60 protein-coding genes, 4 tRNA genes, 1 other RNA gene and 2 pseudogenes (1 of these 67 cut by a window edge) are annotated in these 57300 nt (G+C 44.5%); 48 read left to right on the top strand and 19 right to left on the bottom strand.

Annotation, left to right across the window (positions count from 1 at the left end; all coding sequences use genetic code 11):
• The 3 genes in view from AC5SXE_RS00610 to AC5SXE_RS00600 are tightly spaced (at most 12 nt apart) and all read left to right on the top strand, a layout consistent with a single transcriptional unit that may run on beyond the window.
• A protein-coding gene (locus AC5SXE_RS00610) for a hydrogenase large subunit (protein ID WP_493916291.1) crosses the window boundary here: on the top strand, positions 1–228 show its 3' end. It extends 1005 nt beyond the left edge of the window; 228 of the gene's 1233 nt are visible here — the last part of the coding sequence; its start codon lies beyond the left edge, outside the window; the stop codon is at positions 226–228.
• Positions 225–1220 carry a respiratory chain complex I subunit 1 family protein gene (locus AC5SXE_RS00605; protein WP_303884246.1) on the top strand — a complete coding sequence of 332 codons (996 nt, stop codon included), beginning with the start codon at positions 225–227 and terminating at the stop codon, positions 1218–1220. Before AC5SXE_RS00610 ends, AC5SXE_RS00605 begins: the two co-directional genes overlap by 4 nt.
• A 12-nt stretch (positions 1221–1232) precedes the next feature.
• A complete protein-coding gene (locus AC5SXE_RS00600; protein WP_303884244.1) occupies positions 1233–1637 on the top strand; it encodes a 4Fe-4S binding protein in 405 nt (134 codons plus the stop codon).
• Positions 1638–1730: 93 nt separating this feature from the next.
• Here AC5SXE_RS00600 and gltX read toward each other — a convergent pair whose 3' ends face one another.
• Positions 1731–3044 carry a glutamate--tRNA ligase gene (gltX, locus tag AC5SXE_RS00595; protein WP_303884243.1) on the bottom strand — a complete coding sequence of 438 codons (1314 nt, stop codon included), beginning with the start codon at positions 3042–3044 and terminating at the stop codon, positions 1731–1733.
• A gap of 159 nt (positions 3045–3203) precedes the next feature.
• Between gltX and polA the strand changes: the two genes are divergently transcribed.
• Positions 3204–5777, top strand: coding sequence for a DNA polymerase I (gene polA, locus AC5SXE_RS00590; protein WP_493916290.1), 2574 nt, complete (start codon positions 3204–3206; stop codon positions 5775–5777).
• 9 nt (positions 5778–5786) lie between these two features.
• On the opposite strand, the gene AC5SXE_RS00585 is transcribed toward polA, so the two are convergent.
• Positions 5787–7274, bottom strand: coding sequence for an ABC1 kinase family protein (locus tag AC5SXE_RS00585; protein ID WP_433913120.1), 1488 nt, complete (start codon positions 7272–7274; stop codon positions 5787–5789).
• A 140-nt stretch (positions 7275–7414) separates the two neighbouring features.
• On the opposite strand from AC5SXE_RS00585, the gene AC5SXE_RS00580 reads away from it, so the two are divergent.
• The 3 genes from AC5SXE_RS00580 to AC5SXE_RS00570 all read left to right on the top strand — a co-directional run bounded on the left by AC5SXE_RS00580 (position 7415) and on the right by AC5SXE_RS00570 (position 8889).
• Positions 7415–8578, top strand: coding sequence for a peptidylprolyl isomerase (locus tag AC5SXE_RS00580; protein ID WP_303884235.1), 1164 nt, complete (start codon positions 7415–7417; stop codon positions 8576–8578).
• Between the two features lie 125 nt (positions 8579–8703).
• Positions 8704–8797 (top strand) — tRNA-Ser (locus AC5SXE_RS00575).
• 15 nt (positions 8798–8812) lie between these two features.
• Positions 8813–8889, top strand: a tRNA-Arg gene (locus AC5SXE_RS00570).
• Between the two features lie 196 nt (positions 8890–9085).
• Here AC5SXE_RS00570 and AC5SXE_RS00565 read toward each other — a convergent pair.
• Positions 9086–9478 (bottom strand): S24 family peptidase, encoded by a 393-nt coding sequence (locus AC5SXE_RS00565; protein ID WP_310846789.1) that lies wholly within the window; start codon positions 9476–9478, stop codon positions 9086–9088.
• Between the two features lie 15 nt (positions 9479–9493).
• Complete coding sequence (locus AC5SXE_RS00560; protein ID WP_493916289.1) at positions 9494–10753, bottom strand: Y-family DNA polymerase; 1260 nt, start codon at positions 10751–10753, stop codon at positions 9494–9496.
• A 146-nt stretch (positions 10754–10899) separates the two neighbouring features.
• On the opposite strand from AC5SXE_RS00560, the gene AC5SXE_RS00555 reads away from it, so the two are divergent.
• From AC5SXE_RS00555 to ffs, 5 genes are all read left to right on the top strand, one after another.
• Complete coding sequence (locus AC5SXE_RS00555; protein ID WP_303884230.1) at positions 10900–11550, top strand: LexA family protein; 651 nt, start codon at positions 10900–10902, stop codon at positions 11548–11550.
• Positions 11551–11715: 165 nt separating this feature from the next.
• Positions 11716–12036, top strand: coding sequence for a nucleoside deaminase (locus AC5SXE_RS00550; protein ID WP_493916288.1), 321 nt, complete (start codon positions 11716–11718; stop codon positions 12034–12036).
• Between the two features lie 143 nt (positions 12037–12179).
• Positions 12180–12272: transfer RNA gene (locus tag AC5SXE_RS00545), tRNA-Ser, on the top strand.
• Between the two features lie 64 nt (positions 12273–12336).
• A tRNA-Ser gene (locus AC5SXE_RS00540) sits at positions 12337–12429 on the top strand.
• 38 nt (positions 12430–12467) lie between these two features.
• Positions 12468–12567, top strand: an RNA gene (ffs, locus tag AC5SXE_RS00535) — signal recognition particle sRNA small type.
• A 24-nt stretch (positions 12568–12591) separates the two neighbouring features.
• Here the strand turns inward: ffs and AC5SXE_RS00530 are convergent.
• The gene (locus AC5SXE_RS00530; RefSeq protein WP_310846785.1) at positions 12592–12933 is read right to left on the bottom strand and encodes a metal-sensitive transcriptional regulator; all 342 of its coding nucleotides are present in this window, start codon (positions 12931–12933) and stop codon (positions 12592–12594) included.
• A gap of 210 nt (positions 12934–13143) precedes the next feature.
• Here AC5SXE_RS00530 and rpsB point away from each other — a divergent pair, with 210 nt between their 5' ends.
• From rpsB to arcC, 5 genes are all read left to right on the top strand, one after another.
• Positions 13144–13992 carry a 30S ribosomal protein S2 gene (gene rpsB, locus AC5SXE_RS00525; RefSeq protein ID WP_310846782.1) on the top strand — a complete coding sequence of 283 codons (849 nt, stop codon included), beginning with the start codon at positions 13144–13146 and terminating at the stop codon, positions 13990–13992.
• Positions 13993–13995: 3 nt separating this feature from the next.
• The gene (gene tsf / locus AC5SXE_RS00520) at positions 13996–14589 is read left to right on the top strand and encodes a translation elongation factor Ts (protein ID WP_303884218.1); all 594 of its coding nucleotides are present in this window, start codon (positions 13996–13998) and stop codon (positions 14587–14589) included.
• 79 nt (positions 14590–14668) lie between these two features.
• The gene (gene pyrH / locus AC5SXE_RS00515) at positions 14669–15424 is read left to right on the top strand and encodes a UMP kinase (RefSeq protein WP_310846779.1); all 756 of its coding nucleotides are present in this window, start codon (positions 14669–14671) and stop codon (positions 15422–15424) included.
• Complete coding sequence (gene frr / locus AC5SXE_RS00510) at positions 15411–15974, top strand: ribosome recycling factor (protein ID WP_303884214.1); 564 nt, start codon at positions 15411–15413, stop codon at positions 15972–15974. Before pyrH ends, frr begins: the two co-directional genes overlap by 14 nt.
• A gap of 61 nt (positions 15975–16035) precedes the next feature.
• On the top strand, positions 16036–17004 hold the full coding sequence (arcC, locus tag AC5SXE_RS00505) for a carbamate kinase (protein ID WP_493916287.1): 969 nt from the start codon (positions 16036–16038) through the stop codon (positions 17002–17004).
• Between the two features lie 127 nt (positions 17005–17131).
• Here arcC and AC5SXE_RS00500 read toward each other — a convergent pair whose 3' ends face one another.
• Complete coding sequence (locus tag AC5SXE_RS00500) at positions 17132–18325, bottom strand: pyridoxal phosphate-dependent aminotransferase (protein WP_303884210.1); 1194 nt, start codon at positions 18323–18325, stop codon at positions 17132–17134.
• Positions 18326–18589: 264 nt separating this feature from the next.
• Here AC5SXE_RS00500 and hpf point away from each other — a divergent pair, with 264 nt between their 5' ends.
• The 10 genes from hpf (at position 18590) to AC5SXE_RS00450 (ending at position 28974) form a co-directional block, all read left to right on the top strand.
• Positions 18590–19123, top strand: coding sequence for a ribosome hibernation-promoting factor, HPF/YfiA family (gene hpf / locus AC5SXE_RS00495; protein ID WP_303884208.1), 534 nt, complete (start codon positions 18590–18592; stop codon positions 19121–19123).
• 98 nt (positions 19124–19221) lie between these two features.
• Positions 19222–19590 carry a hydrogenase maturation nickel metallochaperone HypA gene (gene hypA / locus AC5SXE_RS00490; protein WP_310846772.1) on the top strand — a complete coding sequence of 123 codons (369 nt, stop codon included), beginning with the start codon at positions 19222–19224 and terminating at the stop codon, positions 19588–19590.
• Positions 19568–20227, top strand: coding sequence for a hydrogenase nickel incorporation protein HypB (gene hypB, locus AC5SXE_RS00485; protein WP_433913127.1), 660 nt, complete (start codon positions 19568–19570; stop codon positions 20225–20227). The genes hypA and hypB overlap by 23 nt, the downstream gene beginning before the upstream one ends.
• Before the next feature lies 1 nt (position 20228).
• A complete protein-coding gene (locus AC5SXE_RS00480) occupies positions 20229–22214 on the top strand; it encodes an ATP-dependent helicase (RefSeq protein ID WP_332635672.1) in 1986 nt (661 codons plus the stop codon).
• Entirely contained in the window at positions 22174–23064 is an 891-nt protein-coding gene (gene coaE, locus AC5SXE_RS00475) for a dephospho-CoA kinase (protein WP_332635673.1), read from the top strand. Before AC5SXE_RS00480 ends, coaE begins: the two co-directional genes overlap by 41 nt.
• A complete protein-coding gene (locus AC5SXE_RS00470) occupies positions 23061–25691 on the top strand; it encodes a CBS domain-containing protein (RefSeq protein WP_310846764.1) in 2631 nt (876 codons plus the stop codon). The genes coaE and AC5SXE_RS00470 overlap by 4 nt, the downstream gene beginning before the upstream one ends.
• Before the next feature lie 7 nt (positions 25692–25698).
• Positions 25699–26301 (top strand): site-2 protease family protein, encoded by a 603-nt coding sequence (locus tag AC5SXE_RS00465; protein ID WP_303884262.1) that lies wholly within the window; start codon positions 25699–25701, stop codon positions 26299–26301.
• A gap of 33 nt (positions 26302–26334) precedes the next feature.
• Positions 26335–27114 carry a 5'/3'-nucleotidase SurE gene (gene surE / locus AC5SXE_RS00460; RefSeq protein ID WP_303884197.1) on the top strand — a complete coding sequence of 260 codons (780 nt, stop codon included), beginning with the start codon at positions 26335–26337 and terminating at the stop codon, positions 27112–27114.
• On the top strand, positions 27115–27528 hold the full coding sequence (locus AC5SXE_RS00455) for an archease (protein WP_310846762.1): 414 nt from the start codon (positions 27115–27117) through the stop codon (positions 27526–27528).
• A gap of 18 nt (positions 27529–27546) precedes the next feature.
• Positions 27547–28974, top strand: coding sequence for an RtcB family protein (locus AC5SXE_RS00450; protein ID WP_303884194.1), 1428 nt, complete (start codon positions 27547–27549; stop codon positions 28972–28974).
• 113 nt (positions 28975–29087) lie between these two features.
• On the opposite strand, the gene AC5SXE_RS00445 is transcribed toward AC5SXE_RS00450, so the two are convergent.
• Genes AC5SXE_RS00445 through AC5SXE_RS00425 form a run of 5 tightly spaced genes read right to left on the bottom strand, consistent with a single transcriptional unit; the run spans position 29088 to position 31028 of the window.
• A complete protein-coding gene (locus AC5SXE_RS00445; RefSeq protein WP_493916286.1) occupies positions 29088–29246 on the bottom strand; it encodes a pyridoxamine 5'-phosphate oxidase family protein in 159 nt (52 codons plus the stop codon).
• A 40-nt stretch (positions 29247–29286) separates the two neighbouring features.
• A complete protein-coding gene (locus AC5SXE_RS00440) occupies positions 29287–29544 on the bottom strand; it encodes a pyridoxamine 5'-phosphate oxidase family protein (RefSeq protein WP_493916285.1) in 258 nt (85 codons plus the stop codon).
• Between the two features lie 36 nt (positions 29545–29580).
• Positions 29581–30123: a gamma-glutamyltransferase gene (locus AC5SXE_RS00435; protein ID WP_493916284.1), complete on the bottom strand. Its 543-nt coding sequence runs from the start codon at positions 30121–30123 to the stop codon at positions 29581–29583.
• Positions 30008–30343: a gamma-glutamyltransferase gene (locus AC5SXE_RS00430; protein WP_493916283.1), complete on the bottom strand. Its 336-nt coding sequence runs from the start codon at positions 30341–30343 to the stop codon at positions 30008–30010. The genes AC5SXE_RS00435 and AC5SXE_RS00430 overlap by 116 nt, the downstream gene beginning before the upstream one ends.
• Before the next feature lie 16 nt (positions 30344–30359).
• Positions 30360–31028, bottom strand: a complete 669-nt coding sequence (locus tag AC5SXE_RS00425; protein ID WP_493916311.1) for a gamma-glutamyltransferase — start codon at positions 31026–31028, stop codon at positions 30360–30362.
• 257 nt (positions 31029–31285) lie between these two features.
• Between AC5SXE_RS00425 and AC5SXE_RS00420 the strand changes: the two are divergent.
• The 9 genes and pseudogenes from AC5SXE_RS00420 to AC5SXE_RS00380 form a co-directional block, all read left to right on the top strand.
• Positions 31286–31639: pseudogene (locus AC5SXE_RS00420) on the top strand (class I SAM-dependent methyltransferase); the annotation flags it as partial.
• Positions 31618–31983 (top strand): methyltransferase domain-containing protein, encoded by a 366-nt coding sequence (locus tag AC5SXE_RS00415; RefSeq protein ID WP_493916282.1) that lies wholly within the window; start codon positions 31618–31620, stop codon positions 31981–31983. The pseudogene AC5SXE_RS00420 and the gene AC5SXE_RS00415, both read left to right, overlap by 22 nt.
• A 72-nt stretch (positions 31984–32055) precedes the next feature.
• The gene (locus AC5SXE_RS00410) at positions 32056–32628 is read left to right on the top strand and encodes a cysteine hydrolase family protein (protein WP_493916281.1); all 573 of its coding nucleotides are present in this window, start codon (positions 32056–32058) and stop codon (positions 32626–32628) included.
• A 304-nt stretch (positions 32629–32932) separates the two neighbouring features.
• Complete coding sequence (locus AC5SXE_RS00405; RefSeq protein WP_323720792.1) at positions 32933–34549, top strand: L-lactate permease; 1617 nt, start codon at positions 32933–32935, stop codon at positions 34547–34549.
• Between the two features lie 24 nt (positions 34550–34573).
• Positions 34574–34744, top strand: coding sequence for a hypothetical protein (locus AC5SXE_RS00400; RefSeq protein ID WP_323720791.1), 171 nt, complete (start codon positions 34574–34576; stop codon positions 34742–34744).
• Positions 34745–34866: 122 nt separating this feature from the next.
• Positions 34867–36939: an AAA family ATPase gene (locus tag AC5SXE_RS00395; protein ID WP_323720790.1), complete on the top strand. Its 2073-nt coding sequence runs from the start codon at positions 34867–34869 to the stop codon at positions 36937–36939.
• Complete coding sequence (locus AC5SXE_RS00390) at positions 36911–37870, top strand: oxalate oxidoreductase subunit delta (protein ID WP_323720789.1); 960 nt, start codon at positions 36911–36913, stop codon at positions 37868–37870. Before AC5SXE_RS00395 ends, AC5SXE_RS00390 begins: the two co-directional genes overlap by 29 nt.
• Positions 37871–37882: 12 nt before the next feature.
• Positions 37883–39070 carry an oxalate oxidoreductase subunit alpha gene (locus AC5SXE_RS00385; RefSeq protein ID WP_323720788.1) on the top strand — a complete coding sequence of 396 codons (1188 nt, stop codon included), beginning with the start codon at positions 37883–37885 and terminating at the stop codon, positions 39068–39070.
• Positions 39071–39084: 14 nt separating this feature from the next.
• Entirely contained in the window at positions 39085–40020 is a 936-nt protein-coding gene (locus AC5SXE_RS00380; RefSeq protein WP_323720787.1) for an oxalate oxidoreductase subunit beta, read from the top strand.
• Between the two features lie 179 nt (positions 40021–40199).
• On the opposite strand, the gene AC5SXE_RS00375 is transcribed toward AC5SXE_RS00380, so the two are convergent.
• Genes AC5SXE_RS00375 through nifS form a run of 3 tightly spaced genes read right to left on the bottom strand, consistent with a single transcriptional unit; the run spans position 40200 to position 41961 of the window.
• Positions 40200–40388 carry a hypothetical protein gene (locus AC5SXE_RS00375; protein WP_493916280.1) on the bottom strand — a complete coding sequence of 63 codons (189 nt, stop codon included), beginning with the start codon at positions 40386–40388 and terminating at the stop codon, positions 40200–40202.
• Entirely contained in the window at positions 40385–40786 is a 402-nt protein-coding gene (nifU, locus tag AC5SXE_RS00370) for a Fe-S cluster assembly scaffold protein NifU (RefSeq protein WP_323720786.1), read from the bottom strand. The genes AC5SXE_RS00375 and nifU overlap by 4 nt, the downstream gene beginning before the upstream one ends.
• A 5-nt stretch (positions 40787–40791) precedes the next feature.
• Positions 40792–41961 carry a cysteine desulfurase NifS gene (gene nifS / locus AC5SXE_RS00365; protein ID WP_323720785.1) on the bottom strand — a complete coding sequence of 390 codons (1170 nt, stop codon included), beginning with the start codon at positions 41959–41961 and terminating at the stop codon, positions 40792–40794.
• A gap of 247 nt (positions 41962–42208) precedes the next feature.
• Here nifS and AC5SXE_RS00360 point away from each other — a divergent pair, with 247 nt between their 5' ends.
• Positions 42209–42889, top strand: coding sequence for a GntR family transcriptional regulator (locus tag AC5SXE_RS00360; RefSeq protein ID WP_323720784.1), 681 nt, complete (start codon positions 42209–42211; stop codon positions 42887–42889).
• A gap of 836 nt (positions 42890–43725) precedes the next feature.
• Here AC5SXE_RS00360 and AC5SXE_RS00355 read toward each other — a convergent pair.
• From AC5SXE_RS00355 to AC5SXE_RS00335, 5 genes and pseudogenes are all read right to left on the bottom strand, one after another.
• Positions 43726–44254 (bottom strand): annotated as a pseudogene (locus AC5SXE_RS00355) (IS256 family transposase); the annotation flags it as partial.
• A gap of 70 nt (positions 44255–44324) precedes the next feature.
• Positions 44325–44465: a hypothetical protein gene (locus AC5SXE_RS00350; RefSeq protein ID WP_493916279.1), complete on the bottom strand. Its 141-nt coding sequence runs from the start codon at positions 44463–44465 to the stop codon at positions 44325–44327.
• A 30-nt stretch (positions 44466–44495) separates the two neighbouring features.
• Positions 44496–44675: a transposase gene (locus tag AC5SXE_RS00345; protein ID WP_493916310.1), complete on the bottom strand. Its 180-nt coding sequence runs from the start codon at positions 44673–44675 to the stop codon at positions 44496–44498.
• Positions 44676–44701: 26 nt separating this feature from the next.
• Positions 44702–44860, bottom strand: a complete 159-nt coding sequence (locus AC5SXE_RS00340) for a hypothetical protein (protein ID WP_493916278.1) — start codon at positions 44858–44860, stop codon at positions 44702–44704.
• A gap of 55 nt (positions 44861–44915) precedes the next feature.
• Positions 44916–45038: a transposase gene (locus AC5SXE_RS00335; RefSeq protein ID WP_493916277.1), complete on the bottom strand. Its 123-nt coding sequence runs from the start codon at positions 45036–45038 to the stop codon at positions 44916–44918.
• Between the two features lie 750 nt (positions 45039–45788).
• Here AC5SXE_RS00335 and AC5SXE_RS00330 point away from each other — a divergent pair.
• The 11 genes from AC5SXE_RS00330 (at position 45789) to AC5SXE_RS00280 (ending at position 57238) form a co-directional block, all read left to right on the top strand.
• Positions 45789–45962 carry a hypothetical protein gene (locus AC5SXE_RS00330; protein ID WP_310846711.1) on the top strand — a complete coding sequence of 58 codons (174 nt, stop codon included), beginning with the start codon at positions 45789–45791 and terminating at the stop codon, positions 45960–45962.
• Positions 45963–45996: 34 nt separating this feature from the next.
• The gene (locus AC5SXE_RS00325; RefSeq protein ID WP_493916276.1) at positions 45997–47295 is read left to right on the top strand and encodes an MFS transporter; all 1299 of its coding nucleotides are present in this window, start codon (positions 45997–45999) and stop codon (positions 47293–47295) included.
• Between the two features lie 353 nt (positions 47296–47648).
• Positions 47649–48404, top strand: a complete 756-nt coding sequence (locus tag AC5SXE_RS00320; RefSeq protein ID WP_323720782.1) for a FadR/GntR family transcriptional regulator — start codon at positions 47649–47651, stop codon at positions 48402–48404.
• Positions 48405–48408: 4 nt separating this feature from the next.
• Positions 48409–49665, top strand: a complete 1257-nt coding sequence (locus AC5SXE_RS00315; protein ID WP_323720781.1) for a 3-isopropylmalate dehydratase large subunit — start codon at positions 48409–48411, stop codon at positions 49663–49665.
• 13 nt (positions 49666–49678) lie between these two features.
• Positions 49679–50179 carry a LeuD/DmdB family oxidoreductase small subunit gene (locus tag AC5SXE_RS00310; protein WP_323720780.1) on the top strand — a complete coding sequence of 167 codons (501 nt, stop codon included), beginning with the start codon at positions 49679–49681 and terminating at the stop codon, positions 50177–50179.
• Positions 50180–50246: 67 nt separating this feature from the next.
• The gene (locus tag AC5SXE_RS00305; protein WP_323720779.1) at positions 50247–51209 is read left to right on the top strand and encodes a tripartite tricarboxylate transporter substrate binding protein; all 963 of its coding nucleotides are present in this window, start codon (positions 50247–50249) and stop codon (positions 51207–51209) included.
• 47 nt (positions 51210–51256) lie between these two features.
• Positions 51257–52777, top strand: coding sequence for a tripartite tricarboxylate transporter permease (locus AC5SXE_RS00300; RefSeq protein ID WP_323720778.1), 1521 nt, complete (start codon positions 51257–51259; stop codon positions 52775–52777).
• Complete coding sequence (locus tag AC5SXE_RS00295; protein ID WP_323720777.1) at positions 52777–53217, top strand: tripartite tricarboxylate transporter TctB family protein; 441 nt, start codon at positions 52777–52779, stop codon at positions 53215–53217. The genes AC5SXE_RS00300 and AC5SXE_RS00295 overlap by 1 nt, the downstream gene beginning before the upstream one ends.
• Before the next feature lie 23 nt (positions 53218–53240).
• The gene (larAH6, locus tag AC5SXE_RS00290) at positions 53241–54497 is read left to right on the top strand and encodes a nickel-dependent malate racemase, LarAH6 family (protein ID WP_310846681.1); all 1257 of its coding nucleotides are present in this window, start codon (positions 53241–53243) and stop codon (positions 54495–54497) included.
• Between the two features lie 43 nt (positions 54498–54540).
• A complete protein-coding gene (locus tag AC5SXE_RS00285; protein ID WP_323720776.1) occupies positions 54541–55875 on the top strand; it encodes an NAD(P)-dependent malic enzyme in 1335 nt (444 codons plus the stop codon).
• A gap of 385 nt (positions 55876–56260) precedes the next feature.
• Complete coding sequence (locus tag AC5SXE_RS00280) at positions 56261–57238, top strand: tripartite tricarboxylate transporter substrate binding protein (RefSeq protein WP_493916275.1); 978 nt, start codon at positions 56261–56263, stop codon at positions 57236–57238.
• Positions 57239–57300: the final 62 nt, after the last annotated feature.

Raw genomic sequence — 57300 nt, 5'->3', positions numbered from 1 at the left:
TGGTGGAAGGTAAGGGCGCCGACTTATGCGAATGCAATGTCGTGGCCCATCATGTTTAAAGACCAGGAAATTGCCGATGCGCCATTAATCATCAACAGCATTGACCCATGCATTTCTTGCATGGAAAGAATGCTAGTTGTGGACGAAAAGGGCTCATCTACTATGACCACCAAGGAAGAGCTCATTAAGTTATGCCGCGACAAGACTAGGAGGCTGATGCATCGATGAACTCATTACTCGCAAGGGTGATATCAGGATTTGCACTATTTTGTCTTGTCATAATCATTGCGCTTTTATATGAAGGTATTGACAGGATCGTGCATGCCAGGATGCAGAGGCGTTTTGGCCCGCCTTTGCTGCAGCCCTTTTACGATGTAATAAAATTGCTGGGCAAGGAATCTATAGTGCCGAGAAGGGCTGTTAGGACGGTATTTCAGGCGTCTCCATGGATGGCAATGGTGCTAGTGCTAGTGATTTTCCTTTATATACCAATCGGCTCTATACCGCCCATTTTGGCGGGAAACGGAGACATGATATTAATCCTTTACCTTCTGGCAGCATCTGCCGTGATGATGGTCGTAGGAGGTTTTGCCAGCGGTTCTCCTTACGCCAATGTAGGTTCTCAGCGAGAGATGGTTTTGATGATGAGTTACGAACTTCCTTTGGCTTTAGTGGTGTTGACTCTAGCATGGGTGGTTTATAAAAAAGGAGTTCCCGGGGCTCCCTTTAGCCTTGAGACCTTTGTCGCCGTTCCCGTATGGAAGACCGTTGGTCTTGTAGGTGCCATGGGCTTACTCGCCCTGCTATTGGCACTGCTGGGCGTCATTCCGGCGGAGGTGGGCAAGGTTCCCATGGATATAGCCGAAGCAAAGACCGAAATTTTAGAGGGGTTATTGACCGAATATTCAGGAAGAAATCTGGCGCTTTTCAAACTCACGTTTGCCTTGAGATCCCTTGCTATGTCTGCGCTGTTGGTACCTTTATTTTTCCCGTTTTCATTAGGAAAGTTGCTCGGTTTGAACGGAGCCTATTTTGTCGTAATTGATTTTTTATGGTTTTGGGTAAAGGTTTTACTTGTTCAGATTGTGGCAATTACTATCGTGAGGACCATGTACGGAAGGTTTAAGATATGGCAGGCTTCCCAGTTTTATTGGTTTCAAATGGGAGGATTGGCGCTAGCGGGGATGATCCTCGTCTCGCTTGACGTGATGCTTTTTTAGGGGGGACATAAATTGATAAATAAGATGTTTCTTATGATTTTAAAACAGTTTATTAAAAAGCCTTTCACCAACTTGTTTCCACTTGCGCGCATACCAGATCACTTGACGGCAATTCTAAAGAAAGTTGAAGCAGGGGAGGCGAAGATTAATACGCCCCTGCCTACGCCTGAAGGTTTTAGGGGAAGAATATCATATGATAAGGGCAAGTGTATCGGATGCAGGTTGTGCATCCGAGTATGTCCCGCAAATGCAATATCCTACATTGCTGAAGAAAAGAAAATAATGGTGCATATCGATAGGTGTTGTTTTTGTGCCCAGTGCACCGAAATATGTCCCGTGCAGTGTTTATCGATGAGCGACGAATTTTTGTTATCCTCCTTCGATCGAAAGAAGCAAGTGGTTGCAGGAAGCAATTAGCGACTAAATTAAGAAAGACCCGAGCATGAAATTTGTGTGTTCCTTTCAAGCTCGGGTCTTAAGGACGTGTGAAACACCCCTTGTCCCGTTTAATTAACCCAAAATTCCCCAATGGGCGAGCCTTTTTTTAGTTTCCTCCCTGCCCAGTAGCTCTATAACCTCAAATATACCGGGGCTTACCTTGGTGCCGGTTAGCAATATTCTCAAGGGCATGGCTATTTTTTTCAAAGGGACTTTTTTGTTCGCGCTCCACTCCCTGGCAAATTCTTCCAAAGCCTTCGAGTCCCATCGGGAGAGCTTTATCATATCATTGCAAAAGGGACGAAGCACTTCCCTGACGTTTTCTGTGTATTCAAAGTCCACCCTTTCCTTGACTGGTTCAAAGGTTAAAAAGTAGTCTGTATATTCTGCCAGTTCCTTTAAGGTTTGCCCTCTCCCGTCCATTATTTCTAGGACCTTTGCCAGGTATTCCGGACTATGTTTTTCGATGGGAAGGTCAAGGGCCACCCAGAAAGGTTTTACCGCTTCTAAGCGCCTCTCGGGATCCATGCGCTTAATGTGTTCTTGGTTGATGTGGCGTAATTTATCCATGTCAAATACAGAGGCGCGTTTGTTGACGTCTTTGATGTCAAACCATTTGATTGCCTCTTCTACGGAAAAGATCTCACGATTATCCCCGGGAGACCAACCCAAAAGGGCCAGGAAGTTAAAAAGCGCTTCAGGCAAAAAGCCCATTTCCTTATATTCAAGCACGCTGGTAGCGCCGTGTCGTTTAGAAAGCTTCTTTTTATCCTTTCCCAATATCATTGGAAGGTGGGCAAATTCGGGCAGTTTTATCCCCAAGGCTTTGTAGAGCAAAATTTGTTTTGGGGTATTAGCGATATGATCTTCGCCTCTTATCACGTGTGTTATAGCCATAGTGAAATCGTCAATGACTACAGCGTAATTATAGGTCGGCGTACCATCGCTTTTTATGAGTACAATATCTTTTAATGTCTCGCTTTTAACCTCAATGTGACCGTAAACTATGTCGTCAAAGGAGACGACCTCTCCAGGCATGACCCTGAAAATAACGGCTTCACCTTCACGGTAAGCCAATCCTTCGTTTAAAAGCTTGTCTGCGTAACTGTGGTATATGTCCAACCTTTCTGATTGACGATACGGACCGTATGGCCCACCAATTTGTGGCCCTTCGTCCCAGTGAAGGCCGAGCCATTCAAGACCTGAATATATATTTTCCTCATATTCTTTGGTGGAGCGTTCTCTGTCCGAATCCTCGATGCGAAGCACAAATTTACCACCCTCGTGTCTGGCCCAAAGCCAGTTAAAAAGCGCAGTATGGGCACCTCCGATGTGAAGGTTTCCCGTCGGACTTGGCGCAAAGCGAACTCTAACTTCTTCGGTCATATTTTAATACCTCCTGATATTAAGAGCATTTGATGTAATATGCTGATAGCTTGCTGCTAAATCATGTTCGACTTAATAAACTTGCTAGAAGTTATTTTTGTAGTCGCGCATCACTTGTATTACAATTGTATCAAAACTATAAAGGAGATGTGTCATCTTTTGAGCGGAGAAAGGACTCTTTTGGTGGACGGGCATGCTTTGGCATTTAGGGCGTACTACGCATTACCCGAGCTAAACGCGCCAGATGGGACACCTACCAACGCTGTGCTGGGGTTTTTAAATATGCTACTTAAGGTAATAAACGACGAAAAACCAGATCGAGTAGTGATATTTTTTGATGCAAAGGGCGAGACCTTTCGACACAAGGCATATGAAGAGTACAAAGAAGGAAGGCCGCCAGCACCAGAGGAATTTAAAGCGCAAATACCCATACTTAAAGAGCTTATGAAGCACTTCGGCTACCCTGTAGTGGAGATAGAAGGTGTAGAGGCTGACGATGCCATTGCTTCTTATGTGCGCTCTTTAAAGGATAAAGGGGAGATTTTGGTCTTGACAGCTGATAAGGATATGCTCCAGCTGGTCAGGGCCAACGCAAAGGTGTTGAGGCCCATAAAGGGAGTCTCAACGTTTAAGATTTATGACGAAAAGACCTTTGAGGAGGAATTTGGCTTCCCCCCTTCATCTTTTCCAGATTACCTGGCTCTTATTGGAGACAAGGCGGACAATATCCCAGGCATCCCTGGGATAGGACCCAAGAGGGCGTCGGCGTTAATACAAAAGTACGGTAGTTTAGAAAATATTTATGAGTATTTGGACGAATTGCCACCCAGGATTACTTCAAATTTGAAGGAGAAAAAAGAAGAGTTATTTCAATGGAGAGAACTTATTCGCCTGCGCGATACGCTAGAAATAGATCCAAAGGTATTCGAGCAAAATGGGCATCGAGACGATGAGGCTTTAGTCGATATATTCGAAAAATTGGGTTTCAGGCAAATACCAGAAAGGCTCGGGCTCAAGGTCCAGGATGAGAGGATCAAAAAAACCCCCGATATCGTGGATAGATCCGAAACGACGAGTCAACTAACCGAAGCACATGACGATGAAAATAAAACCGTTTCCTTGTCTTTTGAGGCCGAAGGGCGGTACCCTCAAAGCTTTAAGATGACAAAGTGCGCTGTGGCAAAAAAGGACGGCTCGGTATACGTGATCGACACAAGGGAATCTGAAGATTACGACAAATTGATGGAAAAGATAAAAGGTCAAAGGTTATTGCTTTGGGGTTTCAAGGAATTAACAACAGCCTTAAAACGGTCACCCTGTGCTCCAGACGACGTCTGGGACGGGAAAATAGCTTACTACTTACTGCATCCAGACATGTCAACGTCAAAAGAAGGTTTAAAGAAGATAAAAGAGGCGAGAAACAGCGAGGCGGGACTGGAAGAGGAAGCTTTGTCACTTTTTGATATATGTAAAAAGCTGTCTGCACAGATGGATCACGAGCTACTCGAACTAATGTACCGAATAGATGTGCCACTATCGCTCGTGCTCTCGAAGATGGAAATGCACGGAATACGCATGGACCTCGATCTTCTTTGGAAAATTAAGGAAAAGCTTGAAAGGACTTTAGAAGACGTCAATGCTTCCATTGACATGGCCGCTGGTTCAAAGGTCAATCTAAATTCCCCGAAACAGGTAGGATGGTTGCTCTTTGAGCACCTGGGATTGCCCGTGATCAAAAGGACAAAGACGGGATATTCCACGGATGTTACCGTACTTGAAGAGCTAAGTCGCCTGGATCGCCCCGAGGCTTTAGTTGCAAAACTTCTCTTGGATCATCGTGAGTTATCCAAGATGCTTACGGGTTTTGTGCAGCCGTTGATCGATGCGATTGATCCAAAAACTGGAAAGGTACACACAACCTTTGAGCATACAAGTACGGGGACAGGTCGTTTGAGCAGCAGAGATCCCAACCTTCAAAATCTCCCTGCATATGGCGATTGGGCAATAAGGCTTAAAGAAGCTTTCATACCGAGCCGTCAGGGAGGCAAATTTATTGGGGCTGATTATTCTCAGATAGAACTGAGGGTGCTAGCACATATATCTGGTGACGAAAAGCTTCGTGAGGCTTTCGAAAGAGGCAGAGACATCCATGCCGAAACTGCTGCGTGGGTCTTTGGCATAGATTCCGAAAGTGTTTCCCCCGAGTTAAGGAGAATGGCCAAAATGATAAATTTTGGCCTGCTTTACGGCATGACGCCTTACGGCCTTGCCTCAAGACTCGGGATCGGAAGAGAAGAGGCAAAAGCCATTATTGAGCGCTACTTTTCGGGTTTTCCCAAAGTGAGGGAATATATAGAAAAAAGCTATGAAGAAGCGAAAAAAAGAGGATACACTCTTTCTTTGTTCGGCAGGAGAAGGCCCTTGAGCGAGGTTACCACCGTTGAGGGTAATAATACTGCGGCATTAAAAAGAGTGGCCATAAATACTCCCATTCAAAGTACTGCCGCTGATATAACGAAGCTTGCTATGATACGTTTTGATGAAGCTCTTCAAACAGAGCATATTGATGCAAATTTAGTTTTACAGGTGCACGATTCTTTAATATGTGAGTGTTATTCTAAGGATGAAGCTCTGGTGTCCGAGCTTCTTAAAAGAAACATGGAAGAAGTAGTGAAGCTTTCCGTGCCACTGGAGGTTGACATAAAAAGTGGGTACACCCTGGCGGAAGTGTGATGTCTTTGTTTACCTTCGTATTGTGAAGGCAGAGGCAAACAACCATAGGGCGAGCCAATACAAGTGAGTGCTTTGCGGTAAGATTATGAACCCAACTCCAAAAATAAGTAGTGAAAGGACCGAGAAAAGGCGAGTGGTACCATGAGAGACGTTCTCTGTCCTTTGGCTTGACACAGCAGCAGAGGTAGTTGAGGAGATGTCAAGAAATGCGCGCTTGATCTTTTCCTTGCCCAGCTCCATTAAAAGCAGGGGCTTGAGGTTTAATATTGAGGTTACCTCTTGGAAACTCTCGTCTAACAGTTCCTCAAATCCGATTTCCGGATAAAGGGTATGGAGCGTTCCCTCAAGCATAGATAGAGCTTTAACTTGATAAAGCAGGGGCTTGGGTATTTTTATCCCCCAGATGGGGCTTTGTGAAATCAGGTCTTTTAACATATCTGGTAGTGAAAGTTGACCCAAAGGTCTGTGGAGATAATCTTCAAGAAAGTCATAGATTTCATTCTCAAGGGCCAAAGGATCAACATGGCCCTGAATTACCCCTAGTGATGCAAGGCTGCTATAAACTAAACTTACATCTCTTCGCAAAAGCCCCCAAAAGAGGAGCATGGATTTACGTCTGATCTTTTCGGATAAAAAACAGGTAGCGCCATAATCTAAAAGCACCAAAGAATTCTCGTCTATTAGGATGTTGCCGAAGTGCGGATCGGAATGGACCATGCCGTCTTTTAGGAATTTAAACAAGTATGTTTTGGTCAAAGAGAGAGCCATATGGCGGCGTCTAAACCGGGATAGCCCCTGCACTGCTTTATCTAATCTGATGCCACTGTGAAAGGACATGGTTAGTACGTTTTTGGTGCATAATTCGGGGTATCCTTTCGGTACTTTTACTTCCCACTCGGGGGGCAATCCCTCGCCATACTTTCTCATACAGGCAAGTTCTCTGAGCAAATCGAGCTCCTTTATTATGTTGGTCGAGAACTCATCCAACGTATCCTTGAGATCTATGGGAAATGCCTGTGTTTTGGGCAGTCTTTTGATCAAAAACCTCATGATTTTTATGTCCTCATCGATGAGTTGCTCTACACCCGGCCTTAAGATTTTCATTGCAGCCACATGCCCGTTTTTTAAGGTGCATTTGTGTACCTGAGCCAAACTTGCTGCTCCAACGGGATTCGGATCCCAAAAAGTCACTTCATTCATCGATGTTCCTAGTTCCTTATTTACGAGATTTAATACCTTGTCTGTAGGCGAGGGAGGTAGTTCGTCCAGAAGATGTGACAATGCCTCAGCAATTATTGGGGGCAATATGTCATAATGACAGCTTAACATTTGACCGAGCTTTATGAAGGAGGGCCCAAGCCGTTCAAATCTTGCCTTTATGTCTGCAACCTCATCCTCAGGAATGGTCTTATAGCTGCGTAAGCTCAAGTTGCGTAACTTGAGAAATAAAGGTATGGCATTTAAAGCCAGCTCGCTGCCCCTCGTTAAAATGCCCAAAAATATCACCTCTTTGTTAGATGATTATATTATATATGGAGATATACCTATTTTGATAAAATGCTTGTTGGTATATACTATAGGGCATTGAGAGTGAATTTTGCTTTGACGAATCATGCAAGAGGAAAGGGGAAGGTTAAATGGTTTTGAAGACGCTTCGTACCAAGACAAAAGGAATCATGATTATCGTCGCCGTTGCATTTGTGATCTCGATCTTTGCCGGGTATGGATTTTACTCTAGAAAGGGCGATTCTTCTGCTGGCAAGGACCGAGTTGTAGCAAAGGCTAATGGCACTAACATTATGCTTTCGCAGATAGACATGGGCGTCAGACAACTTATGGAGCAGATGGGAATTAGCAACTTAGCGCAAGAACAGTATTACGTATTGAGGAAACACATTTTAGATCAAATCATTTTGGACATGGAGCTGGACAAGGAAGTAAAGAAAAATAAGATTGAAGTTGCAGATGAAGAAATAGAAGCTGCGATGGAGCGGATAGCTGCTCAATTCCCAACAAAGGAAGCATATCAGGATTATTTAAAGGCATATAATATACGAGAAGAAGATCTAAAAAAGGAGCTTAGTAGGCAGCTTGCCCAACAAAAGCTGTTACAGGCCGTTGTGAAAGTTGATGACACTATCACAGAAGAGGAAGTTAAAGAGTTTTATGAGGTCAACGGCGATACTTATTTCGTTCGACCGGAGGGTCTTTGGGTCAATTATGCAATCTTTTCCGATGGCAAAATTGCGCAAGAAGCAAGGGATGCCTTAGCGGATGGACAGCCTTGGGATGAGGTAATGGAACGTTATAGCGATAAGATATTGCATAGCACGCCCTATGATAATCCTTTATTGTTGTCCATGGCAACCATAGAGGCTCAGGAGGGAATGGCTTCTTTGAGGGAATTAAAGGCGGGAGACGTGAGTCAACCCACCCAACTGGATACAGATCAGATAGCAGTTTATTTAGTCAAAGAGCACCAAAAACAAGAGAAAATTCCCTTTGAAGAAGTTAAAGACAGCATCAAATTAGCGTTGAACCAGCAAAAGATGCAAGCCCAACGTCAGGCTTATTTGCAGGAATTAATAGACAACGCTGATGTCAATATTGTCGACGCGTCTGTGTTCGAGGCACCACAACGGCAAGAACAGCCTCAACAACCTGATGGTCAACAAGATGTTGATGAACAGCAGTCCGAAACTAGCACAAACGAGGCAGCTCAACAAAGTGACTTGCCATCTCAAGAATCACAAGAATCGCAGTCTGTCCAACAATCCCAAAGTGACAGCGAGACAAAGTAAGGTCGATGGCCTTTAACTATTTCTAGCGAAGAAATAGGCTATTCTAGGTTTTGCGAGCGTATTTTCATAAAAGAGCCAGTTAGGGATTGACATAAATCCGGTTACTTTCTAGAATGACTATGCAAGGTGGGATGGCCGAGTGGCTGAAGGCACTCGCCTGCTAAGCGAGTAGGGTGGCTGAAACCGCCCTCGAGGGTTCGAATCCCTCTCCCACCGCCATTGTTTCTAGAAGGTGCGCCGGTAGCTCAACTGGATAGAGCATCGGACTACGGATCCGAAGGTTGGGGGTTCAAGTCCTCTCCGGCGCGCCATGATTTAAAAAACACGGGCATAACCTGCAATCTCGACACTTTTCGTTAAACTTGCAATTTAGGCAAAAATGCATAATCTGTTGTCCATGAAAAAGCTATTTTTACACTCCCTTGCCATCAATGCGAGGCGAAAGGGAGTGTTTTTTATGGCTGTGGTTCTTATGCCTTCCAGGATAGTTTAAACTGCGCTGAAGGCTCAGGAGATCCTCTTTATTTTAACTTTACGTATTATCCACGTTACCACGCCAAAAAAGTCCTCTTGCCATTCCTGCGGCAAGTCAGATTTTTCTTGAGTAGAGGTGGTTTTTGTGTTTTCATTGACCCAGGATGCAATATCTGATGAGGTAATTTCCTTGAGGCGCAGTGTGTTGTCTTTTATCACTATGGCAACGTCGCCTTCTACGGGATTCAGCGAGCGGTCTACTACTAAAATATCATTATTTCCGATGCCTAGCTCGGGGCAGTCACCGGAAGCACGAAAAAAATAAGTCGATGCGTGGTTACGTATGATCAGTTCGTTTAAGTCTAAGACGTGAGCTTTTTCCGCTGCAGGTGTGGGAAAACCCGTGGTAGTGTTGAAGCGTCGCATTTCCGGCACCTCCAATTACGTGCTTACAAGGGGAATCTCATCCCAATAGGATGTATAACGAGGCGAACGCATGGTTGCACTAGCTATCCATTTTTGACTTTCCGGTTTTCCGCCGGCAGCGAGCCAAATGATGGGCTTATTGGCCTCAAGGTTCATTTTATCGATCGTCTGCATTAAGACATCCAATTTCATGGATTGCCGTAGATCGCAGAACAGTCCCTTTTGTCGCGCCTCACTTGGAACAATTTCAGAAAGTAAAACACCAACCCTTTTATATTTCTTTCCTCTAATGTAAGCTAATTTAAGCCCTTCTAAGGCGGCTTTGACGATGGAAGGAGCGTCATTTTTAGGAGTCACAAGGCATACACTTCTGCTGCCCCAGTAGAAATCTTGGGTATGAAAGCTTGTAGCGATGTAGGTCGTGACGGCGTTGGCTAGCGACCTTTGTGCTCTTAGTTTCTCCGAGGCCAAAGAAGCATAGAAGGCCACGGCCTGAGAGAGTTCGTCGTAGCTCGTCAAATGAGCCCCGAGCGACCTCGATACGCAAATGGTCTTTCTGTTGTCTGGAGTTTCTTTAAAGCCGAAGCACCTGAACCCTCGAAGTTCGTATACCGTCCTTAAGCCGACAACGGAGAGGTGTTTCTTGATCCACCCATCTTCCGCGTATTTGAGATCGCGAGCGGTGCGTATACGAACAGCTCGAAGCTTTTTGGACTGACGAAACCCTATCCCCCATACGTCTTCTATGTTCACATCAGCAAGAACGGAATCAGGATCCACTTGCGAAGCGATATTGTATACACCTTCACTGCTTGTCTTTGCTATTTTGGTGGCTATTTTTGCCAAAGTCTTGGTCTGACCAATACCAATGGATACGGGAATCCCGACCAATCTTTTTATGGATTTACGCAGTCTTTTGGCAAAAGCGTCTTCATCGGCTAATTTTAAGGAGTCGAGCATCATGAAGCTTTCATCGATGGAGTAGGGCTCTATCTCTGGGCAAAAGTCCTGTATTGTCGCTAGGACCCTGTTTGAAATATCTTGGTAAAGGGCGTAATTTGAGCTGAAGACGGTCACGTCGTTTTTTGTGACCAGTTCCTTGACTTGAAAGTATGGCACGCCCATGGGGATTCCCAAAGCCTTGGCTTCTCGCGACCTGGCGATGACACAGCCGTCGTTATTGGATAAGACGATCACCGGTTTTCCTTTTAAATCGGGCCTAAATATTCTTTCGCACGAAGCATAAAAACTGTCGCAATCGACGAGAGCTATCATTTTGATGACCCCCACAAATCGTTGATCCCTATTAACAAATATATTCGCTATAGGTAAAATATCAATGAGTCTAAAGAATCATATTCGCTCCTAGCGAATATTGATTTCGCATGTAGCGCACTATTTAGGATGGAGGTAAAGGTGTCATGTTAGGAGAACGCATTAGGAGGTTGAGAAAGGAAATGGGGATGTCAGTTACGGAACTGGCAAGGCGAGTTAAAACAAGTCCATCTTATATTAGTGAAATAGAAAAAGGAGAAAAAACGCCGAGCCTTAATTTATTGGTCAGAATAGCGAGTGAGCTCAGAACCGGCATAGATTACCTAACCGGACTTGAAGGTTTTGCCGAGAAAGCCTTGAATGTGACTGAGGTTGTTCTTTTAGATCAAGCTTCTGTAACGGCAGCAGGGAAGGGGATGGATCAAACGGGGGTTTACCCGGCTGTTGAAGAAATGATATATGTACCAGACGACGCTTTGGGTCCTGTGGGAGATATTCCTCCTTTTGCGGTAAGAGTCTCGGGCGAAAGCATGATCGGAGCTGGAATTACGGATAACTCTATAGTCGTTGTCAACCCTAACGGGGAAGTAGGACAAGGGGATGTAGCTTTGGTGACCATTGGAAATGAGTGGACGGTAAAGTATATATACACAAAAGCTGATGGTTCGTTAGAGTTGAGGCCGGCAAACCCCTCTTACAGCCCGATGTTTTTTAATAAGGAGGACTTGACCTCCGGCTTGGTAAAAATAATTGGAAAAGTTGTCTGGATAATAGGTAAACCCAAGAAAGAATTTTGATGTTTATTGTAAGAAATTTAGTATTTAGTTTAGGGTAAAATTGACAAGGTGGCAAAATCTGGCAACAAGAGGGTTAAACCTTGAAGTTGACGTTTTGGCAAGGTCGTGGTATTTTTCTAAAGCACCGGCTATTAAGGTGCTACTTAAAAAAGGTATGCCAGACAGATGCAAAATCGCATTTTACACGAAAAGTTTATGGAGATTGCTCTAGAGGAAGCACGAAAGGCTTTCGATGAAGGAGAAATACCTATTGGTGCCGTCATTGTGCGCAGCGAAGATGTAATTGCCCGAGCTCATAACACCAAAGAATATTTAAAGGATCCTACAGCGCATGCTGAAATGAACGTCATTAAAGCTGCATCTGTGGTATTATCTAAAGGAGAGTTTTCTCAGTGCACTTTGTACGTAACCCTTGGAACCTTGCATAATGTGCGCGGGTGCTGCGCTGCAGGCAAGGTTAAAAAGGGTAGTATTTGGTGCTCTTGATCCGAGGGCCGGTGCGTGTAGGTCTTTGTATAGGGTTCTTGAAGATAAAAGACTTCCTTGGCGTTGTGAGGTAGAAGCTGGCATACTTGGCGCTCGATGTAAAGCAATTTTGCACGATTTTTTTTATTTACTGCGTAATGACCGGAGAGGTGGCCGAGCGGTCGAAGGCGGTCGACTCGAAATCGACTAGGCGGTGATGAGCCGTCTCGTGGGTTCAAATCCCACCCTCTCCGCCATTTAAAAATAGATTTTATATAGTTGATTTGGTATGATTAATTTGCTAGGGGTAACCCATTAAAAGGAGAGGTGGCCGAGCGGTCGAAGGCGCTCGCCTGGAGAGCGAGTAAGCGGCAAAAAACCGCTTCGTGGGTTCAAATCCCACCCTCTCCGCCATTAATTGTTTTCGGACTTTAAGTTGCGGTCCTCCTTATGGCTTAGTCCCATGCGGCGATGTCCTGTGAACCCCGCCAGGCCCGGAAGGGAGCAACGGTAAGCAGTGTACATCGGGTGCCATGGAAAAGCTGGGCCTGTAGGAGGGCCGCTTTATAAAGCAGGTTAAACAGTATTGCTTCCCGACTTGTATTCTTCTTGTGCCGATGCCGGGGGCACCAGATCGATAAGGGCACCTATGAGTTTTTCTAATTGCACGATGTTTTCTTCCGAACTTGTGCTTTCCTTAATGCAGTTGTATAGGTTGTTTTTTACAATTTCCACACATATCTGTTGCATCGCCTTTCTTGCAGCGGATAATTGAGTAAGCACCTCTACGCAGGGCCTATCTTCTATGATCATCCGTTGAATTCCCCTTAATTGGCCTTCAGCCCTTCTAAGTCTATTTAAAATTGCCTTGCGTTCTGCCGGGAGCTCTTCTAGATGTTCGGTGAGCTTTTTTGCCATGATAGTTTCCCCCTTTGTTACAATGCATTCTTAAAAATACCCCTTTGATCACAATTTTAACAATAAGGACCTTGAAGGTCAATCGAGTTATATGGTATACTCCCATTTGGCTTTTATAAAGCACATGGCTGGACGGGGGCGGGGGTGCCTCTTTGAGGTTCCGGCACCGGGTGATGGCCATGGAAGAATAAAACCACGGGAGGGATTCGCTTGTCGGTAGTAACGATGAAACAGCTTTTGGAGTGTGGAGTCCACTTCGGGCATCAGACTCGAAGATGGGATCCAAAGATGAAGCCCTATATTTTTACGGAGCGCAACGGTATTTACATAATAGATCTACAAAAGACCGTCAAGGCTATTGAGAGGGCATATGATTTCTTGAGGGAGGTTGCCAAAGGAGGAGGTTCTGTCCTCTTTGTTGGCACTAAGCGTCAGGCCCAAGAGACGATTCGAGAGGAAGCGGAGCGTTGTGGCCAGTTTTATATTAATCAAAGATGGCTGGGTGGTTTGCTTACCAACTTCTCGACCATTTCAAAGAGAGTTCGCCGCATGATTGAGCTCCAAGAGATGGAGGAAAAAGGAGAATTTCTGAAATATCCGAAGAAAGAAGCAATCAAGCTTCGCAAAGAAAAAGAAAGACTTGAGAAGTATTTGATCGGAATTAGAGATATGCGAGATTTGCCTGACGCCTTGTTCGTGGTAGATCCGCGCAGGGAGTACATCGCGGTTGCTGAAGCCAGAAGGCTTTACATCCCTATAATCTCTATCGTTGATACCAACTGTGATCCGACGGTGGTCGATTTTCCCATACCTGGAAACGATGACGCTATCAGGGCTATCAGGCTGATAACGTCGTTGATGGCTGACGCTATCATTGAAGGACGTCAGGGTGTCGATAGCATGGCGGCTCAAAAAGAAGTGGTACCAGTCGGTCCTGATGATGAGGAGCCATCGGAAGAGATTGAGGTAAGGGAAAAATTGCACGAAGTTTACGGTGAATTTGAAGAAGAACTTGTCGAAGATGAACTTGAAGAGCGCAAAGGCTGGAAGGAGGAATAATGAATGGCCGTGAATACAAAGCTTGTCAAAGAGCTGCGGGAACGCACCGGTGCGGGTATACTAGACTGCAAAAAAGCCTTAGAAGAATGTGGGGAAGATGTAGAAAAGGCCATAGACTACCTCAGGGAAAAAGGCATTGCTAAGGCCGCTAAAAAAGCCGGGAGGGCTGCAACCGAGGGATTAGTATTCAGTTATATACACATGACTGGTAAGATTGGCACGCTTCTTGAACTAAACTGCGAGACGGATTTTGTGGCCAGGACCGACGAATTTCAAACGCTGGGCAAGGAGATAGCGATGCATATTGCCGCTGCCTCTCCATACTATATATCCCCTGAGGATGTACCTGCTGAGGATTTAGAACGAGAGAAGGAAATATATCGCAAGCAGGCCCTAGAAGAAGGCAAGCCTGAACATATAGTGGATAAGATAGCCGAAGGACGTCTTAAAAAGTTCTATGAAAATACATGCTTGCTTGAACAGGCGTGGATAAGGGATCCCGATAAAAAGATCAAGGATCTAATAACCGAAGCGATAGCAAAACTGGGCGAAAACATAGTTATCGGAAGATTTGCTAGGTTTGCAATAGGGGAATAATTAGAAATATGTTGAGGGGTTGGGCTTTCCTGACCCCTCTTTAATTTAATAAACATACAACATTGGAGGTTGACGCGCTTTGGGGTGCGATAATTTCAGGTATAAGCGTATACTGCTGAAGTTATCCGGTGAAGTTTTGGCCGGCGATAAATCGTTTGGCATTGACTTTGATGCTGTTGCCAAAATCTCAAAGGAAATAGTTGAGGTGGCCCAGCATGGGATTCAAATAGCGATGGTAGTAGGAGGCGGCAACATTTTTCGGGGCTCTCAAGCTGCGGCCGTTGGGATGGACAGACCACAGGCAGATTACATGGGCATGCTCGCAACCGTTATAAACGCACTGGCTTTACAGGATAATTTGGAGCGTTTGGGTTTGCCCACAAGGGTTCAGACAGCTGTGAACATGCAGGAAATTGCTGAGCCTTTTATTAGGAGGCGCGCCTTGAGACACTTGGAAAAAGGGCGCGTGGTTATTTTTGCGGCTGGAACGGGATCTCCTTACTTTTCAACTGATACGGCAGCTTCGCTTCGTGCAGCAGAGGTTGGAGCGGATTGTTTGCTTAAAGCCACAAAAGTAGAAGGCATTTACGACAAAGATCCGATGAAGTATGAAGATGCAAAAAAACTGTCATTTGTGACGTACCTGGAGGCATTAAGCAAACAGCTTAAGATCATGGATGCTACGGCCTTTTCGCTTTGCATGGAAAATTCAATTCCCATCATAGTTTTTGATATACTTCAAGAGGGAAACCTTAAAAGGTTATTGATAGATGGCGAACCAATAGGCACGTTAGTTTCTGCGAGAGGGGGGAGTGGTGGTTATGGCTGTGGATAGGAAAATTTTAAAGGATATGCGAGAATCGATGAAAAAAGCCGTTGAGCATTTTAAGTCAGAGATGGTTGGCATACGTGCTGGGCGAGCCCATCCCGCTTTGGTTGAAAACATTAAGGCGGATTATTATGGAGTACCAACGCCTATCAAACAGATGGGGACCATATCTATACCTGAACCGCGACAAATCCTGATATCCCTTTGGGATAAGACGGCAATAAAAGCCGTTGAAAAGGCCATACAAGCATCGCAGCTTGGTGTAATGCCTCAAGTAGATGGGGAAAACATTAGAATCACACTGCCGGAACTGACGAAGGAAAGAAGGGTAGAGCTATCGCGATTAGTGAAAAAATTTGCCGAGGAAGCTAGAATTGCTATAAGGAACATAAGGCGCGAAGTCCTAGATGAATTGAGGCGGCAGGAAAAAGAAGGGGAAATCAGCGAGGACGAACTTAAGCGCCTTCAACAGGAAGTGCAAGATATAACGGATGAATATATCGAAATGGTGAACAAAATATTGGAAGAAAAAGAAAAGGAAATCTTGGAAGGTTAGCACAACCAACTCCCGTCGAATATTTTATAAAATAAAAGCCCTTGGCAATGGAGGGTTCAAAGTGACAGAAAAGGTGGTAGTCGCCTTAGGAGGCAACGCAATACTTCAAAGTGGACAAGAGGGAACCTTTGAGGAACAGATGGAAAATGTTAAGTCCACTGCTATGCAAATAGTGAGGATGCTTGAAGCAGGTTATGAGGTGGTAGTCACTCATGGCAACGGACCACAAGTAGGCGCGATCTTGATTCAAAACGAAGCGGGAAGCAACTTGGTGCCGCCAATGCCTATGGACGTATGTGGGGCCGAGAGTCAAGGCATGATAGGTTATATGTTGTGCCAGGCTTTAAAAAACTGCATGCTTGGTAAAAAGTTAAAAGGGTGGGAACCTTGTTGTGTCGTGACGCAGGTCGAAGTTGACCCCGATGACCCTGCCTTTGTCAATCCTACCAAGCCGGTAGGGCCTTTCTATACCGCCGAGGAAGCTGAAAAGAGGATGATCGAGAAGGGCGAAGTATGGATCGAAGATTCGGGGAGGGGATGGCGCCGTGTTGTTCCTTCGCCAGATCCGAAACATATCGTCGAAATAGAAGGGATCAGGCACTTATTTGACGAGAGGTTTTTAGTCATAGCCTGTGGCGGAGGCGGGATTCCCGTCATTAAGAAAAAAGATGGCACTTACCAAGGTGTAGAGGCTGTAATTGATAAAGACCTTGCAGGTGAAAGGTTGGCCCAAGAAGTTGGAGCCGATATATTCATGATTCTAACGGATGTTCCCAAAGTTGCCATCAATTTCAAAAAACCCAAAGAAAAATGGCTCGACGTAGTGACTCCCGAAGAACTAAGAGCTTACGAGGCTGAAGGTCACTTTAAAACCGGGAGCATGGAACCCAAAGTCAAAGCTGTCATTAGGTTCATAGAAAATGGAGGCAAAAGAGCAATAATCGCTAAGTTGGACTCCGCTTTGGAAGCTTTAAAAGGCGAGACGGGGACTCAGATAGTTTCTGTTAAAGAAAAAAGTTCCATATTGTAATAAATTTGTAATAAATTGTATTGTAATGATAAGAAGTTTAAAATTAAAAACCGCGAGGAGGTTGTTTTTTAACGGCGACAAACCTAATGCCTCGCGGTTTTTTGCGTCAAGTAAGTCTTTACTTGCGTTATCTTATAGTCGCTACCATCTCCTTGAAGCGCCTTATTCCCTCTTCTATTTCTTCCATTGAATTGGCGTAAGAGAACCTTACGAACCCAGGAACCAGGAAGGCGCTACCTGGAACTATGGCTATATATTTACTCTCCAGGGCCATCTCGCAAAATTTGACGTCATCGTCAATAGTTTTACCTTCGTACGTCTTTCCTAAGCAGTTTCTGATATCTACAAACACGTAAAAGGCCCCTTTCGGTTCCACAAGTGTTATGTTAGGTATTTCACGGAGCAAGGAGACCATCTTTTTTCGCCTTTCATCGAATGCCTTGTGCATCTTCTTTACGTCTTCCTCGGCTCCTCTTAGGGCTCCAAGCGCGGCCCATTGGGCGATGGAACAAGGATTCGAAGTAAGATGGCCCTGAAAGTCGCCGATCTTTGACATGGCCTCCTGTGGGCCAAGTGCATAACCAATTCTCCAACCGGTCATTGCGTAAGCTTTACTGGCTCCATTGATTAATATTGTGCGATCGCGCAATCTGGAATCCAGCGAAACGATGTTTATGTGTTCTAGTTCGTCGTAGACCAGCCTTTCGTATATTTCGTCGTAAATGATCCACAAGTCGTGTTTGACGACTAAGTCAGCTATAGCTTGTAAAGTTTCTTCGGGATACACGACGCCTACCGGATTAGAAGGCGTGTTGATTATCATGCCTCGTGTGTTGGGGGTCAGCGAAGCCTCAATACTTGAAGGAGAGGGCAAAAAATTCGATTGGGTGGTATCAATAATTACGGGTTTTCCGCCACATAGCTTAATCTGTTCGACGTAGCTCACCCACGCCGGAGCAAATATCAAAACTTCATCGCCAGGATCCACAAAACATCCAAGCGACTCAAAAATGAGGGGTTTTGCGCCGGAACCAATGATCACTTCCTTGCTTGGGTTATATTTAAGGCCAAAGCGCCTTTCGTAGTACTTGGCCACTTCTTCTTTCAGTTCCGGTATTCCGGTTGCGGGTGTATAGTGAGTTTCTCCCTTATCTATAGCTTCTTTTGCTGCGTCAAGCGCAGCCTTTGGAGAGGTGAAATCCGGTTCGCCCGCACCAAAGGATATTACTGGTTTTCCTTCGCGCTTCATGGCCTTGGCTTTTCCGCTGATGGCCAAAGTCGCGGATGGCTCCATGTTTTTTGCCCTTGTCGAAAACTTCATCGAAACATCCCTCCTGAAATTGCATGCTATTATTATGTATTATAAAGCATTTACTCATCTTGAGCTATTTTGTTAAAAAGCCCGATTAAGTAAAAAATCGCCTATTATGATATTATCTGGTTAAAATAAAGGATATTGTTTAATCTAAGGCAAGTTGCTTGTAACCGGTTAAATGTGAATTTAGGCCCTATCCGCTCGAGGAAAACGATCATACGTGGTAAAATAAGCTTACCATTGCACCGGAAATGACTGGAGGCGATATTGATGGATATAAGGTTTGTCACGCGCAATGTTAATATTTCGGACACATCTAAGGCCTATATGGAGTCGAAACTATCCAAGCTTGAGAAATTCTTTGATCGTATTTTGGACACCCAAGTTGTTGTCAGTTACACCCGCGGAATGCATGTAGTTGAGATAACTTCAGATGTCAATGGTGTCATAATGAGGGGTGAGGATTATGCTCCCGATATCCGCAAAGCCTTTGACAAAGCGTTAAAAAATATCGAGAGGCAAATCAAGCGTCACAAATCCTATCTCCAAGACAGAGTTCAACTAAAAACTCACGATATTTCCTTCGGATTAGAACCTGCTGATACTCGTCCCGTAGAGGAGGAAGCTATATTTTTTGAAAGAAGAAAACGAGTACCCATTAAGGCTATGACACCAGAAGAGGCAACATTGCAGATGAACCTGCTTGGTCATGACTTCTTCGTCTTCAGAAATGCCGACACGGGATTGATAAACGTGGTTTACAGAAGAAAAAGTGGAGGCTATGGTTTGATCGAACCCGAATAGTAAATGTGGACTTTAGAGCCGACAATTTAAAATTCACCTAAGGGGGCGATCAGCCCCCCTTAATTTTGGTATAAAATCGAACTGGTAGGTGCAGTCATATGCATGAAATGTCTATTGTAGAGGCGTTGATGGAACAAATAACTAAAATGGCTCAAGAACAAAACTGGGAAGCTGTTACTCGTGTGCGGCTAAGGGTAGGAGTTATGCGTCAAATTGTGCCTGATATACTTGAGTTCTGCTTTAACGTAGCTTCAAAGGGCACCATAATGGAAGGTGCAATACTTGAGATGGAAGAAGTTCCTTTGCGCGTTAAGTGTGAAGGTTGTGGCCATATATGGAATGACAAGGAGTTTTTAGGTTTGTGTCCTGAGTGTGGTTCTATCGATGTAAACGTCTTAGGTGGAATGGAACTTGAGTTGACTAACTTGGAGGTGGAAGTAAAACATGCCAAAGCTCGTGAACATTAAAAAGTCCGTGATGGCGGCGGACGAAGAACACGCTTCTTTTATTAGGAACATAATGCGTGAAAAGGGAATATTGATGATAAACATGATAGGTTCTCCCGGATCGGGCAAGACTACAGTGCTGGAGAAGTTATTGCCAGCATTGGATTTGAGATGCGCAGTTATAGAGGGGGACGTTGCAACATCTAAGGATGCTGAACGCATTGCCGCTACAGGAACGCCGGTAGTTCAGATAAATACCCAGGGAGGATGTCACCTGGAGGCCCATTTAGTGAGGAAAGCCTTGCAGGATATACCGATTGATGATATAGATGTCCTTTTCGTCGAAAATGTCGGAAATTTGGTATGCCCAGCGGAGTTTGACCTGGGTGAATCCTTTAAAATGGCCATTTCAAGCGTTCCCGAAGGTGACGACAAGCCCCTCAAATATCCCTCATTATTTCACAAGGCGAGGGCTGTGCTGCTTACAAAGGTGGACCTACTGCCCTTTATAAAGTTTGATAAATCAACTTTCTGGAATGACGTAAAAAAGCTAAATCCGAAGGCGTCGAAGTTTGAACTCGCAGCGCTGGAAGACAAAGGTGTGGATGAATTAGTTAATTCCATAAAGGATTGGTTAAACGAGGTAAGGGGAAATTAAGTTGCAAGTTGAAGAGCTTCTTTCTCATTTGAACCCAAAACAAAGGGAAGCAGTTTTATACGACAAGGGCCCTCTTTTGGTTTTAGCTGGTGCCGGAAGCGGGAAGACGAGGGTGTTGACCTACAAGTTCGCCTACCTGGTTGCCTCCGGCCTTGCCTCGCCATGGCAGATTTTAGCGGTTACCTTTACCAATAAGGCTGCCAAAGAGATGAAAGACAGGGTTCAAAGCCTTTTGGGATCAAGTTTTAAAAATTTACATATTTCGACTTTTCATTCCTATGGCGTGGAACTTCTTTATCGCTATTCGAAGGAGACCCAAGATGTTGGGATAAAGGTTCCTTTTACAGTTTTCGATAAAGGCGATTCTAAAAAGGTAGTGGAAAAGCTAATGAGGGATTTCAATATTGACAAAAAGCGGTTTGACGCGATATTTATCCTGGATATGATCTCAAGGGCTAAGGCAAATGCCGATCCGAAATCGCTTTTATCGGATGTTACGCTTGAGACGAGGTGGCGAGAATTTTACGATGCCTACAACGAGGAACTTCGAAGGCAGGGGGCAGTTGACTTCGATGATTTGCTTCTTTTGCCCCTACACTTGTTCAGCGTGAATGAAAGAGTGCTTGCAAAGGAGCGAGCACGTTTCAAGTGGGTACTCGTTGACGAATATCAAGACGTAAATCCGCCTCAGTATAAGCTTATCAAGATGCTGGCCAAATCTGGCAACATTATGGTTGTAGGCGATCCCGATCAGTCCATTTACGGATGGCGTGGGGCTAATATGTCCATAATAATGAACTTCGAGCACGATTTTCCCGGAGCTAAGGTGATCACCCTTGATCAAAATTATAGGTCCACTGGCATGATCCTTGATGCTGCAAACGCAGTGATCAAGCATAATGCTGAAAGAAGACCTAAAGATCTGTGGACTGCAAATCAAAGAGGCACCCCTGTCATGGTATATTTGGCAGGAAGCGACCGCCTCGAAGCGCAATTTATAGCTGACGAAATCAGAAAGCTGTGTCATTCGGGATATTCTTACGATGATATAGCTGTACTTTATAGGATCAATGCCATGAGCCGAAGCTACGAACAGAACCTCATAAGTAGTGGCATTCCCTACAGGATCGTAAGAGGCGTTTCCTTCTATGAAAGAAGGGAAGTGAAAGACGTCTTATCTTACATGAGGCTGGCAGTTAATCCGGCCGATGGTGCCGCATTGCATAGGATAGGAAACGTGCCTGCCAGGGGTCTTGGTATAAAGAGTTTGGCGGCGCTGGAAAATTTCATCGCGAGCACATCCTTGCAATATGCGAATCCCTTAGATCTATGGAAGGAACTTTCTTTAGCCAAAGATGTGCCGCTCAAGGGCAGAGCAAAAGCAGGTGCCAAAGAGATAGCAGATTATATGGTTCAAATATTGTTGCGCTCAAGCGAAATTAAAGAAGTCATATATTTCATAATGGACGAAATGGGATATGGTTTATATCTGAGGGAGAAATATCCCGACGACTGGGAGTCCAGGGTCGAAAACGTGCACGAGCTTCTTTCGGTAAGCGTGGAAGGTGGCGATTTGGCCAAGTTTTTATCGATGATCGCTCTTTATTCTGATGCGGACGTAGAAGAAATCGAGGATAGCAGGGTAAACCTGCTTACACTTCACGCAGCTAAGGGACTTGAGTTCCCCATCGTTTTTCTGGTCGGGTTGGAAGAAAACATTTTCCCTCACGCGAGGGCAAAAATGGATGACTCGGAGCTGGAAGAAGAAAGAAGATTATGTTATGTGGGGATGACTCGTGCCATGGAAAGGTTGTATTTAACAGGCGCTCAAAGAAGAATGCTGTTTGGCAACTTGCAGTATAATGCCTTTTCGAGGTTTTTAGAGGAAATCCCCGAGTGCTATAAGAGAGTTTACGATATGGCTTTAGATGAAGAGGTGTTGACTGATGTTGGTCATAGGGCTAACTGGAGATATTGGAGCAGGTAAAAGCACCGTCAGTAGCTTGCTTGAAAGGATGGGAGCCGTTGTTGTAGATGCTGACAAGATAGTAAGGCAAATATGGACAAGGCCCGAAATAATAGAGGCGGCAAGCAAACGCTGGGGGAAGGATATATTGGATGAAAATGATCGCATACTACCACATGTCGTGGCCTCTAAGGCTTTTTATGACGAGACGGAGTATAAATGGTTGTGCGAACTGATTCATCCTTCGGTCATGGTGGAGATGGAAAAGGCGTTATCGGGCGATAATGGCCTAAAAGTTTTTGAGATACCTTTACTTTTTGAGGTTGGCAAACCTGAGTGGGTAGACTTTGTGGTTTACGTGACCGCTTCTAAAGAAGCAAGATCAAAAAGAAACCTTATAAGAGGTTTAGACGAAAAGGCCATAGCCTTGAGGGAAAGGTGGCTTTTGCCGGCCGAGGAAAAAAAGAAAATGTCAGATTGGGTTATAGAAAACGACGGTGACCTGCAATCTTTGAGGGAAAAGGTAGATGCCTTGGGAGATCTTCTTTTAAAGCTTGCCTATCCAATAATGGTTTCAGTAACCTGTGGAGGAGAAGAAGAAGCCGTTAATATTGCAAGAGAATGCATTGAAAACAAGCTAGCCGCGTGTGCCAACATCCATCCCGCAAGAAGCATCTATCTATGGCAAGAAAATGTTGAAGATGAAGAGGAATGGGAGGTCAGTCTTAAAACTCTTCAATGCAGATTATATCCCTTAAGAAAAACTATCTTGGAAAAGCACAGCTATGACACACCTGTTATTCTGGTTCATCCCTTGAAATGGGTGAACCCCAAAGCTTTGCTGTGGCTTAAGGGGGTTTTGGGTATTTGAAGGTAATCACTACTCACATCGGAGCGGATTTTGATTCGCTCGCGAGCATGATAGCTGCTGCAAAGTTATATCCGGGAGCGGTTCCCTGCTTTTCGGGCTCGGCATCGAGAAACGTCAGGGACTACTTAAAACGCTATCAGAGCAGATATAAAGTTCTAACCCCCCGCAAGGTAAAGATGGACGAGGTTACGACCTTGATAGTCGTAGATACCCGTTCTGCGTCGCGCATAGGACCCTTCGCGGCACTTGTTGGAAAAAAAGACGTGACGATTCATGTATATGATCACCATCCCGGCGACGTATTAGATGAGTTGCCAGCTTCTTATAGCAGGGTGGAAGTCCTAGGGGCATGTACGACTTTGCTCGTTGAGGTCATTCTGGAAAGAGGGATAGCAATCTCCCCTCACGAGGCTACTCTTTTTGCCATGGGTATATATGAAGATTCGGGAGCTTTGACCTTTGGAAGTACTTGCAGGAAAGATTACGAAATTATCGCCACATTAAGGGAATTAGGAGCCGATATGACCCAAATTCCCATTTTCGTTGAGCAATCCCTCACGTCGGCCGAGAAGCAGTTATTAAACGAACTTATAGACAATTCATGGGAAAGGTACATAAATGGGGCTAAAGTTGTCCTATCTGCCTTAAACGCAACTCGATACGTTGAGGGCTTATCTTTATTTGCGCATCGCTTGCGCGACTACTTTGACGCAGATGTTGCTGTATGCGTCGTTTCCATGGGGCAAAGAACCTATATAGTTGCAAGAAGCAAAGAGGAAATCTTAAATGTGTCCGACTTTTTGGCGCAGTGGGGAGGGGGAGGACATCCTCAGGCCGCATCAGTGACACTTGAACGTACCAATCCTTATATTTTAATAAAGGAAGTCGAAGATAAGTTAGCCCGAGATATCAAGCCCCTTTTGACGGTGGCCAGCGTTATGACAAGCCCCGTAATGGCCATAGATCCTGATCTTCAGGTGGATGAGGCTTATAAGCTCATGATTCGCTACGGTCATTCGGGATTGCCCATTGTTCAAGATGGCAATCTCATAGGCATCATAACCCGTAAAGACCTGGATAAGGCACATCTTCATGGCTTTGGCAGTGCCAAAGTGCGGGAATTTATGACCGAAGGAGTCATCACCGTTCATCCTGAAGCGTCTGTTTCAGAGGCCCATAGGCTGATGGTATTTCACAACATAGGTCGCCTGCCCGTTAAAGAAAACGGCTTGCTTGTGGGCATTATAACCAGGACTGACTTACTTCGGGCACTTTATCCCATTTCTGTGCCCCCTGAGGAAAGGTCTCTGGGGTCCGTTCTTCCTTGGACAGAAGATGTTTCAGAGCTCATGGCGCAAAGACTATCGCCGTGGATTACCCAGACCCTCAGGCGCTTAGGTAAGCGCGCAGAAGAAATGTCACTTAAGGCCTACGTTGTGGGTGGTTTTGTGAGGGACTTATTATTGGGCAAGGAAAACCAAGACCTGGACATCGTAATTGAGGGCGACGCGATCTCTTTTATCAAATCGTGGGAAACCGATGGCTGCACGGTCGCTGTGCATGAGCGCTATAGGACAGGAACAATAGTTTTTCCTGGGAATAAGAAAGTTGATGTCGCCACAGCTCGCAGAGAATTTTACGAATATCCCGTTGCACTGCCCAAGGTTGTAGGCGATAGCCTGAAACATGATCTTTACAGGAGGGATTTTACGGTCAATTCCATGGCCATATCTATTAACGAAACTTCATGGGGCACATTGATCGATTATTTTGGTGGACGGCGAGACCTTCAGGAAAGACAGTTGCGCGTTTTGCATAATTTAAGTTTCGTTGAAGATCCCACTCGAGTTTTGAGAGGTCTTAGGTTAAAACACAGGCTTGGTTTTGAATTCGAGGATAACACCTACAGGTTAATAATGAGTGCTGTCAAAGGTGGATTGCTAGGGCTACTTTCTGGTACCAGAGTTAAAAATGAGCTCAAACTGATCTTTCTTGAGGAGAAGGTTTATCCAATCGTGCTTGAAATGGTACGACTTGGGATCTTTGAAGCTTTGTTCCCTGGGATTAAGATAGATCGCAATTGCCTTCGAATTGTCCGCAGATTGTCTTTCTTTATGCGCCGCCTTCGCTACGATTTGCCCCATATGGAAGAAAAGGTTTGGTTGGCCTTTCTGGCGGCGATAATTTTTTCATCGGTAGAATGGGTGCAAAACGCGACGCTTGATAAACTTCATTTGTCCAAATTGGACAGAGAGATTATAGAAAAGGCTTTAGATGATCTTGGAACCGCGGAAAACGCCATTGGAGGACGGGGCATGAGAAGCCACGATGAGATTTATCTTTTCTTGGCAGATGTCCCTTATGTGACTGCACTCTTTTGGGCTGCAGCTACGGAACAATGGCGCGTTAGGAGGAGAATTTTGCTGTTTCTGACGCGGCTTCACAGAGTACATCCTATACTTATGGGAAGAGATTTGGTAGAGTTAGGCTATCCCAAAGGTCCCATAATTGGAAAGATACTAGACGAGCTTTTACGGGCTCGACTTAGAGGGGAAGTTGAAACTAGGGAGGACGAAATCAAATGGGTGAAAAAGCGCTATCCGTTGTATGCTTTAAAGAAAGGGTAAAGATATGATGGGATTTCCAAACTGGGTAGATCTTCTGTTGAGCTTGCCGGCCGTATTGTGGGCCATCACTTTTCACGAATATTGCCACGGTTATGTGGCCTATAAATTGGGCGATGATACCCCCTTGAAATCGGGGCGTCTCACTTTGAACCCTTTAGCGCACTTAGACCCCATCGGAGCGCTCATGCTTCTCATATTTCGATTTGGTTGGGCAAAGCCCGTACCCATCAGCACTAGGAACTTTAAAAACCCAAGAAGAGATCTTGCCCTTGTCTCGCTTGCCGGTGCTGCTGGCAACTTAATCACGGCTATCGTTTGTGCCTTGATCGTCAGGTTGTTTCCCGCCATATTTTTTAGGAATTTTGCCCTTTCAAGATTTATATTACTCATGATCATGATCAACGTAGGGCTAGCGGTATTTAATTTGCTTCCCATACCACCCCTTGATGGCTCAAGGATCCTTTACGTCTTTTTGCCCCCTAAGGCAATGAAGGTTTATCTTTATCTTGAACGGTACGGCGTTTTGATAATACTGGTTTTAGTTATGCTGGGCGTTATTCAAGCGATTATGACGCCCGTGATCATGGCTATATTTCGGATCATGTTATAATAAATTGAAACTTATTTTTATAAGAGGTTTAATATGAGAATATTAGTCACCAATGATGATGGTGTTCTTTCCCGTGGGATAATAGTTTTAGCCACCTTTTTGCAAAGTGGAGGGCATGAGGTCATCGTCGTAGCTCCCGAGAGACAGCATAGCAGCGGAGGGCACGCCCTAACCTTGCATCGTCCCTTGAGATTGTGGCAAGTGAGCAATGGTCCCTATCCGTCAGGAATTGTTGTTTACGCTTGCAATGGGACGCCTGCTGACAGCGTAGTGCTCGGACTCGAAGAGTTAGATCCTTCCGTAGAACTTGTATGTTCGGGAATAAACATTGGTCCAAATTTGGGCGATGATCTAACATATTCCGGGACTGTTGCAGCTGCTATGGAAGGGGTAGTGCTCGGACGCCCTTCTATAGCCTTTTCTCTGGACTGTGAAGACGAAGAAAGCGCTAATTTCAGTACCGCTGGTATGGTTTCGCTGAAATTAATCCAGTGGCTTCAAAGTCATCCCTTGGGTAAAGGGTTGCTTTTAAACGTCAATATTCCGAATAAAGATGCAAAAGCCATTTCTGGGCTTAAGGTCACTAAAAAAGGCCTTAGAATATACGAGGGAAAGGTCAGTAAATTACGAGACCCGCATGGCAGAGTCTATTATTGGATAGCAGGCAAACCGGCAGATCAACTCATTGAGGGTACCGACGTTTGGGCAGTGGCAAATGGCTATGTTTCGATTACGCCGGTGCATTTGGACATGACTCATTACCCTTCTTTGCAAAAATTGAAGAATGAAGGACTGGAGGAAGTGATGTTATAAATGCCGTGGGTGGAGTTGCCTCATACTGCGGATGCCGGCTTAGAAATAAAAGCTTCAGACGCCGAGAGTCTGATAACGGAATCGGCCAAGGCGCTGTATTCTTTTATATTCGGCGAATTTTTGGAAACTTCAAAGTCACAGTCTGGCGAAGAATACGTTGTAGAACTTGATTGCATCGATCTACTCGAGCTTTTCGTGTCTTGGCTGAATGAACTTCTTTTTATATATGAGGTTAAAGGGAAGATATTTTTGCCCGAGAATGTAGAAATTGACTTGCAGGGTGTTAAGCTTCTTGCGAGGGGAGCACTGCAAGATGCGCCTCGCCCCGTAAGGGCAGTTAAGGCCGTGACTTACGGAGGTGCCGAGATCAAGAGTGAACCAATATGGAAATTTAGAGTGTATCTCGACCTGTAAAAAGGAGGTGTTTCCACTATGGCGTTAAAGAGATTGGATCACGTCAGGTGGATGTTGGAAAAGGATTTCAAGGCCGGGATGAGAGTCACAGGGCTCATATACGGAGACTCCTACATAATCCAGGGTTTGGAAGAGGAAGGAGCTTTGGAGCAAGTTGCAAACGTGGCATGCTTGCCCGGAATTTTAAAGCACAGCTACGCTATGCCAGACATTCACTGGGGATACGGGTTTCCTATAGGTGGAGTTGCAGCCTTTTCTATGGAAGAGGGAATCATTTCCCCTGGAGGGGTTGGTTACGACATATCCTGCGGCGTTAGGGTGATGTTGACTTTTTTAGATGAGGATGAAGTGGCATCCCGCATAGACGAGTTAGCGGCTGCGATATTTTCCAAGGTGCCCTGCGGTGTAGGTTCCAAGGGAGCCTTGAAAATAAGCGAGGCCGAGCTGTTAGAAGTGCTAAAGCATGGGGCTGCATGGGCCGTTAAAAAAGGATACGGCGAACGGGAGGACCTTGAATGCATAGAAGATGGAGGCAAGCTTCCTCACGCTGATCCAAGTGCCGTCTCAAGGAAGGCACTGGAAAGAGGCAAGCCTCAACTAGGTACTTTGGGTAGCGGTAACCACTTCCTTGAGATCCAGGTTATAGATGAAGTTTATGATGAAAATGTAGCAAGGCAACTCGGCTTAAATTTGGGACAAGTCACGGTGATGATTCACTGTGGCAGCCGAGGGCTGGGACACCAGGTATGCGATGATTACATAAAGGTCATGCTTAGGGCAATGAACAAGTACGGCATAAGCGTTCCCGATCGACAATTATGCTGTGCACCTTTAAAATCAGAAGAGGCGAAAAGCTACTTAGGTGCCATGCAGGCTGCAGCAAATTATGGCTTGGCCAATAGAGAGGTAATAGGCCAACTTGTAAGGGATGTATTTAGCAGGTTTTTCCCAAAAACTGACTTGAAGCTTCTTTACGACGTTAGTCATAATATAGCCCATATCGAAAAACATGAAGTTGACGGCAAGCTCATGGACGTGTGTGTTCACAGAAAGGGCGCAACCAGAGCATTCCCTCCTGGACATCCGTCTTTACCTGAAAAGTTTCGTCAAGTTGGACAACCGGTGATAATACCGGGCAGTATGGGCACGGAAAGCTATATCCTGGTTGGAACAAAGAGGGGAATGGAAGAGTGTTTTGCTTCAACATGCCATGGCGCAGGAAGGGTGATGAGCAGAAGGTCCGCCATGAAAGACGAACAAGCGGATACTGTTTTAAAAAGGCTTGAAGAAAAGGGCATAAAAGTTATGGCCGAACAAATAAGGACTGTAAGAGAAGAAATTCCAGAGGCTTATAAGGACGTATCGCGCGTTGTAGATGTCGTTGAAAAAGCGGGAATAAGCAGAAAAATTGCCCGAGTACGTCCTCTAGCGGTCATCAAAGGTTAAAGTGCGTAAAATCATTGAATAATCGCATTTAAGAAATACAGAGACGAGGCCAAAGAATGGCTTTCATTGGCCTCGTCTTTTAAATTCATATTTCTAGCCCTTACTTAAGGAACTTAAGGATTTTTCTTTCCTGTTAGCTCGTCGACCTTAATTTTCCAGACCAATACGCGATCCAACATGGCCTTGGAAAATTCAAATCGCTCAGAAGTGTAGTGTCCCATAAAGGTTTCAAGAGCCTTTGTTTTTTCGGCTTCATCTTCGACAAATTCCACGATACCCGATCCTATAACACTGCGATAATGAGTTGTCCAATTACATGATCTTGATCCTTCTATTATTTTCCACTCGTGGAACCACGCAAAATGAAACACGTGGGTTTTGTTTGGCGAATTCGACCTTTTTCCCATCTCGAGCAGAATGAAGATAAAGATATCCGCTTTGCCATGCGTAATGCATGGGCACTACGTATGGTTCGTTTTCTTTGCAAAGAGCCAAATAACAAACTTCCCCCTCTTTTAAGATTTCTTCTATCTGTTTTGTATCGGTTATTTCGCGTTCTTTCCTTCTCAAAGCAGTCCCTCCCCGCCTTACACCTGAAAGGTTTGGTTACCAAACGGCAATGTGTCCGTCAGTTCGAGGTTCTGTAGCACAGCAGTAAGTCCCGTGCTCGGTCTTCCATATTATTTGACCTCTACCAAAGGAGTGATGTCCCAATTCTACTTCTATGGCGTGTCCCATTCGAGATAAGGCTGTAGCAACATTTTCAGATATTCCATATTCGACTGAAACTATATCGTCTTTTATCCACTGCCAACGCGGGGCATCCAGGGCTTCTTGAGGGTTAAGATGGAAATCCAGTAAATTTGCCAGAACCTGTACATGAGCTTGAGGTTGCATATATCCTCCCATGATTCCAAAGGGCCCGATGGCCAATTCGTTTTTTGTTAAAAATCCCGGAATGATCGTGTGATAAGGGCGCTTTTGGGGGGCAAGGGCGTTAGGGTGTTTAGGGTCTAAGACGAAACAATGTCCTCTATTGTGTAATGCAATCCCGGTGCCCGGTACCACAAGACCGGACCCGAATCCCATGTAGTTGCTTTGAATGTAAGAAACCATGTTGCCTTCTTCGTCGGCTGTAGCAAGGTACACTGTATTGCTTTCTGGGAACTATGCCCGGACCATAAATCTTAGCTCTTTCGCTTATTTCAGTTCTCCTTTTCTGACCGTATTCTTCGGATAACAGCTCGGCTATGGGTATATGAGAATAGTTGGGGTCTCCTATAAGTGATAAACCATCGGCGAAGGCCAGCTTAATGGCCTCTATTTGAAGGTGGTACGACTCTGGGGTCTTCTTTGTTGACCATCTCAAAGTCCTTTTGAGGATATTAAGGGCAATCGAGTGCTACAAGACCCTGTCCGTTAGGAGGAAGTTCCCATACATCTATACCCCTGTAGTTAATATGCAGTGGCTCTACCCATTTGGGCTCGAAGGATTCAAAATCGTTTAAGTCGAAATAACCGCCGGTTTGGCGAGAGAAACGCACGATTTTTTCCGCTAGCAAACCCCTATAAAATGAATCCGCCCAAGTATCTCCTATTTCTTGTAGGGTATTTGCCATTGCCTCACATCTCCAAATCTCTCCGGGAAAGGGAGCTCGTCCAAGGGGTGCAAAGGTCTCAAACCAGTGCCGAAATACGTCGTCTTTTGCGATCTTTTGGTACCACTCAAAACGTCTTTTCCAGTTTTTCGTCAATTCCGGGGAAAGGGGATAACCTTCCTTGGCATATTGAATAGCTGGTTTTAAAACTTCGTTCAAAGGCAATTTGCCAAAGCGCTTTACCAAAGTCGCCCAGGCTGCGGGTACGCCGGGGACGGTAACGGCGGGCCAACCGATGGGGGGAATTTCATCGTATCCCTCGCTTTTTAGTTTTTCGATGGAAATATTTTTTGATGCAGGGCCACTGGAATTTAGGCCGTATAATTTATTGTCAATGCAAGCTATACAAAAAGCATCTCCGCCTATGCCGTTAGAAGCCGGTTCTACAACGGTCAGACATGCAGCTGTAGCTACTGCCGCGTCTACGGCATTCCCGCCCTTTCTTTAAAATCTCAAGCCCAGCCTCAGCTGCTAAAGGTTGACCAGTTGCTACCGCTCCCTTTTTGGCGAATACGAGGTTTCGCCTTGACGGATATTTATGTGAATAAGGATCAAACCACATGAAAATCACCTCGCATGTTATATTTAAACTAGTATAAACTAATATTCGAAAAAGGGAGTGATGCAATTTGCCCGATATTTTTGACGTTCAAATGGCGGAAACCTATGACGATTGGTACAAGACGCCAAAAGGTATGCTGGTAGACAGGATCGAAAAAGAAGTCATATACGAATTCTTAAAGCCCCAACCGGGAATGAAGATCTTAGACATAGGGTGTGGAACGGGAAATCTTTCTTTGGAATTAGCAAAATTGGGAGCTGAAGTCACAGGCGTCGATATTTCGGAAGCCATGCTGGTTAAGGCGCGCGAGAAGGCCAAGAAAGAAAACCTCTGCATATCGAATTTTATTGTGCTGATGTTCACAACCTGCCCTTTGATGACGAGACCTTTGATGCGGTTGTTTCGCTATCCGCGTTGGAGTTCGTGCCTGATCTAAGCGAGGCCTTGAAGGAAGCCTATCGCGTTTTAAAGCCTGGAGGACGTTTGGTGATAGGGATTATAGGAGGAAACAGTACTTGGTGCAGGTACTATGAAGAAAAGGCAAAAAAAGACTCGACTAGTGTCTTCAAATATGCCCATTTCCTCACGCTAGACGAGTTTTTAGCTGCCATGCCTGGAGAAGGCGTACAAGGTAAAGCTGTTTTGTTTGTGCCTCCGGATTTTAATTTCGAGAACGAGGAAGATGCATTGGCGCTGGAAGAAGAAGCTCAAAGGCAGGGCAGGACAGATGGAGGGTTCCTTTGTGCCGTGTCTTATAAGCCTTTACAAAAAAGAAAGGAGCAAGAGTGAGAATGGGTCATACTGCTTTTTTAATTATCGACATGCAAAATGATTTTTGTTTGCCAGGGAGCGCCCTTTGAAGTGAAAGGCGCGATGGAGGTGGCAAAAAAGATACGGGAGGCCTTGCAAGCTTGCCGTAAATACGGGCTGCCCGTTGTACACGTATTCCGCTATTACCGGCCCAACGGAAGCGACGTTGAAATTACCAGGTACGATAAGTTTGTACAGGTTGGCGGGGCCTTGATCGAAGGAACGAAGGGTGGAGAAATTGTCGATGAACTTAAACCCATAGATGGCGAATATCTAATTTGCAAGAGGCGATGGAGCGCTTTCTTTCAGACCGAACTAGACAACCTTTTAAAACGCCTTGATGTGGATCAGGTCGTCGTCACGGGAGTTCAAACGCCTAATTGCATCAGAGGTACAGTCTGGGACGCTAACTCGCTTGATTACGAAGTGATCGTACTTACCGATGGGACGGGAGCTAGTACTTCAGAGGTTCACGAAGCAAATCTCAACGATATGAAAAACATCGGCGTTAAGTTGATGACGGTAGAGGAGTTCATTAAAAGTTTGCCCAATCCACCGAAAGACGATTTAGTAGAAAAAATTAGAAACAACGTATTGAAAGCAAAATTAGAAAGTAGAGCGTAATAGGACATAAAGCAAATGAGTTCAATGGATTGAGGGTGTTCCCAGCACCCTCTTATTTTTTTAATTTCCCTTGGAAAGCCTCAATATAATCGGCATGCCAGTTGATAATCATCTTAAGAAAGCCAAATTAACGAGATATATACGATACCATGCGAAGCGTTCTTGTGTATTTATTTTATTTTAATTTCTTATTAGTCTCTTGACATAAGAAATTAAAAGTGGTAAGTCATATAAACAATAGGAATGCAGTATATGGTATTCCAATTCTTGCAATTAAAATCCACTAAGGAGAGGGGGTTAACAGATGCAAGTAAATTTTTTTATGTGGATTTGTGCGTCTCTTCCCATATTGGCCATTCTCGTCTTGATGGTGGGGTTTAAATGGAGTGCTTCAAAAGCGGGACCGACAGGTTTTTTCGTCGCACTCGCGGTTGCTGTTCTGGTATTTAAAGCGAACTTTCATTTGTTGGCAAATTCCAATGCAAAGGGGTTTGTAATGGCATTTTATGTATTGTACATTGTATGGGGTGCTTTATTGCTTTATAATGTTGTAGATATAACTGGAGGAATAGAAAGTATTGGTGCCACCTTTATGGCAATGACGAAGAACAAAATATTGCAGCTTTTAATGATTGGTTTTGCCTTTGTTACCTTTTTACAAGGAGTTGCAGGGTTTGGCGTTCCCGTAGCTGTGGGAGCGCCTTTGTTAATCGGTATGGGATTTGATCCCGTCAGCGCTGTAGCTGTAGCGCTAATCGGGCATGCATGGGCAGTTACTTTCGGTGATATGGCTGCTTCTTTTGCAAGTTTGCAGCAGGCTACGGGGTTGTCTGCAGCTGACTTAGCTCCTTGGTGCGGATTATTTATCGCTTTAGCAGGAATATTTTGCGGAATGTTTGCGGTCCATGCTTACGGGGGCACAAAAGCTCTGCGTCAAGGAATTGTACCTACACTCGTAGTCTCCCTATCGATGTCTATCTCGCTTTGGTTTATAACTCAATGGGAACCAACATTGGCCACTTTCTTGTCCGGGATCATTGGAATGGTTGTTACTGCCGTCTTGTCAAGGGTTAAGATATACAATACCAAGGCTGCTATAGAAGCGTCGGCCTCTACAGGACGCTTAACTTCAAATCCAGTAACTGTAAAGGGCAAGGTAGTGGAAAAAAAGATGCCCTTCAACCTTGCCTTTGCTCCGTATTATTCCCTGATCATCATTGTTTTGTTTGTTAAGTTTGTGCCCGGTGTTGAAGATTGGCTAAAACATTTATTAGTTCTCAAGCTTAAATTTGGAGAATACTCCACAGGACTTGGTTGGGTTACGCCTGCTGGATCTTCTACAAGTGTCGGTATTTTCTCTCATGCAGGCGCGTTTCTTTTTTATGCATCTTTTATTGGCATACTAATATATCGTGCTAAAGGTATTTGGAAAGCGGGCATGTTTAAAAAACTTCTGTCCAAAGTTGTAAAAGGAGGGGTTAACTCCAGTATCGCTACGACTTCCATGGTCCTCATGGCTTTTATAATGGTCGAATCTGGTATGACTTACATGTTGGCAAAAGGTGTAGCTGATGCATTGGGTTCTATATATCCTATCTTTATTCCTTTAGTCGGGGTACTTGGAGCATTTATGACAGGAAGTAACACCAATTCCAACGTGATGTTTGGAGCTTTTCAGGTGCAAGTGGCAAATATCCTCGGCATCAGTACTTTAATCAGTGCCGCTGCTCAAACTGCAGGCGGTTCCATAGGCAGCATGTTGGCTCCATCTAAAGTTATAGTGGGCACTTCTACAGTTGGGCTAACCGGACGCGAAGGAGAAGTCATAGGTAAAACATTAAAATATTGCGTTACCTTAGCATTGATCCTGGGAATTGTGGCCTGGGTCATGTTGTTTATATTATGCAGGCATGTTTATTAGGATAAAAAGGGAGGGAGATTTATAATGAGCGGCAAAAAGTCCAGTCCGACGCTACTCGGATTCGCGCTTCTCGGAATGCTTATTGCACCTCCTCTTTTGCTGTATCCGGCAGTCATCAAGGAGAACGTAGCCTTGGAAGTGGTCGGATATCTTGTTCTCGTTGTGTCAATGCTAATTCCCATTTTTAAAGGGTAATCTAAATATCAATATTGAACTTGACGTGAATGAAAAAATGGGTTATCTTTGAGCAAGGATTGGCATACCGTATTCCAAATACGTGAAATGAATACGAGAAGGATACAAGAAGGGATAAAAAGGTGAATAAACATTATTTTTATGTTGCAGAGGGCTTGCCGGAAGATAAGGGAAAAGACATAGCCAGAATGGATCCCGAGGATATGAAAAACCTTGGAGTTCAGAGTGGTGATTTCCTCTTAATTAAAGGAAAATCGCAAGTGGCTTTAAAGGTCTTTCCTTGCCCGACAAATTTTCGAGGAGCCCGTTTGATTCAAGTTGACAGCATAGCTCGAGAGAATTTAGGGGTCAGCCTTGGAGACCCAGTTGAAGTAGAAAAAATAGAACCTACTCCCCTGAAGACGGTCATGTTGGATAAGGGAGGGCTTGCTCCGGATGAAATACCTTCACAAGAGGAGCTTAAAAGACACTTGTTGGGTCGTGCCGTCATTATTTCAAATAAAGTTCCGGTCGTGCTTTATGGTGGAAGTGCTATTGCTTTGAGAGTACAGGGTATGGCGCCTCCAGTAGAGATAGGACTTGTTACAAAAGACACCACCATCATTTTGGTAGATCAGACTTTGGATTCTAAAAGAGATCGCGTGAGTTATGAAGATATAGGAGGTTTGGATGAGGAAGTAAAAAAGGTAAGAGAACTCGTCGAACTTCCGCTCACACGTCCTGATCTTTTCAGAAAAGTGGGTATCGAACCGCCCAAGGGTATTTTGCTCTACGGGCCTCCTGGTACGGGCAAAACTTTGATAGCACGTGCCGTTGCGTCCGATTCCAGGGCTTATTTTATAGCAATTAACGGCCCTGAAATTATGAGCAAGTATTACGGAGAAAGCGAAGCGAGGTTAAGAGAGATTTTCGACGAGGCCAGGAAGAACTCGCCGGCGATAATCTTCATTGATGAGTTGGATGCCGTTGCTCCCAAGCGCTCAGAAGTTATCGGTGACGTAGAAAAAAGGGTTGTGGCACAGCTCCTTTCTTTGATGGATGGTCTGAAATCTCGAGGTGACGTAATAGTCATAGGCGCTTCAAACATGCCCGAATTATTGGATCCCGCTTTGCGAAGGCCAGGCCGATTTGACAGGGAAATCTTTATAGGGGTTCCAGGCACGCGAGGAAGAGAAGAAATACTAAAGATTCATACAAGAGGGATGAGCTTGGCACCTGACGTCGATCTCAAAAAAATTGCGTACCTGACACATGGGTACACAGGAGCTGATCTTGCTCAACTTTGTAAAGAAGCAGGCATGCGCGCCCTCGGGCGTTATATGGACAGGCATGAAGTTGGAGACGTTATTGTCACCAAAGAAGATTTTGAAAACGCTTTAAAGGCAATTGAACCCTCTGCACTTAGAAAAATGGTCGTGGAAGTTCCTTCAATCGGATTCGAAAATATAGGCGGTTTAAACGATATCAAGAAAAGTCTTTTGGAGCTTATTAAAATGCCACTGCAACATAGCGAGGAATATGAAAATTTTGGTTTAAAAAAGGCAAGATTTATATTTTTCTTAGGTCCTTCAGGCGTTGGCAAATCATTGATGGCAAATGCTATCGCGAAAGAAGCTGGTCTTAACCTCATACATATAACCCCTCCCATGCTAATATCCCACAAAATAAGCATTGAACAGTCAATAAGCGACGTATTTAAGCTGGCTAAAAGAGTTTCTCCTTGTGTGCTGCTCTTCGATCGAATAGATGGCACTGTTCAAACCCTTGGAGGCAGATTTACTAACCAGCTAATTATGGAGCTTGATGCAAATAAAGAAGTAAATAATGTGATCATTGCGATAGCAAACTCCCTTAAAGGAATTGACCAATCTCTCATTTCTTCTAACAGATTAACCGAAATGTTCACCTTCAATATACCTACCCTTGAAGAGAGAAAAGAAATTTTAGAAATCATACTTAAGGATCTACCCAATCACGAAGTGTCGGTTGAGTATTTGGCAGAGGTTACGGAAGGCCTGACCGGTGCTGACTTAAAAGCTATCATCGAAAAAGCTTGCCATAGGGTTCTTTCCAAAAAAATCTTAGACGAGGGAGGTGGTGTCTTGACGAATAAGGAAGTATTGGCTGTCTTGAAAGAGATCGATTACAGACGGGAGGTGCAATTTAATGAATCTCGATGTCAAGAAGTTGTTTGAGGAACCGAGCCTTATTCAGATCACGACTTGGGCTCGAGGTGTTATCGAGAATAAGGATGCCAGGGATGTCGTTTTCGCGCTTGCTAACGCTGGATCCAAAGAAGGCAAATACGTTCAAGCATGGGAAAACTACGTTGATCTTCCCGATAGAGTTGGCGTCCCTGTTCGTGCATACGCCAGAATTAGCGATGAGCCGCTGTTGAGCAAATATGTGTACGAAAATGAACACCCAGACATTGTGGTCTTGACTAATGAGGCTCTAGTAAAGGGAAATGACGTCCTGGAAGGCATGAAGCCGGGTGGTGTGTTAATAGTCAACACTAAAAGAGACCCGGAATACATTTTGAAGTTCTTAAAGGACACGACCTACCTTGGAACGATCGGGTGCATCGATGCGACTGAAGTTGCCGGGCACGTGCAAACACTTTCCGGAGCCGAAGGCGCAACCGATGCGTCAGGAATAGGTGTTGGTGTTGGAGCCGTTTTAGCCGGAGCCGTTGTCAAGGCAAGATCCATCGTTAAGCCCGAGAACGTGTTTTCCTCCGTTCAGAACCAGCAGGCTTGCCGATATGGTTATGATGAAGTTCGCCTAGTGACAGTAAATACGACCTTCCCAGAGTTTAAGCCGGCTCCTAAGAAGCCATTGGGACCAGAAGACCTTCCTTTTGCCGGTACCGTTCCTTCCGTTGACAAGGAAAACGAAAAGAGGATAACGGGTAATTGGAGGAGCGAACGTCCTGTATGGTCTAAAGAACGTTGTACTAACTGTTTGCTATGTTGGGTGAATTGCCCCGATTCAGTTGTAGTTTACAAGACACCTGAGGCTATGGATTTCACTAATTTGAAATATTGCAAGGGATGTGGCATTTGCGCATCAGTATGTCCGACTAAAGCAATAACCATGGTCCCAGAACTGGATTTTGAGGATTAGGAGGTGAGATCTATGGTAAAAAAGAGGCTTATATCTGGAGTTGTAGCCACTGCCGAAGCCGTAAGGCTTGCAGATGTGGACGTGATTACATCGTATCCAATAAGGCCCTATACGGGCATAATGTCCGAATTAGCAAGGATGATAGCTGATGGCGAACTGGACGCCGAGTTTATCCATGCTGATGGCGAACACGCCCAGCTCAGCATAGTGTATGGAGCATCGGCTGCTGGCGCCAGGACATTTACTGGAAGCTCCGGAGTGGGAGTAACATACGCCATGGAGGTGTATTCTCCCATTTCAGGAACAAGACTGCCTGTTCATATGGCGATTGCGGACAGGACGCTTGATCCTCCCGGAGACTTTGGTTCTGAGCATACAGAGGCCGAATCATGCCGAGATCAATGCTGGATCCAGGGATGGGCGGCTACTCCGCAAGAAGCACTTGACTTGACGTTATTGTATTACCGAATTGGCGAAGATCCCAGAGTGTTGCTCCCTCAGTATGCTTGTCAAGATGGTTACTTTGTCTCCCATATTGCCGGTGAAGTGGAAATCCCAGACGAAGGTCAAGTAAAGGAATTTTTGCCACCCTATAAGAACAAACATTCGCTCAACATTTACGATCCGATGATAATAGGCGCTCAGATAGAACCTGAGATGGGACCACCTCTCCAATATCAACGGTACTTGGCTGTTCAAGAAGCCAGAAAGGTAATAGCAGAAGCCTACAAAGAATTCGGAGAAATATTTGGTCGCAAGTACAGTCCTTTTGTCGAAGAACATATGACCGATGACGCTGAAGTTGTCATTTTCATTCAGGGAGCTCATTCAGTTACAGCTAGAAACGTTGCATTAAAACTTCGAAATCACGGAGAAAAAGTGGGCGTTGTGCAATTGCGCACCTTCAGGCCTTTCCCGACGGAAATCGTGCGAGATGTTTTATCCAGGTTCAAAGCCGTGGGCGTAGTGGATAATTCAGTTAACTATGGCATTGCAGGCGACGGAGGAGTATTGCTGAGTGAAGCCAGGACTGCCCTATACGGATTGGGAGATAAAACGAAGACGGTTGGCTTTGTCGGTGGACTTGGCGGCGAAGTCATCACCATGGAAGAGTTCTATAAGATGTACGCTAAGCTTAAAGAAATTGCAAAAACGGGCAAGGTCGAAAGAGATTCTTACTGGCTCCCGTACGAGCTTTAAAGGAGGTGAAGGTGATGTTGGAGACTATAAAGACGCTTCGTGATATGCCTAAGGAAGAATACTACGTCCCTGGACATAGGACGTGTGCAGGATGTGGTCCTGCGTTGGTGTATAGATTGGTGGCGAAGGCCGCAGGCCCAAATACCATCTTCGTCGGGCCTACCGGTTGTATGTACGTTGCAAACACAAGCTATGGTTGCGGTCCTTGGGCGGTGCCTTGGATCCATGCCCAAATTACAAATGGCGGAGGAGTGGCTTCGGGTATAGAAGCAGCCTATAAGGCCATGATGAGAAAGGGCAAATATACGGGTGAGCGTCCGCATGTAATAGTCATGGCTGGGGATGGAGGCTCTAGCGATATCGGATTGCAAGCTCTTTCGGGCATGATTTACCGCGGACATGATGTACTTTTCGTATGCTATGACAATGAATCTTACGCTAATACAGGCATTCAGACTTCACCGACCACCCCTTGGGGAGCAGTTACTACCTTTACTCCCTCGGGCCCCGCGATACCTGAAGGCAAAAGGCTATGGCCAAAGGACAATGCCCGGATGATAGCTCATGGGCATCCGGAGCTCAAGTATTTGGCCACTGCCTCTCCCGCTTTCCCGGTGGATCTTTTCAATAAAGTTAGAAAAGGCCTTAATGCAGAGGGTCCGGCTTATTTGCACATCCAAGCTCCTTGCCCGAAGGGATGGCAGTTCCCTTCAAGCCAAACCATTGAAATGGCAAAACTTGCTTTGGATACAGGCATGTTCCAACTATATGAGCTTGAAGATGGCAAGTACAAGATGTCCTACATGCCTAAGGAGCGCAAACCCGTTGACGAATTCCTTAAGCTGCAGGGAAGGTTCAAGCACTTAAAACCTGAACATATCGAAAAAATCCAGAATTTCGTTGATCAAAAGGTCAAGTCAATAGAGATAGAAATAGCTGCACTATCATAGACTATCGTACATATATGGGATTGCATTGCCAATTGCGCATCGATTAGTGCTAGGATAGTTAAAAGGCGGATCTTTATGCATAAAGATCCGCCTTTATGTTTTTGATTCGAATACAATGCCATTATATAGATATAAGCTGATTGAAATATTTTCAAAAGCCTTTTAGGTCGACATATTGCTTATTTATTTGATATTTTCCTTACAGTGTCTCCTTTTTTCACCATATCGCCTTTTATAACGGAGCAAAGTATCCCCTTTTTAGGCATTATGCAATCTCCCGTAGTGAGGAGCAAGGCTTCCCCAATATCATGCTTTATCGTTCCTTTTTGATCGGAAATGCAAACTGCCCATACTATCCCCGTGTTCATGCTCTCGCGCCGCTTTCTTCTTTCTCTGATTCCCTCTTCTTTGCCAAATAATCTTCTATGGCCGCCTTGATTCCTTCTTCGGCCAACAGAGAGCAGTGAAGTTTTTGAGGCGGAAGCCCATCCAGTGCCTCAGCTACGTCCTTATTGGTGATCTTGAGGGCTTCTTGAAGAGTTTTACCCTTTACCATTTCCGTCACCATTGAACTGGTAGCTATGGCGGCAGCACAGCCGAAAGTCTCGAATTTGACGTCTACAATACGATCATTTTCTATTTTTAAATATATCTTCATGATATCCCCGCAAACGGGATTGCCAACTTCACCGACTCCATCTGCATCATCTATACGTCCGACGTTTTTAGGGTTCATGAAAAGATCTATCACTTTTTGAGAATACATATTTACTACCCCCTTTTGCCAAGAGGAGACATGGCTCTTAAAGACTCTACCACTTTCGGCAGGTTTTCCAAAACGTAATCTATATCTTCATCGCTTGTATCTTTTCCTAAAGTCAGCCTTAAGGACCCATGAGCAACCTCATGTGGCAATCCTATGGCAAGGAGCACATGGCTTGGCTCTAAGCTCCCAGACGTACAGGCAGAACCGCTGCTTGCTCCTATTCCCAATGCATCAAGGCGCAAAATCATGGATTCCCCTTCAATGTAGCGAAAGCAGAAACTTGTATGAAAGGGAAGACGCTCAGTACGATGACCAGTCAGAATGACATTATCGATGCGCTCAAGGATGCCGTCAATTAAACGATCGCGAAGGCGCTTTTCGTTCTCGTTTTCATTGTTCGCAAGCCTTTCCGCGGCCAAAACTGCGGCTTTGCCGAATCCGATAATTCCGGCAGTGTTTTCAGTTCCAGAACGCAACCCTCTCTCTTGTCCGCCACCATGAATCAAAGGTGCGATTTTAACTCCCTTCTTTATATATAACGCACCTACGCCTTTAGGACCATACATTTTATGTGCAGCCATTGTCATCAAATCTATTGGAAGTTTTTTTACGTCAATGGGAAGATGCCCCGTTGCTTGAACCGCGTCAGTGTGGAAAAGTACTCCCTGTTTGTGGCAAATATTTCCTATTTGTTCTATCGGTTCGATAGTGCCTATTTCATTGTTTGCGAATTGTATAGTAACTAAAATTGTATCAGGTCGAATGGCTCGCTCGAGCTCATCCAATCTCACTATTCCATATTTGTCTACCGGTAAAATCGTGATATCAAAACCTTCTTTGCCCAGCCATTTGCATGTATCTAAGACTGCATGATGTTCTATGGCAGATGTTATGATATGACATCCCTTATCCTTTTGCGCGTAAGCTATGCCTTTTATTGCAAGATTGTCTGCTTCACTGCCACCGCCGGTAAAGATTATTTCCGCGGGGTCGGCATTTATCAATTGAGCTACCTGATCTCTTGCTTCGTCCATGGCCTTCCGTGCCTTTCTGCCCCATGCGTGAAGGCTGTTCGGATTGCCGAAATCGGAAGTAAAATAAGGCATCATAGCCTCTAGCACATCATGGTCAACTGGCGTAGTTGCTGAATGGTCGAGATAAACAGAACGGCTCATTGTTTGCATCGCCTCTCTTTATTAGATTGACCTAACTTAAGTTAAGTTTATTTTCTAAGACGAGGATTGTCAAGTGAATGAAATGGAAATGTCCGGGAACTTTTCCGAGGGAAGCGAATAGAAACTGACCTATCGTGATGCTTAGTTCCACTTCAAGGGCTTGCCTTTGACTATAATTGGCTTTTGGTATATAATGCACCAAATAGCAATGTTATTATGTTATTTCATTTAAAATGGGAGATGTGGCATGGAAAAGGCAAGCGTTATAAAACCACTAGTTGATACTAACATAAGTGATAAGGTATTTGTTGTGCTTAAGACCGCCATTCATTGTGGTGAGTTACAACCGGGTGATCCTCTTATTGAACGTGATCTTGCCGAAAAACTTGCGGTATCGCGCACACCGGTGCGTGAAGCTATACAGCGCCTGAAAACAATGGGGTTAGCGGTTCAAGTATCCAGGAAAATGGTAATAGTGGCCAAACCAACCTCAGAGGAAGTGATAAATACGTTTGACGTACGAGAGGTCCTTGAAGGGCTGGCTGCCAGCCGTGCAGCGACCAATGCCACATCAGAGGATCTTATCTATCTTGAAAATCTTGCAGAGGAAATGGAGCAATGCATCGCAATAAACGACGATGACAAGCTAGAAGAACTTCATATGCTTTTTCATGAAAGGTTATATCGAGCTTCTGGAAATAAAAAATTGTATCAACTGCTCATGGATTTAAGAGATTGCATAAAGGCTTATACCCACATTGGATATGCATTCCCGGGAAGAAAATCGGAAGCATCCCAAGAACATAAAAGAATATTGGAAGCGCTAATTTCCAAAAACTCCAGAAAAGCTGAAGAGTGGGCCAGAAAACACATCAAAAGATCAAAAGAAGCATATATAAGGGAGCTACAAAAAGACTCACAAATATGACGGTGAGTTTCTGAATATCTTAGAGAATAAAGAGGCAATCAGTGAAAAATCACAATGACTTAACAAAATTTAGTTCCTGAGTGAGCAAAAAATAATGCCCGACGTGATCGTCAGGGTCTCGCCAAGATCTAACTAGAATTATAAATTGACCTGTTTTGCTACGGTAGTGTTGGAAATATTATAAAGAAACCCAAAAGGATTGTACATCATAGGAAAGTCTATCATTTATGCCCCCTCCCTAAGGTAGTTCTTGAGTCTCTTTGCGTTTTTGTTTTGTATATTTTGTATTTGTGTATATGCTGGTTCTGCTATCGTCAAAGCAGTTCGGGATTGATTAACGTTACCTTTAAAGTGTATTTGCCAGCTTTATGGCCTCAGCGATTGTTTGAAGCCCTTGAGTTCATAATGATAAGGTCCAAGATCTTGGATGCCTCTTTGTTATCATTAAGTTTATAAAGCTTCCCTCACCCTGGATCGAGTTACAGTATTCTCTTCTAAGTTTTGTTATGCCGAGCTCGCAAAGCTTTTTGAGCTGCGATAATGGCAACACGTTTTCTTCATGTTTAGCTATGGCTTTAATTATAACAAAATCTTTTTTAAAAACACTTTTGGGTCAAGTCCTTATTTTTCTGTAAAATCGCCCTCTGATTAAAATCATGGTTAAACTCCAGTCGTTACTGGAGCTACTTCACTTCACCCATCTCGCAAGTATCTTCTTCACCTCATTTCACCATGCTCGCATGTTTCTTCACCTCATTTACCATGCTATCGTCACAATGTTGTTCCTGTTCCTTCCACTCCCAATATTCATCCATCTCGAAGTATTTCTTACCTCATTTACCATGCTTCGTCATGTTCCATCAACAACGCTTTTACCCGCCTTAGTGCCGATTCACGGTTAGGAAATATCCGAATCACTCGCTCCCTTCGCCTTATCTCCTGATTTAATCTTTCCTGTCCCTTCGTTGTCCGAAGCCTCTTCCTGTAACGTGCAGGAAGATTTAATACTGCTACGGCGTCGTCAAAGCCATCTTCCAGGATATCTGTAGCCCTAAGGGTTTGGGCAGAAAACACTTCAAGCGTCAGATTTAGCATGTGTCGTGCCGTAGATATGTCAGGTGCTTCAAAGATCGCCCTCAAGGTACGACTTTAGGTCTTTCTGCATGTTCTTGGGACATGAGTCCAAAATGTTTTTAGTGAAGTGGGTCTGACACCTCTGCCATGTCGAACCTTGAAAATGCCTTTCTACGGCGTTGACCAGACTTGCAAGTTATCGGATATCACTATATCGACTCCCCTAAGCCCCCTTGCCTTTAAGTCCTTGAAAAAGTTAGACCAGCTTTCCTCCGTCTCGCTATTTCCTAACTTCTTGGGACATGAGTCCAAAGCGTTTCTAGGAGTGGGTCTGCACCTCTGCCAGTTGAACCGAAAATCACTATCTAGCGTCAGACTTCACGCTATGGCTCACTTTGACCTCTAAGTCCCTTGCCAAAGTTAGACCAACGTTTGTCAAATAGTCTACACCATGCCTTTCCTCCTTGAAATCTCTTACTGCATCCCCAGATCTTCCATCCATCTCTCATTGTCCTACCTCCCTATATCCTACCTAGTTGATTCCTTTAGCGACGAGTAAGCTAAAAGGCCTTACCTTGCCGTCTTCTCTTACCTTTATTACAATGCCGTCCAGGATTAGAAATGGATAAAGGGTTTTAGATAAACCCCTCTCTTTCCGGGCTCGAAGTGAAACATCAAGGTCTTTGCAGAGCTCTAGACACGGTCGATGCAGAGCATGTGTCCCGCAAAGTTCCTCCGTTATCCGGACTTCAGCAAGGCCATTTCGACCATCTCCATCAAGGTCGCTGTCGATTCTGATAGCGAATAATCTATACTGAAAATGCCATCTCTTATCTCAGGTACTCTTAACGTCAAGGTCCCAACTCTGGTAGTTAGCCTCGTTCCTGATCTGTGCATCCTGGCAACCTTCTAGTCGAAAGGCCATTTACGACCATCTCCATCAAGGTAGCAATTAATGCTTCGCTTCTTTGATAGCGAATAATCTATCTGAAATGCCATCTCTTATCTCAGGTACTCTTAACGTCAAGGTCCCAACTCTGGTAGTTAGCCCTCTTTCCTTGTATCCGTCGCGCATTCCCTGGCTTTTCCATGCGTTCATAAGGCTTTAGCGTTGATCTGCTATAAATTGTTCTATGATTTCCTTTAAGCTTTAGTATCGCTGATAATAGACTCGCAGTCACCTGATTCATAAATTGTTCATATTGAGTTCCGTCGTTGACGCTTTCGATAGTTTGTCGGTCAAAATGTATTTCGTCATGGTTGGCAGATAGACCCTTATTCTATCTGAAGACGTCAATCCTCCTCATTCAAGGTAATATAATATTGAGTCGTCGTTGACCCTTTCGATAGTCTGTCTGTGATACTTTCTCTATCAGAGGGCGATGACCCTTCTTAATCTTATCTAGGGGATGGTCAAGGTAATATGATCTTGAGTCTGTCGTTGACCCTTTCGATAGTTTGGGTCTGTGATAACTTTATTCTATCAGAGGGCGATGACCCTTCTTAATTTATTTAGGGGAGTGCCATACCTGATTTATAAATTGTTCTATGATTTCCTTTAAGCTTTCGTCATTGCCGGAAAATAGAGACGTCAATCCTCCTCATTCAAGGTAATATAATATTGAGTTGTCGTTGACCCTTTCGATAGTTTGGGTCTGTGATAACTTTATTCTATCAGAGGGCGATGACCCTTCTTAATTTATTTAGGGGAGTGCCATCCTAAATTTTACAGATGATATCATACGTAACTGACTTAAGACCATCCTTGCGAAGTTATAAAAGCTAAATACCCTTATAATCTCTTTTCATAGCATGGCGTCTCGCCTTGTACGACGAGACCGCCTATTTTTTATATTTATTTGGCAGCGCTTTCTTTTGTAATATGTCGACGAAGCGGCCTGAAGCGTTGAGCGAGCTTGCAGCTATGTGGTTAGTGCCGAGCATCGAGGAAAATTTAAAGCTCTTCAGAGGTTTGGGAGGAAAGGCATATCTTCATTAATTAAATCCGCTCAAAGTTTAAAATGAGACTAAAAATGGAGAATATCACTATGGGCCTTGTGGATAAAAAGAATTCTCGGGTAAAAAGAAAAACTGCAGAAGCGCCAATGACCATAAAAAAATTTGCAGCATCATATAAACAGACTGCTTTTGCAGGCACCTTAGTAGCCCTGGCAATACTTGGCGATTCCTTCCTTTACGCTGCTTTACCTGTACACTATCGAGAAGTTGGTATCAGCTTGATAATGGTTGGATGGTTACTCAGTCTTAATCGATGGGTGCGCCTTTTCACTAATGCTGCTGCGGGTTGGCTCGGCTCGCGTTTGGGCTGGAGCACAGTGTTTACAGCGGCACTATGGTTGACAGCGATCACAACTTTAGGATATGGGCATACGAAGTCTGTGCTGATACTCCTATTGCTCAGGGGGCAGTGGGGCCTCTGTTGGTCCCTTCTTCGTTTGGGCGGACAAGCGGCTGTGCTGATTGAGAGCCCTCCAGGACGGCGCGCTTCCTACATGGGAGTGTTTACAGGCATATATCGATTGGGAAGCTTGGCTGGCATGGTGATAGGGGGCTATTTAGCTGACAGGGTTGGTTTTAGGATGGCAACGCTTTGGTTGTCGGTCGCAACTGCGTTGGGTGCAATCATCGGTTCATTGCCACCTGCTATGGCTGGGAGGTGGGGAGCACCCTCAAGGGATAAGAATGCTAGCCATGATTCGTTCCGAGTGGCAACCGGGTGGATACCCAAAGGGCGTGAAGAATGGGCAGTATGCATATGTGCCGTTAGCTTGTACCTTGTTACTAGCGGGATTGTGACGTCAACGGTAGGCCTGCTTGTGACCACGCGGTTAGGAGATCGAATAGCCTTAGGTCCTATGGTATTGGGCGCAGGGGCGCTATCGGGGCTGTTGTTAAGCATGCGATGGGTGATAGATTTCTTGTTGGGCCCTTTGTTGGGCTGGCATGCTGATCGTAGGGGGCGATTTTTAGTCTTAGCTATTGGCTACTCGGTAATTGTCATGATGTTACTTATATTATCGAAGGCGCATGGATTTTTAGTGATAGCTCTGGCCTTGGTTGCATTGTTTTGTTCAGGGACTGCATGCGCTGTGACACTTGATGGATGGGCAGGCGACATTGCCGGGCGCACGCCGGGTCGGTTTTTGCCAGTCTATGCGACATGGATTGATGCCGGGGCTGCTATCGGTCCGTTGATGGGTTATTACCTTTCAGAAATATGTTCACTCGCTCATGGGTATCTGGCAAGTGCTTTTCTTATATCAATAGGAGGAGCTATTTGCTGGGCATTATCTCATGATGCCCAAAAGTAAGAGGATAAATTGTTGGACTCTAGTCCACGCCAACGTCACTTGCTGGATCGAGAGCTGCATCGTTTTGGTGCTCCTCATCAATACTGTTGCAGATTGTACCAAGAAAGAAAAAAATTACGGATTAAGGAAGAATTAGGATAGATGATGTGGTCACCTTCATGAACGAAATCACTCCTCCTCTAAGGGCGATGCAAAAGACCTGATCGGGAAAATGATGCTAAGACACCTCCCTCTAGAAATTTTCCACACTATTTGAAATAGAGCCGCGATCAACTTGACCGAGCAAAATATGTATGTTAATATAATAGAAGTAACTGGGCTACCATGGTATACCAGATACGAGGTGTTGTTGCATGACAAGAAAGGAATTGGCGATTTATATTTACGATCAAATAAAGAAGAACAAGCTAGGCAGTAATGGGAAGCTGCCTAGTGAACGCAAGTTAGCTTCTATGTGTAATGTTACCCGTCCATTGATAAGAGAAGCCCTGGCGATACTCGAAGCATTCGGTATAATCGAGGTTCGTGATCGCCAGGGCATTTTTATAAGAGAAAAGTCCTGGAGCGAAATTTCGTTACCCATTTCTTTTTTAGTAGATTGGCCGTTAGATATCCTTCCTCAAGTCTTCGAGGCAAGGCTTATCATTGAACCGAAAGCCGCCGCTTTAGCGGCAAAAAGGCGGACTGATTCGGATCTCGAAAAGCTACGAGAGACGCTCGCTAAAATCGAAGAGCTTTTTAAAGAAGATAGGCCTGAAAAAGCATTATTAGGCGAGAAGTGGAACTCTATCTTTCATGCCCTTGTTGTCGCATCGTCACATAACGACGTTCTATGCAGAATGCACGAGGGCATTATATGTTTATACGAACGTAACGTATCATCCTTTCCTAAGGAAAATGCGCCTATGCCGTTCGAAAAGTGGCCTGGAGAGATTTGGGCTGAACACGCAGGGATAGTTGAAGCTATATCAAGGGGAGACGAAAAAGCAGCTGAAAAGAGAGCGTTTCAGCATGTTGCCATCTCCCAAGAACGTATTTATCACTTTACTAAATCTTTAGGGCTTAAATTTTTCGTACCACTTACAAATGAACATGTAAAGGAGGATTAACCTCATGCACGCGCTTGAAAAGTTGTTGGCGAAAGCTTCAGGCAAAACTAGGGTCAAACCAGGAGAAATTGTTGAAGCAGAAGTAGATCTAGCCGAAGTAAATGACCTTTACCTGCAGGTTATAAAGTCTTTCTATGAAATGGGCGGTACAAAGGTAGCACACCCCGAAAAGATTGCCTTCGTTTTTGATCACTATTCTCCTCCCCCCACCATAAAGGCCGCAGATAACCAAAGGCAGATGAGGGAATTTTGTGAGAAGATGGGCATAAAGATGCTTTTTGATGTAGGAGAAGGAGTATGCCACCAACTTTTGGTGGAAAGCGGTCTTGTGGGGCCCGGAAAGGTTGTAATAGAGACGGATTCTCACACCACAACCTTAGGCGCCCTGGGTACTTTTGCGACGGGAGTTGGTGCCACAGATCTGGCTATTATCCTTCTTACAGGTCGCCTTTGGTTTAAGGTACCTCCCGTCATTAATATTTGTCTTGATGGCAATATGTCCGATTTTATCATGGCCAAAGACATAATACTTCATGTATTGGGAAAGCTAAAACAAGATGCTGCTATCTATAAAGCAATTGAATTTACGGGTTCGACGGTCTCGTCTATAAAGATGGATGAACGATTCGTACTGTGCAATATGTCAGTTGAAATGGGTGCTAAGACGGCATATATACAGCCTGACGAAGAAACTTTTGAACTTCTTGGAGATCAAGGTGCAGAAAAAGAAAATTTCGAAGTATTTACTACCGATGATGATTTTAATTATTTTGAAACCTACCACGTAGACGTAAGAAATCTATCCCCTCAGGTCGCCCTTCCAGGAAGTGTTGATAACGTGTGTGGCATTGAACAAGCAGAAGGGATCCCAATCTCTCAGGTATTTATTGGAACGTGTACAGGAGGGCGATTAAACGACATCAAAGTTGCCTCCGAAATTTTAAAGGGCAAACACGTAGCGAAAAACGTTCGCTGCATTGTAATCCCGGCATCGAAAAAGATCCTTCAGGAAGCCCTCAAACGTGGTTATGTCCAAACCCTCCTAGAAGCCGGAGCGATCTTCGTGACGCCAGGCTGTGGTCCTTGTCTCGGTGCCCATGAAGGGGTGCTTGCCCCGGGCGATGTATGTGTATCGACGTCAAGCAGAAATTTTCCTGGACGCATGGGAAGCACAAAAGCTTTCATATACTTAGCTTCTCCCGCTACGGCTGCAGCGTCTGCTGCTAACGGCAAGCTCACGGATCCACGTAAACTGCTTTAAGGAGGGTTAGAAGTTGAATCAGATAGAAGGAAAAGTTTTTATCTTCGGAGATAACATAGACACGGATCAAATTTATCCAGGCAGATACTTGGAACTTACGGAACCTCAGGATATAGCAGCTCATGTTATGGAAGGAGCAGATGCAACTTTCCCGTCCAAAGTTAGCCCTGGAGCAATAATCATTGCTGGCAAAAACTTCGGATGTGGTTCAAGCCGCGAACATGCCGTTATAACCTTACTTGCAGCGGGGGTAAGAGCCGTGGTCGCTAAATCCTTTGCCCGCATTTTTTATCGTAACGCTATCAACCGGGGACTTTGCGTGGTGGAAATACCGGAGCTCGATCTTTCAAAAATTCAAGACGGGCTTGAAGCCGTAATAGACATCGAAAATGGTGTTATGGCCTTTTCTAATGGATGCGAATTTGTCTTTGTGCCCTTTTCAGAACATATCTTGGAGATCTTAAAGGCAGGCGGCGTTATTTCCCTTTATAGGTCAAAAATGAAGGAGAGGTGATTTGATAGCCTGATTTTAGAAAGCATTGGTTGATATCACATTAACTAGAGAAGGGGGAAAGTGTAAAATGAGGCGGTTAGTTACAAGTTTAACATCTATTTTGGTCATATTGGCGATATTTGGAATGTTTAGCGGTACGGCGAAAGCAGCATATCCGGAAAGGCCGATTACTTACGTTATAGCTTTTAATCCAGGCGGAGAATCGGACATTACAGCAAGGGCACAACAACCTCACTTAGAAAAAATTCTCGGAACGCAGGCAATTATAACCTATAAAATCGGCGGCGGCGGGGCAGTAGGATGGTCGGAAATAGTGCGCACAAAACCTGATGGCTATACGATTTGTGGTCATAACATACCTCACATAATACTACAGCCGCTTCAGCGGAAGGATACAGGTTATAAAACATCAGATATAAATACCGTTTGTTGGTTTGAGGCAACGCCCAACATGTTAGTCGTTCCCGTAGATAGCAAGTTTAAAACCCTTGACGATTTCGTTAAATACGCTAAAGAGCATCCTGGTAAAATAACCCTTGGCGGAAGTGGAAGTTACAGTGCAAATCACCTCGGGACGGTTGAATTTAATGAGGCGGCGGGTATCGATACCGTTTACATTCCTTTTACTGGTTCAGGCGATGCCGTTCCTGCATTTTTAGGAGGTCATGTGACTGGATTAATGACCTATACCACCATGGCTGCAAATTATAAAGATCAAATGCGGCCCTTAGCTGTAGCTACAGAAGAGCGTTTATCCTTATTCCCAGATGTTCCTACGTTTAAAGAGCTTGGCTACGACTTTGTAGAAGGTGCTTATAGAGGTATATGTGTGCCTCCCAAGACACCCGATGAAATAGTAAATAAATTGGCTGATGCCTTCAAGCAGGTTAATGAGACACCTGAGTATAAAGAAATGATGGAGTCGATGGGATTTCAAATGGTTTTTTACGGACCGGAAGAGTCGAAGAAGTTTGTCGAAGAACGCACAGAGTATTACAAAAGCATATTGGACAAATTGGAAATGAAATAAATCGCAGTTAAAAGTGGCCTGTAGATCTGGGAGGGGTGATTTGAACGATGGGTATATTTTTAGATGCGTTTATTAATGTTCTTGCTTTTAAGAATCTTGCCGCTATGACGTTACTCATTCCACTAGGCATGATGGCCGGAGCCCTGCCCGGGTTTACGGCCACTATGGCAGTGGCAATATTGGTCCCATTTACCTTTGCTATGGATCCTGTAATGGGACTTATATGTGTAAGCGCCGTGTATTGTTCAGCCATATACGGCGGTGCTTTTCCTGCTATCCTGATCAACACTCCAGGGACGCCTTCCTCAATCGCAACATGCTTTGACGGATACCCCATGACATTGCAGGGAAGGGCGCAAGAAGCTTTATTTACTATTGCATTTGCTTCGCTTGTCGGGGGTTTTATTGGCACAATTGGGCTTATAGCATTTTCATTGCCTTTGGCGAAGATTGCCCTCAAATTCGGTCCCCCTGAGTACTTCTGGGTAAGTATTTTTGGTCTTACTATTATCGCAGGACTTTCAGGCGATTCCTTATTAAAAGGTATAGCGGGAGGGATACTTGGATTACTAATTAGCACTATTGGCATTGCTCCCGTCGGTGGTGATGTGAGATTTACCTTTGGCATATCCTCGTTTCAGGGCGGCGTAGAGCTCATTTCAGTTTTGATTGGTTTCTTTTGTATACCAGAGGTTTTTAAGATGGCACGAAATCCCGTTGGTTCCTATTTGAAAAACACTAGCGTTGGCAGTACCGTTGAGGGCTATAAAGAAGCCATATTTAAGGGATTTCGAAACGCTTTTGCTGATATAGTTAACCTTATAAGATCTTCGATTATTGGACTTTTCGTAGGGATTTTACCAGGCGCTGGCGGTAATATTTCCAACTTAATAGCTTATAACGAAGTTAAAAGGGCTTCCAAAAATCCTGAGAGCTTCGGTAAGGGGAATCCTCAAGGGATCGTAGCTACAGAAACGGCTGATAAAGCAACAATTATGGGATCTTTCGTACCGCTTCTTACCTTAGGTGTTCCAGGATCTCCAGTAGCAGCAGTTGTTTATGGAGCTTTAATGATTCAGGGACTCAACCCCGGACCCGAACTTTTTACAAAACATGCGGAGATTACATACACATTTATGACGTCCTTCTTCGTGGCCACGGCTCTTACCGTATTAATTGGAATGTTTGCTGGTGTTTTGTTCTACCAAATTATAATGCGATTGCCAATCCGCGTATTGGTGCCAGGAATTTTGCTTCTGACCATCGTGGGTTCCTATGCCGTGAGGAATAATTTCATGGACGTAATATTTATGCTTGGAAGTGGATATCTCGGTTATGTACTTGGGAAGTTGGGATTTAGTCCAGGCCCGGTTGTCTTGGGGCTTGTGCTAGGGCCGATCGCTGAGAAAGGACTAGTACAGGGGTATTTGATGGGAAACAGCATATCTCCAGGCATGCCATGGATAATATTTTTCACAAGGCCTATATCAATCGTTTTGATTGTGATTTCTTTGATATCCGCTTTGTGGCCCTTTTATTCAGCTCGTAGAAGAAGGAGGGCTGCCTGATGATGTTGAATTCAGATCTTTATGGTGGTCTTATAATGCTTGTTTTTGCGGCTATGTTTTGGTTTCATATTGGAGATTTTACTAAATTCGGGTTGATGTTTCCAAAAGTCATTATAGTGCTTTTGGCCGTTACCGGGATTGCATTAATAGTAAAATCTAAAATCAAACCGCAGTACGTTGAGTCTTTCATAAAAGAAATTAACAAGTACATGGCAGCAACTATGCTATGGTCGCTAATATGGGTCCTTTCGGCAAATTACGTTGGGTTTTTCGTGGCTAGCACAATCTCCATGTGGGCCATCCAATGGACACTTAGCGATGAGCGCAATCTCAAGACTACTATTGTTTCGCTAGCTGTGGCAATTGGGAGCGTTTTTGTAATATATCATATTTTTACTCAATACTTATATATTTTCTTCCCACAAGGCTTTCTTTTCTAAAGATGAGGTGGTTTTACGTGTTGATGAATATGAAATATGGTAGATCGGAACTTTCGTTTAATATTGATCAGGACAGAGTAACCAAAATACTTGAACCCAACGAGAGACCGGGCATTGAAGATGCCCTACGGGGTGTGCAAGAAGCGTTAAATAATCCTATAGGTGTTCCTTCTTTGAAAGAATTGGTCAATATAAAAAATCCAATGAGTGTAGTGATAGTCGTGAATGACATCACTCGACCCACTCCTTATGAGAGTTTACTTCCGCCTTTGCTCGAAAATCTTCATGCAAGCGGTATAAGCAAAGACCAAATCACTTTTCTTACAGCTACAGGCATCCATGATCCTCATACCCATGAGCAGAACGTGGAAGTGTACGGCAAAAATTTAGTCGATGAGTATAAATTTGTCTCTCATTGCGCTGATGACGTTTCTTCTTTGCTCGAGTTTGGCGAGCTTTCTACGGGTTTAAATTTAACAATTAATAGATTGGCTGCAGAGGCGGATTTCCTAATCACTTTGGGTGTAATTATGCCCCACTATTTCGCTGGATTTTCCGGTGGAAGAAAAAGTATTTTGCCAGGAGTGGCAGGCAGAGTATGCATAGAAAAAAATCATTCTCGCATGGTGTATCTCATGGATGACCTTCCTCCTTTAAGGCGAAATCCCGTGAACCTTGAAATGATAGAAGCAGCTAAACTTGTTGGAGTGGACTTCATTTTAAACGTAGTGACAAACAGCAAAAAGGAGATAGTAAAAATCGTAGCAGGGGATTTGGAAAGCGCTTGGTACGAAGGTGCATCAGTATCATCTGATATGTACGAAGTACCCATTGAAAGGAAAGCTGATGTTGCTATTGTAAGCGCTGGAGGATACCCGAGAGATATTAACGTTTATCAAGCTCAAAAAGCACTTGATCATGCCGATAAGGCAACTAAACTTGGTGGGACCATTATCTTGATCGCAGAATGCTCACAAGGGTATGGAGAGCGTACTTTCGAAGAGTGGATGCGCGATGCAAAACGTCCTAGCGACGTAATCGAACGTATAAAGAAGAAATTTGCCATGGGCGGACATAAGGCTTACGGCATATGTAAAGTGGCCGAAGAAAAGGAAATAATATTGATTTCTTCTTTATCAAAAGAGCAAACGGAAGGTCTGTTCATGCGCAAGATGGATTCTGTTGAAGAAGCGATAAAATACGCAGAAAAGAAGCACGATAGGCCGAATTACATATTAATGCCTTATGGTAGCCTGACGGTTCCCGCGCTTTGTAAATAGTTTTTAATGGACGTATCTGTCGCAGAGATGTGAGGTGGATCTTATGGATTTAACAAATGAAGAAATGCTAGAAAAAGCCAAAAAGCCTGCAGAAGAAGCAATAAAATTGCATCGTTTCTATCACGGGAAAATGCAGACAGTGCCAAAGTGCTGCATTAGGGACATATCGGACTTCGCCATATGGTACACGCCGGGCGTGGCGGAACCATGCAGGGAAATACAGAAAAATCCCGATCTAGTTTACGAATTTACCAATAAGGCCAACGCGATAGCAGTTGTGACCGACGGGACAAGAGTGTTGGGCTTAGGTGATATAGGACCTGAAGCTGGATTGCCTGTGATGGAAGGAAAGTGCATGCTCTTTAAATACTTAGGTGGCGTTGATGCCGTAGCCATCTGCCTTGACACAAAAGATCCTGATAAATTTATAGAGACGGTTAAGAATTTAACTCCAGCCTTTGGAGGAATTAACCTGGAGGACATCGCCCAGCCAAAATGCTTTTACATACTTGACGAACTTAGGAAGGATTGCAAGATACCTGTATGGCATGACGATCAGCAGGGAACGGCTGCGGTTAACTTGGCAGGTTTATATAGCGGACTTAAAATCACGGGCAAAAAAATCGATGATATAAGAGTTGGCTTCTTAGGTTGCGGGGCAGCAAACGTGGCTACAATAAGGATATTAATTAGCGCAGGCGTTAACCCTAAAAACGTGCTAATTACGGATAGTAAAGGTGTTATTTACTCGGGGAGAAGCGATCTTGATGACGTAAAGTATGACGTTAAGCGCCATCTCGCTCAAATCACAAATCCTGATGGCATAAGCGGAGGCCAAGAAAAAGTTTTCGAAGGCGCAGATGTGGTGTTCTGTTATACCAAGCCGGGGCCTGATGTGGTGAAAAAAGAATGGGTCGCAAAGATGGCCAAAGACGCAATGCTCTTTGCTTGCGCCAATCCAGTCCCTGAAATATGGCCCTGGGAGGCTAAAGAGGCTGGCGCTCGAATCGTGGCCACGGGTAGATCCGATTTTCCTAATCAAATAAATAACTCTTTAATCTTCCCTGCTGTATTTAGGGGGACGTTGGACGTAAGGGCATCTGCGATCACTGATGAGATGTGCATTGCCGCAGCTAAGACGCTTTCTGACTGTGCAGAAAAGATAGGTTTGCATGAAGATTATTTGATACCGACGATGGACGAAACGTGGGTGTACCCGGAAGTTGCTGCATCTGTGGGGGTGAAGGCGATTGAACAGGGCCTGGCAAAGATTACCATGTCTCGGGATGAATTGATCAAGGTGGCGGAGGAGAAAATAAGAATCGCTCAAGAGACCACAAAGATGCTCATGAAAGAGGGGTTGATAAAATCTGTATAATTTTTAAATAAAATGGCCGATATCATATTTAGGGATTGTCAGCATCGCCGAGTATCTTTGGATCCACGATGAAATCGAGGGTTTAGCCATCTGTTTCTTTGTCCTTAAATTGTACTTTGATGGCAAATGCTTATTCTTCCAAGACTAAGTCTAATGTGAATTGCGTTTTTGGCATAATGTTATGGTGGCAAGAACCTCCTTTACAACGAGTTTCGTTGGTTTTTGCCACCATAACAATTTTTATGTCAAATTTTCCATGCAAGGATTATGTTGCTCGATTTTTTTGACAAGGTCTAATGATAGTGATAATATTTCGCCAGAATGTAGTTAACGATGCCAATAATGCTAACAATGCTAACATATAGTTAAATGGGGAGGGTATAAAATGAGAAAAGTATTGTCGATTTTATTTATTGTAGCCTTAGCGTTGTCTTTGACCGCAAGTTTAGCTAAGGCAGGCGGGGGAGATGCAGCAAACGATTATCCCAAAAGACCCGTTCAAGTCATTGTAGCTTACAAGGCAGGAGGAGGTACTGACGTTGGTGCCAGAATACTATGCTCTGTTGCAGAAAAAATACTAGGACAACCTTTGGTGATCGTAAACAAACCTGGGGCCGACGGCGAGTTGGGATATACGGAGCTTTGCATGGCGGATCCCGATGGCTATACCATAGGGTTTATAAATCTTCCTACATTTGTAAGCCTGCCCATGCAAAGAAACACCAGATATAAAAAAGAAGACGTTGAACCGATCTTGAACCATGTTTACGACCCTGGCGTGATAGTTGTGAGAGCTGATAGCCAATGGAATACCATAGAAGAATTTATACAATATGCGAAGGACCATCCCGGAGAAATAACGATTTCAAATAATGGCACGGGGGCTTCGAATCATATAGGGGCAGCCCACTTTGCCACATTGGCCGGTATCAAGGTCACGCATGTACCCTTTGGCGGCAGTGCAGATATGTTAGCAGCTTTAAGAGGTGGGCATGTAAATGCTACCGTTGCCAAAATAAGTGAAGTTGCAAGTCTTGCAAAAAGTGGGGAGCTAAGGATATTAGCCTCATATACGGAAGAGAGATTGGATGGTTTCGAAGACGTCCCCACGTTGAAGGAAAAGGGTTATGACGTCTTGTTTGGCTCAGCGAGGGGCTTGGTTGCGCCTAAGGGCACTCCTAAGGAAATTATTTCAAAGCTTCACGATGTATTCAAAAAAGCTATTGAATCTCCGGAACACATGGAAAAGGCTAAAAATGCGAACCTTCCAATTAAATATATGGGACCCGAAGAACTTAGAGAATATATGGAAAGGGAAGAAAGATATCTAAAAGAGGTAGTCCCAACGCTTGACCTAAATTAAAGCAGATATAAACTCGGCTTAGAAACTCGATATAATACATTGAAATAGATATAATCTTACAA

This window comes from Acetomicrobium sp. (assembly GCF_059026225.1).
The sequence above is the reverse complement of the archived record's forward strand: the minus strand, read 5'-3'. Positions and strand labels throughout refer to the sequence as shown.

Bases quoted from the DNA above. Each gene is read 5' to 3' on its own strand.
- AC5SXE_RS00605 (WP_303884246.1), top strand. From the start codon at position 225: ATGAACTCATTACTCGCAAGGGTGATATCAGGATTTGCACTATTTTGT.
- gltX (WP_303884243.1), bottom strand. From the start codon at position 3,044: ATGACCGAAGAAGTTAGAGTTCGCTTTGCGCCAAGTCCGACGGGAAAC.
- AC5SXE_RS00580 (WP_303884235.1), top strand. From the start codon at position 7,415: ATGGTTTTGAAGACGCTTCGTACCAAGACAAAAGGAATCATGATTATC.
- AC5SXE_RS00565 (WP_310846789.1), bottom strand. From the start codon at position 9,478: ATGCGACGCTTCAACACTACCACGGGTTTTCCCACACCTGCAGCGGAA.
- AC5SXE_RS00560 (WP_493916289.1), bottom strand. From the start codon at position 10,753: ATGATAGCTCTCGTCGATTGCGACAGTTTTTATGCTTCGTGCGAAAGA.
- AC5SXE_RS00555 (WP_303884230.1), top strand. From the start codon at position 10,900: ATGTTAGGAGAACGCATTAGGAGGTTGAGAAAGGAAATGGGGATGTCA.
- AC5SXE_RS00550 (WP_493916288.1), top strand. From the start codon at position 11,716: ATGCAAAATCGCATTTTACACGAAAAGTTTATGGAGATTGCTCTAGAG.
- AC5SXE_RS00530 (WP_310846785.1), bottom strand. From the start codon at position 12,933: ATGGCAAAAAAGCTCACCGAACATCTAGAAGAGCTCCCGGCAGAACGC.
- tsf (WP_303884218.1), top strand. From the start codon at position 13,996: ATGGCCGTGAATACAAAGCTTGTCAAAGAGCTGCGGGAACGCACCGGT.
- frr (WP_303884214.1), top strand. From the start codon at position 15,411: ATGGCTGTGGATAGGAAAATTTTAAAGGATATGCGAGAATCGATGAAA.
- AC5SXE_RS00500 (WP_303884210.1), bottom strand. From the start codon at position 18,325: ATGAAGTTTTCGACAAGGGCAAAAAACATGGAGCCATCCGCGACTTTG.
- hpf (WP_303884208.1), top strand. From the start codon at position 18,590: ATGGATATAAGGTTTGTCACGCGCAATGTTAATATTTCGGACACATCT.
- hypA (WP_310846772.1), top strand. From the start codon at position 19,222: ATGCATGAAATGTCTATTGTAGAGGCGTTGATGGAACAAATAACTAAA.
- hypB (WP_433913127.1), top strand. From the start codon at position 19,568: ATGCCAAAGCTCGTGAACATTAAAAAGTCCGTGATGGCGGCGGACGAA.
- coaE (WP_332635673.1), top strand. From the start codon at position 22,174: ATGTTGGTCATAGGGCTAACTGGAGATATTGGAGCAGGTAAAAGCACC.
- AC5SXE_RS00465 (WP_303884262.1), top strand. From the start codon at position 25,699: ATGGGATTTCCAAACTGGGTAGATCTTCTGTTGAGCTTGCCGGCCGTA.
- surE (WP_303884197.1), top strand. From the start codon at position 26,335: ATGAGAATATTAGTCACCAATGATGATGGTGTTCTTTCCCGTGGGATA.
- AC5SXE_RS00455 (WP_310846762.1), top strand. From the start codon at position 27,115: ATGCCGTGGGTGGAGTTGCCTCATACTGCGGATGCCGGCTTAGAAATA.
- AC5SXE_RS00450 (WP_303884194.1), top strand. From the start codon at position 27,547: ATGGCGTTAAAGAGATTGGATCACGTCAGGTGGATGTTGGAAAAGGAT.
- AC5SXE_RS00405 (WP_323720792.1), top strand. From the start codon at position 32,933: ATGCAAGTAAATTTTTTTATGTGGATTTGTGCGTCTCTTCCCATATTG.
- AC5SXE_RS00400 (WP_323720791.1), top strand. From the start codon at position 34,574: ATGAGCGGCAAAAAGTCCAGTCCGACGCTACTCGGATTCGCGCTTCTC.
- AC5SXE_RS00390 (WP_323720789.1), top strand. From the start codon at position 36,911: ATGAATCTCGATGTCAAGAAGTTGTTTGAGGAACCGAGCCTTATTCAG.
- AC5SXE_RS00385 (WP_323720788.1), top strand. From the start codon at position 37,883: ATGGTAAAAAAGAGGCTTATATCTGGAGTTGTAGCCACTGCCGAAGCC.
- AC5SXE_RS00380 (WP_323720787.1), top strand. From the start codon at position 39,085: ATGTTGGAGACTATAAAGACGCTTCGTGATATGCCTAAGGAAGAATAC.
- AC5SXE_RS00375 (WP_493916280.1), bottom strand. From the start codon at position 40,388: ATGAACACGGGGATAGTATGGGCAGTTTGCATTTCCGATCAAAAAGGA.
- nifU (WP_323720786.1), bottom strand. From the start codon at position 40,786: ATGTATTCTCAAAAAGTGATAGATCTTTTCATGAACCCTAAAAACGTC.
- nifS (WP_323720785.1), bottom strand. From the start codon at position 41,961: ATGAGCCGTTCTGTTTATCTCGACCATTCAGCAACTACGCCAGTTGAC.
- AC5SXE_RS00360 (WP_323720784.1), top strand. From the start codon at position 42,209: ATGGAAAAGGCAAGCGTTATAAAACCACTAGTTGATACTAACATAAGT.
- AC5SXE_RS00350 (WP_493916279.1), bottom strand. From the start codon at position 44,465: ATGGATGGAAGATCTGGGGATGCAGTAAGAGATTTCAAGGAGGAAAGG.
- AC5SXE_RS00340 (WP_493916278.1), bottom strand. From the start codon at position 44,860: ATGCACAGATCAGGAACGAGGCTAACTACCAGAGTTGGGACCTTGACG.
- AC5SXE_RS00335 (WP_493916277.1), bottom strand. From the start codon at position 45,038: ATGCGCGACGGATACAAGGAAAGAGGGCTAACTACCAGAGTTGGGACC.
- AC5SXE_RS00325 (WP_493916276.1), top strand. From the start codon at position 45,997: ATGGAGAATATCACTATGGGCCTTGTGGATAAAAAGAATTCTCGGGTA.
- AC5SXE_RS00320 (WP_323720782.1), top strand. From the start codon at position 47,649: ATGACAAGAAAGGAATTGGCGATTTATATTTACGATCAAATAAAGAAG.
- AC5SXE_RS00315 (WP_323720781.1), top strand. From the start codon at position 48,409: ATGCACGCGCTTGAAAAGTTGTTGGCGAAAGCTTCAGGCAAAACTAGG.
- AC5SXE_RS00305 (WP_323720779.1), top strand. From the start codon at position 50,247: ATGAGGCGGTTAGTTACAAGTTTAACATCTATTTTGGTCATATTGGCG.
- AC5SXE_RS00300 (WP_323720778.1), top strand. From the start codon at position 51,257: ATGGGTATATTTTTAGATGCGTTTATTAATGTTCTTGCTTTTAAGAAT.
- AC5SXE_RS00295 (WP_323720777.1), top strand. From the start codon at position 52,777: ATGATGTTGAATTCAGATCTTTATGGTGGTCTTATAATGCTTGTTTTT.
- larAH6 (WP_310846681.1), top strand. From the start codon at position 53,241: ATGAATATGAAATATGGTAGATCGGAACTTTCGTTTAATATTGATCAG.
- AC5SXE_RS00285 (WP_323720776.1), top strand. From the start codon at position 54,541: ATGGATTTAACAAATGAAGAAATGCTAGAAAAAGCCAAAAAGCCTGCA.
- AC5SXE_RS00280 (WP_493916275.1), top strand. From the start codon at position 56,261: ATGAGAAAAGTATTGTCGATTTTATTTATTGTAGCCTTAGCGTTGTCT.